This window comes from Kribbella sp. NPDC058245 (assembly GCF_042882005.1).
Taxonomy (GTDB): Bacteria; Actinomycetota; Actinomycetes; order Propionibacteriales; family Kribbellaceae; genus Kribbella.
On record NZ_JBHVWY010000013.1, the window covers coordinates 55,021 to 109,966 of the forward strand.

Here is a 54,946-nt window from a genome sequence, read left to right on the forward strand (position 1 = left end):
CTACAACGCGTGGTTCCGCCAGATGCACCCGATCGAATGGATCGCCGCCAACACCTACAGCAAGGCGCGCGCCGCGGACGTCTTCGGCACGCTGCGCCGCAACAACACCCACGTCACCCCGACGCTGTCGATGCACCGCGTACTCGACCAGATCGACTACACCAGTCTCGATCCGAACCTGGCCAAGTACCTCAGCGCCGACACCATCGGCACCTACGACTACGTCATCCAGAACCTGTACGGCGCCAACCGGACCGCCGAGGAGATCTCGCACCAGCGCAAGATGTGGGCCTGGCGCAAGCACTTCGTCTCCGAGCTGATCGCCCACGACGTCCCGATCCTCGCCGGCACCGACACCGGTACGCCGTACAGCGTGCCCGGGTTCGCACTGCACGACGAGCTCGAACAGCTCGTCACCGCCGGCGCCACCCCACGCCAGGCCCTGTACGCCGCCACTGCCGAGCCGGCGCGGTTCCTCGGACTCGGCCGCGATCTCGGTGCCGTCGAGGCCGGCAAGATCGCGGATCTCGTCGTACTGGACGCCGACCCGTTGACCGACATCCGCAACACCCGCAACATTCACTCTGTCGTCACTCGCGGACGGGTGATCGGACCGGCGGCCCGGGCGAAAATGCTCGCGGACGTCGAGGCGGCGGTGCAGGCACCGGCGACCGTATCCCTCGCCGCGGGCGGCTGCTGCGGGGTGACAGGTTCCGGTCACTGATCCGCCTGGATCCTGCGTAGCGTGATGGCATCATCACGCTACGCGCCGGTTCATTGCAGATCGTTACCACCACGGAACCGACCGGCGATGCGACGGCCCCCCGGCCTCCAGTAGGTTCTGGCCATGAGCGATTCCGGCACCTTGACGCAAACGGGTCTGGTGGCCCTCACCGGCGTCAACAAGCATTTCGGCGAACTGCACGTCCTGAAGGACATCAACCTGTCCATCGCCAAGGGCGAGGTCGTCGTGGTGATCGGCCCGTCCGGTTCCGGCAAGTCGACGCTCTGCCGCGCGATCAACCGGCTCGAGACGATCGATTCGGGCACCATCGAGCTGGACGGTCAGCCGCTGCCAAGCGAGGGCAAGGCCCTGGCGACGCTGCGCGCCGACGTCGGCATGGTGTTCCAGTCCTTCAATCTGTTCGCACACAAGACGATCCTGCAGAACGTCACTCTCGGCCCGCTGAAGGTTCGCAAGACGGACCCGAAACAGGCCGAGAAGCGGGCCTTGGAACTGCTGGAACGGGTAGGGGTGGCCAGCCAGGCGTCGAAGTACCCGGCGCAGTTGTCCGGCGGCCAGCAGCAGCGCGTCGCGATCGCCCGCGCGCTGGCGATGGACCCCAAGGTGATCCTCTTCGACGAGCCCACCTCGGCGCTCGACCCGGAGATGATCCAGGAGGTCCTGGAGGTGATGATCGACCTCGCCAAGCAGCAGATGACGATGGTCGTGGTCACCCACGAGATGGGGTTCGCGCGGAGTGCGGCGAACCGGGTGGTGTTCATGGCCGACGGCGAGATCGTCGAGCAGGCCGACCCGGAGACCTTCTTCACCAGCCCCACCTCCCGGCGCGCGCAGGACTTCCTCGGCAAGATCCTGAAGCACTGACTTCCGCCCGCGGCCGTACCAGCAAACACATCACAAAGGGGAACCCGAATGAGAATGCGTCACCTCGTCGCCGGTCTCGGCGTCGCGGCGCTCGCGCTGACCGCGACCGCCTGCGGTAAGGACGAGCCCGGAGCAGCAGGGGGCGGCGGCGGCACCGCATCCGACTCCTGTGGCACCCCGCACAAGTTCGACACCGCTTCCGGTGTGGACGTGGCCGGCAGCCCGGCCTTCACCAAGATCAAGTCCCGCGGCAACCTGATCGTCGGCGTCAAGGCCGACCAGCCGAATCTCGGCTACAAGGACGCCAACGGCAAGCGCTGTGGCTTCGACATCGAGGTCGCCCGGATGGTCTCGGCCGGTCTGGGCTTCGACCCGGACAAGATCGAGTACAAGGAGATCCCGTCGGCCAACCGCGAGACGGCGATCGGCGGCGGTGAGATCGACTACTACGTCGGCACCTACTCGATCACCGACAAGCGCAAGGCGCTCGTCTCCTTCGCCGGCCCGTACTTCGTCGCCGGCCAGGACCTGCTGGTCCGCAAGGACGACACCTCGATGGACGCCGGGAAGACCGCCCTCAAGGGCAAGAAGGTCTGCTCCGCGACCGGCTCGACCCCGATCCAGCGGGTCAAGGACGAGCAGCTCACCGAGGCCAGCAACATCTCCGAGTACAAGACCTACTCCGAGTGCGTCTCGCAGCTGCTGGACAACAAGACCGATGCCGTCACCACCGACGACGCGATCCTCAAGGGCTACGCGGCCACCGCACCGGACCAGCTCCGCGTGGTCGGCAAGCCGTTCAGTACCGAGAAGTACGGCATCGGCCTGCCCAAGGACGACAAGGCGCTGCGCGACCAGGTGAACACCATCCTGGAGAAGTCCGCGACCGACGGCACCTGGAAGTCGATCTACGACGAGACGCTGGGCAAGTCCGGCTCCCCGGGCACCCCGCCGGCTCTCGAGAAGTACTGATCAACTCCCCGGCCGCGGCGTCCTCACCGGCGCCGCGGCCGGGTTCTGTAGAGCCTTAGCACGAGGAAGGTCGCGATGCTCTCGGTCCTCACCGACAACTGGGATCTGTTCCGGGACGGATTCTGGCTGACGATCAGGTTGTTCCTGGTCTCGGCCGTGCTCAGTCTGGTGCTCGGCACCATCTTGGGTGCGTTCCGGGTGTCTCCGGTCCCGGCACTGCGCGCCGTCGGCACTGGCTACGTGAACACCTTGCGGAACACTCCGCTGACGCTGGTCTTCGCGTTTCTGTTCTTCGGCGCGGCCAAGATGCAACTGGCCCTGCCCACGCCGTTCTGGACGGGCGTCGGAGCGCTGACGATCTACACCTCGGCCTTCGTCTGCGAGGTCGTCCGCTCCGGGATCAACACGATCTCGCCCGGCCAGTCCGAGGCCGCGCGGGCGGTTGGCATGACGTTCTTCCAGGTCCTGACGCTGATCGTGCTGCCACAGGCGTTCCGGGCGATCGTCCCGCCGCTGTCCAGCGTGTTCATCGCGTTGCTGAAGAACACCACGATCGCGGCCGGCTTCTCGCTCGCCGAGGCCGGTTCGATCTCCTTCGCGATGTCCGAGCGGGGCGAGAACCAGATGCTCACGCTGCTCTGGATCGCGATCGGCTTCCTGATTCTCATTGTCCCGCTGATGTTCCTGCAGCGGTGGGCCGAACGACGGACGGCGGTGGCCTGATGAGCTCGGTGCTGTACGAGGTCCCCGGTCCCCGGGGCAAGCTCCGCAACCGGATCTCCAACGTGGTCGTCCTGATCGTGGTGGCCGGCGTCGCCGCCTGGCTGATCAACCGGCTCTACGTCAACGGCCAGTTCGAAGGCCGGCTGTGGCGCCAGTTCCAGTACACCGCGATCCAGAAGCAGCTGCTCAACGGTCTGCTCAACACACTGCGCGCGGCCGGACTGGCGGCCGTACTCGCAGTCTTGTTCGGAGCTGTCTTCGCCGCGGCGCGGATCAGTGACCACAAGTGGGTCCGGGTCCCGGCGACGTACGCCGTCGAGCTGTTCCGCGCGATCCCGCTACTGATCATGATGATCTTCTTCTACTTCGCGAACATTCAGTACCAGTGGGGTCTGGGTCCGTTCTGGGCAGTCGTGTTCGGTCTGACGCTCTACAACGGCTCGGTGCTCGCCGAGATCTTCCGGGCCGGTATCGCCGCGGTACCGAAGGGTCAGCGCGAAGCGGCCTACGCCATCGGTCTGCGCAAGAACCAGGTCGTCCGCCTGGTGCTGCTCCCGCAGGCGGTCAGCGCGATGCTGCCCGCGATCGTCTCCCAGCTCGTCGTTCTGCTGAAGGACACCGCACTCGGCTTCGTCATCACCTACGGCGAACTGCTGTACGTCGGAAAGCAGATGGGCGGCCGGATCCAGTACGGCTTCCCCTACATCCCGACGTACATCGTGATCGCAGTCATCTACATCGGCCTGTGCTCACTGCTGTCGCTCCTGGCCCGCTACCTCGAAGGCCGCTCACGCCGCCGCCGAAAGATCACCGGTGCCCCACCGCCCCTCCCGCTGGCCAACGATCCCGGCGCCGGGATCGGCCCAGTCTGAACACCCGAAGGCCCCCTCTCGATCGCTGAGAGGGGGCCTTCGACGTACGCAGCTGTTCAGCGGAGGGTGTTGAAGGAGTCTCGGAGGATTTCCAGGGCTTCGGTGGTTTCTTCTTCGGTCAGCGTCATGGGTGGGGCCATCCGGAGGACGTTGCCGTAGAGGCCGCCCTTGCCGATCAGGAGGCCGCGGTTCTTGGTCTCCTGCTGGAGTTTGGCGGTGGTGGCGGCGTCGGGGGTGTTGTCGGCGGGGTTGACGATCTCGGTGGCGAGCATCAGGCCCTTGCCGCGGACGTCGCCGAGCTCGGGGAACTCCTCGGCGATGCCGCGGAGGCCGTCGGCGAGCTGGGCGCCGCGTTTGGCGGCGTTGGCCTGGAGGTCGTGGTCGAGCAGGTAGTCGATGGTGGCCTTGGCTGCGCTGGTGGAGATCGGGTTGCCGCCGAAGGTGGACAGGGAGTTGGCTTTGATGCTGTCCATCAGGTCGGGTTTGGCGACCACGCCGCCGATCGCGAAGCCGTTGCCGAGGCCCTTGGCGAACGTCATGGCGTCCGGTACGACGTCGTGCGCCTGGATGCCCCAGAAGTGGTCACCGGTGCGGCCCCAGCCGGTCTGGACCTCGTCGGAGATGAACAGGATCCCGTACTCGTCCAGCACCTCCTTGAAGGCGCCGTACAGGCCGTCGGGCGGGGAGGCGAAACCGCCGACGCCCTGGATCGGCTCGGCGATCAGGCAGGCGACGTCACCGGCGGTGGTGGTCTCGATGACGTTGCGCAGGTCGTCGACGCAGACCTTGATGTAGTCGGCGTCCGACAGGTTCTTGAACGGGCTGCGGTAGGGGTACGCGCCCTGCAGGTACTGCACGTTGACCGGGGACAGGCTGCTCGCGGACCAGCCGCGGTTGCCGGTGATCGCGACGGTGCCGAAGGCGCGGCCGTGGTACGAGTTCCGCATCGCCAGGACCTGGTTGGACCGGCGGTTCTGGGTGGCGAGCAGCAGGGCGGCCTCGTTCGCCTCGGTGCCGGAGTTGGCGAAGAAGACCTTCGCGTTCTCGATCCCGGACAGCTTGGCGATCTGCTCGGCCAGCTCGATCTGCTTGCGGATCAGGTACACCGTGGAGGTGTGCGCGATCCCGCTGCTCAGCTGCTCGCGCACCGCGTCGGAGATCTCCGCGATGTCGTAGCCGATCGCGTTGGTCAGGATGCCGGCGAAGAAGTCGAGATAGCTGTTGCCCTCACCGTCGGTGACCCGGCGGCCGGACCCCTGGACGATCTCGATCGGCTCCTCGTAGTACAACGACAGCCAGTCCGGCATGACGGCCTTGTGACGCTCCCAGAGCTCCGCATGTGTCATGTCCTAAGCATTACCTCATCTGGCCGCCGACCGACAGTAGTGTGCTCTCCGTGACACAGCCGAGCATCCCTCACGTCGACATCGAGTCGCTGGAGCACTTCGACCAGATGGTGGCCGCCGGTGCGACCGCCATGGCCGGCTGGCGGGTCCAGTCGGTCGACCTGAGCGGCCGGACCGCCGAGCTGCTCGGCCTGAGCCCGCTGGGCGCGCTCTTCCTCGGCTGTGTGCTGGAGGACAAGGCCGATCACTGGATCCGGGACGGTGGCGGGCTGGTCTTCCCAGCGATCCCGGAACTCCCGTTCGACTCTTACCGCGGCCGGCTCTACACCGCCGACGACCTGTACGCCGGTCTGGACGGCGGGTACGAGGCCACACCGGATGCCCGCATCTACGCATGGTCCCGGCAGCACGACGAGCGTGGTGACACCAGCCGCACACTGGCGGCCGCACTGCACGACCACGCGATCGCTGATGCACTGCACGAGCTCCCGGACACCGGTCCGTGGGTCGGCGTGATGGGCGGACACGGCATCGCCCGCGGCAGTACGACGTACCGGTCGGCTGTCCTGCTGGGACAGGGGCTGGCGCGGGCCGGGCTGACCGTGGTGACCGGTGGCGGACCCGGTGCGATGGAGGCGGCGAACCTGGGCGCGTCATTAGCCTCGTACGACGATGCGGCCGTGGAACGGGCGCTCACCGCGCTGGCCGTCGTACCGTCGTTCCGGCCGTCTATTGCGGAGTGGGCGTCAGTGGGACTCGACGTACGGCGTGAGTTCCCGGGCAACGGTGGAGTGTCGATCCCGACGTGGTTCTACGGGCACGAGCCGCCGAACGTGTTTGCGTCGTCGATCGCCAAGTACTTCTCGAATGCGCAGCGTGAGGACGTGCTGCTCTCCCAGGCGCGCGGCGGGATCATCTACCTGCCCGGTGCGGCCGGGACAGTGCAGGAGGTCTTCCAGGCGGTCACCCCGAACTACTACGGCGACCACGCCACGCAGATTCCGCTCGTGCTGGTCGGCGTCGAGCACTGGACGGTAGACCTCCCCGTCTGGCCGCTCCTGCAGTCCCTGGCCGCGGACCGGCCGATGGTGTCGTCCATCCAGTTGGTCGACACCATCGACGAGGCCGCGTCGCTCGTCAGCTGACTTGCTGCGGCTTGAACTGCATCTGCGGGTTGGCGTAGGCCTCCTGCGACTCCACGAGCTGCAGTTCGCGCTCACCCGACTCGTGGGTGCGCGTGAGCAGGTCGAACACGCTTGAGGTAGTGCGGGCCAGTGCGTCGGCCAGATCGCCGGTACGGCGGTAGTGCGCAGTGAAGAGGGCTGCGGTGACGTCACCGGAGCCGTTCGCCTTCATCGGGATGTACGGCGTCTGGACGAGCCACGCGCCGCTGTCGTCCACAGCCAGCATCTCGATCGTGCCGTCCTCGCGGTCCGGGCGCTCGACGCTCGTGACGAGCACTGTGCGTGGTCCGGTCGCTCGGACCAGCTCCACCGAGGCCAGGGTCGACTCGAGAGTGTCCGGCTCAGTGTCGGTCAGGAAGCCCAGCTCGAACTGGTTCGGCGTGATGATGTCGGCCGCCGGTACCACACGCTCCTTGAGGAGCACCGGGATCGCCGGAGCGACGAAGCAGCCAGACTTCGCGTTGCCCATCACCGGGTCACACGAGTAGACCGCCGCCGGGTTCGCCGCCTTCACCCGCTGCACCGTCTCCAGGATCACGTCCGCGATCCCCTCGCCGCCCTGGTAGCCCGAGAGGACCGCATCGATCTGTGGGAACGCGCCCCGCTCCTCAATACCCAGCACGACCTCTCGCACGTCGTCCGGGCTGATCAGCGGTCCCCGCCAAGCGCCGTACCCGGTGTGGTTCGAGAAGTTGACCGTATAGACGGGCAACACCTCCACCCCGATGCGCTGAAGCGGGAAAACGGCAGCCGAGTTGCCCACGTGCCCATAAGCCACCGCGGACTGAATCGAGAGGATCTTCACCCCTCGATCATCCCACCGAGCACTTTGGTGAGCTTCACGTCCTCCTCCACGAAGCCGAGTGTGCGGTAGAACGCACGTGCCGCCGAGTTGGCGGCGCCGGTATCCAGGGTGATGGTGGAGACGCCGACTTCGGCTGCGTGCTGGGCGACGATATCCATGAGTGCGCTGCCGACACCTTCGCGTTCGCGGGAAACGACGAGCTCGCCCACGTACACATCGCGCTGACCGGTCCAATGCGTCCGCTGCTGGCCCGACACAAAACCGACCACCTCACCGTCGACTTCGGCCACATATACGAAGCGGTCCGGCTCGTCGGCCCGTTCCACCGCCTCGGTCACCCAGCCGATGACGGCTGCGCGCACTGCGCCCGCTGAATGCCAGGGCGCCACGCCTTCGGTCAGTCTCGGCGCCAGGTCGAGCACTGCCTGCCGGTCCCGCTCCGCATACCGCCGCACCATGCCACGCATGGTGCCCAGTCTGCCGATGCCGGTGCGGCGACACGGCCGGGGTGTACCGGCGGACGGGTAGTGGTTCGTCCAGCGGTGCGTCGCGCCGCGTGCCGGCGTGGCCGTTGGCGGATTTTGGCGACCACTACCCGTTGTTCGGTACGCCGTCGCAACCGCATTGACTACGCAGTCGGGTCGGCGCCGAGGGCTAGGTCGAGAAGCTCGCCCAGCTGGTTGAGCTGCGTGGGGGTGAGGTCGTCGAAGGAGGACTCTACGACGGCGTCTACGACTTCTTGGCCGGCGGCGCGGAGGCGGGCGCCTTCGGGGGTGAGTTGGTGGCGGACGGCCCGGCCGGGGCCGGGGACGCGTTCGATCAGGCCGCGGTCGGCCATGCGGGTGGCCAGGGAGCCGAAGGACTGGTCGGTCTGGAAGGTGAGGAGGGCCAGGTCGTGCAGGGAGGCGTCCGGCTTGCGGTGGAGGTGGCGCAGCGTGTCCCACTGCACGAGTGAGAGCCCGAGTGGCGCCAGCGCCTGACTCAGCGCTCGATGGTGGCGGTACTGCAGCCGCTTCACGGCCAGTCCGACCTCGCCCGGTTGATAAGCCATACGGCGATCTTAGACCAGGTTGCTTATATCAAGAAGCTGATCTAAGGTTCCTTATATAGACCTTCTCGACCCAGTGAGGACGACAAACATGACGACGCTCCCCCGGGCTGGCTCGCTCCGGCCGGTTCGCACCGAGACCCGCACACTGACCGGTGCCGAGGTGACCCTCCAGGACCGTGACCGCACCCGGCCGTTCCTGCTGCTGCACGGCGGCGGTGGCGTGGCGACGATGGCCGGCTTCGCTGACCTGCTCGCTGAGCGCACCCACTCCCGCGTCCTGCTCCCCACGCACCCCGGTTTCGGAGGTACGCCGAAGCCAGCAGAGCTCAACAGCGTCACCGAACTGGCCCGCCTGTACGTCGCTCTGCTGGACGAACTCGATCTCACCGACGTGACCGTGGTCGGCAACTCCTTCGGCGGCTGGCTGGCCGCGGAGATCGCGCTGCAGCACAGCCCACGGGTCAGCGGCGCAGTGATCATCGACGCGATCGGCATCGAGGTCGAGGGTCACCCGATCACCGACGTCAAGGGACTGTCGACTGCCGAACTGCGCGCACTCTCCTTCCACGACCCGAGCAAGATGCCGGTGCCGCCGACCGGGACGCCCGGCCCGAGCCCCGACGTACTGGCTCTGATCGGTTACACCGGCCCAGCCATGCTGGATGAAACGCTGGCCAAGCGGCTCGGTGAGATCGACATCCCCGTCCACGTCGTGTGGGGCGAGAGCGACGGGATCGCCGGACCGGCGTACGGGAAGGCTTTTGCCGACGCGATCCCATTGGCGACGTACACGCTGCTCCCCCGCACCGGCCACATGCCGCAGCTGGAGACGCCCGAGGAACTGCTCGGCGCGCTCCTCGACCTCGGCAAGGCGTGAACACCCCATTGACCGTGACCCGGATCAGGCACGCCTGCCAACTGATCAACGCCGCCGCGCTGACCCACGCACCCCGGCCGCCAGCGCACGCTGGTTAAGAGGGGCTGGTCCACCTCAGGCCTAGTTCGCGGCAGCGAGCTGACCGCAGGCGCCGTCGATCTCCTGGCCGCGGGTGTCGCGAACCGTGGTGGAGATGCCGCCGGCCTGCAGGCGACGGACGAACTCGCGCTCGTCGGCCGGGTCGGAGGCCGTCCACTTGGAACCCGGGGTCGGGTTCAGCGGGATCAGGTTGACGTGCACCCAGCCCCAGTCGCCGCGGGCGCGGAGCTTCTCGGCGAGCAGGTCGGCACGCCAGGCGTGGTCGTTCATGTCGCGGATCATCGCGTACTCGATGGAGACCCGGCGCTTGGTCTTCTCGGCGTAACCCCAGGCGGCGTCGAGGACCTCGTCGATCTTCCAGCGATTGTTGATCGGGACCAGCTCGTCACGCAGCTCGTCGTCCGGCGCGTGCAGCGACACGGCCAGCGTGACCGGAATGCCCTCGTCGGCGAGCTGGTGGATCCGCGGCACCAGGCCGACGGTCGACACGGTCACACCACGGGCGGAGATCCCGAGGCCCTCAGGCGACGGGTCGGTGAAGCGGCGGACGGCACCGATGACGGCCTTGTAGTTGGCCATCGGCTCGCCCATGCCCATGAAGACGATGTTGTTGACCCGCCCCGGACCGCCAGGGATCTCGTCACGGGCCAGCGCGCGGGCGCCGTCGACGACCTGCTCGACGATCTCCGCGGTGGTCATGTTGCGCGTCAGACCGGCCTGGCCGGTCGCGCAGAACGGGCACGCCATCCCACAACCGGCCTGCGACGAGACGCACATCGTGGTGCGGTCGGAGTAGCGCATCAGCACGGACTCGACCAGCGAACCGTCCAGCAGCTTCCACAGCGTCTTCCGCGTGGTCCCGTTGTCGCACTCCAGGTCGCGGACCTTGGTCAGCAACGGCGGCATCAGCTCGGCGACCAGCTTGTCGCGGCTCGCGGCCGGCAGATCGGTCATCTCGGCCGGATCCGACGTCAGCCGGGAGAAGTAGTGGTTCGACAGCTGCTTGGCCCGGAACGCGGGCTCCCCCAGCGCGGTGACCGCCTCGCGGCGCTCCTCCCCGGACAGGTCGGCCAAGTGCCGCGGCGGCTTCTTGGCACGGCGCGGCTCATCGAAAACAAGGGGAAGGGAGGTAGTCATAACCGTTCCATTGTCACTTGCCGCCCCAAGCATTCACAAATTCACATCCCCGACGTGCCCAGGATCACTCGGGGGTTTTGCGGTCCGAGTGGCCGAGTTGCCGGTCGGGGGCGATTCGGTCTCGGACCATCTGCTTCAGCAGGGGCAGTTCGGCGAAGCCGCCTTCGGCCTTGCGGGACCAGAGCATCTCGTCGTCCAGGGAGATGTCGAAGATCCCGCCGGTGGACGGCACCAGCGCTACTTCGCCTAGCTCCTTGGGGAAGGTGGTGAGCAGCTCCTGCGCGGTCCAGGCTGCTCGCATCAACCAGCGGCACTGCGTGCAGTACTCGATCTCCAACCGCGGCTGTTTACTCACGTCCTTAAACTACATTTCCACCTCATGAAGCATTTCTGGGTCCACGGTGTGGCCGGACTCGACGACGACGCCACCGAGCGCATCACGAGACGCCACCCTGGCTGGCGGTTCACCGACGGCGCACCGCCTCCAGATGCCGCGTACGACGTACTGGTCGCCCGCTCGCCGACGCGCGAACTCGTTGCCGCCAGCCCGCAGTTGCGGACGCTCGTCGTACCGTTCGCCGGTGTGCGGGCGGCCGACGCGGCGACTGGTGTCACCGCATCGGCGTACCCGTTCCACGAGCTGGCTCAGGCGGAGTAGCCCTTCGGCGGGATGAGGGTGGCGAGCTGGTTGAAGGTCAGCCAGTACGTCGCAGTGGGGGCGAAGCCGGCCGGGTCGGCGATCAGGACTGTCGAGTCGCTCGAGTCGTACCCGATCACCGTGAAGTAGTGGTAGATCGTGTAGTTCGGGTAGCCCGGCGGGTGGTTGCTGGCCGGGGCGACGATGTTGGCGACCAGCGCCCAGCCGCGGTCGACGTCGTACGTGATGTCCTGCCAGAGCAGGTTGCGCTGCGCCTGCGTCGGCGGATCGTTCGGCATCTCCTTGGTCTCGTAGTAGGTGGTGCCGAGGCGGTTGTTCAGGACCCGCGTGACCTGACCGATCCAGTCGGTGCCGTTGGTCGTGGTGGGCAGCTCGTTGGCCAGCTGCTGCTGGCTGGGCAGCGACGACGTCTTGGCCGACAGCGCGATCCGGGTCGCGGCCGGGCCACACCAGTAGCCGGTCTGCTGGTACTGGAACTGGATGTTCAGGGTCTTCAGCGTCTGGGTGGAATGGCCCAGCGTGGGGACGGTCTTGGCCGCCGCGACCGCTTCGGCCGACAGAGTGGGCGCAGCCGGCACCGGTCCGGCGACGGCGGGGGCAGCGCCCATCGGCAGTGCTGCTGCGGCGATCAGGGCCAGACCGCAGAGTGCGGCCTTCAATTTCGGCGGGGTGTGCCTCATGTCAACTCCCTCAGCCTCACGGAGTGACCCGGGGTGGTCGCTCCAGCACTGAGTGCAGTCCTATCTCGGCGGAATGTAAACCCCTGCCCAAGATCGTCACGAGATTCGTCAGATACTGACGAAAGGACGTTTCCGCAGGTCAGAGCCCGGTACGACGGCTCCAAGGAGGCTCCGGAACGGATTTCGAGCCTTTCGATCTTGCTCGAAAAGTCATCCGAGGGTCGGCTCGATGATCTCCCGGACCAGCCATTGGACCGCTCGGTCCGGGTACGGCCGGGGCAGCGACAGCACGATGTGATCGAAGCCCAGGCCGACCGCACTGCGCACGATCGCGCGCGTCGACGCCGGATCGTCGTACGAGACGATCTGCTGCAGCGAGCGGCTGATCGCGGCCGGATCACGACCGATCGCCGCCAACTCGGCATCGAGTCGCCGGACTCGGTCGGCCAGGAAGTCGAGGTCGTTGTGCGGCGGCCCGCTGATGTTCCAGATGTCGGCGTACTCCGCGATCAGTCGCATCATCCGGTTGCCCCAGCCACCGATCAGCAGCGGCGGCCCCGGACGCTGGATCGGCTTCGGCGCATTCCTGGTCTGCTCGAGCGCGTAGTACCGGCCCTGGAAGTCGAAGACCTCCTCGGCGAACATGGACTGCAGGATCTCGATCGTCTCCCGCAACCGATCCACGCCCTCCCCCGGCGACACCAGGCTCAGCCCGTACGCCGCATACTCCGCGACCGCGGGATTCGGACCGGGAATGCCTCCGGCGCCGTCGGGCTGGTGAGTGCCGCCCACCCCGAGACCCATCACGAGGCGACCGCCGGAGATGACGTCGAGCGTGCTGGCGATCTTGCCCAGTACCGCCGGCGGCCGGATCCGGTTGCTGGTGACGAGCAGGCCGAGTCGCAGTCGGCTCGTCTGGGCAGCCAGAGCCGCGAGCAGCGTCCAGCCCTCCAGCACGTCACCGCCCTTCGGCCCGGCCATCGGCAGGAAGTGGTCCCACAACCACGCGTCACGGATCTGCGGGGTCTCGTCGGCCTCCCTCCAGACGCGCTGGATCTCGGCGTACGGGACGTGCATCGGGGTGGTCTTCAGACCGAAGGTCGGTTCCATAATCGTCAGAGTAACTGATGATCAGCTCTCCTGACGATCAGTTCCCCGGTAGATTCGGGTCCATGGCGTCCGATCGGCTGGGATATCTGCTCAAACACGTGCTGGCGCGCCTGACCGAGGCGCAGACCGAGGCACTGGCGCCGCACGGGCTGAACGGCCGGGATCTGGCCGTCCTGGCCTCGATCGCTTCCGGCGAGCCGCTGTCACAGCTGGAGGTCGCCGCGCGACTCCGGGTGGATCGGACGTCGATCGGCGACCTGATCGACGGTCTCGAGGAACGCGGGCTGGTCGAGCGGCGGCGCAGCGCCGAGGATCGCCGCCGCAACGTCGTGGTGCTGACCGCCGAGGGCGAGCGCACCCTCGAGGCGGCCGAGCAGGTCCGGCAGGAGGTTGAACGCGAGTTCCTGGCGCCACTGGGCGACAGTGCTCGCTTCCGGGCAGACCTGCAGCTCCTACTTGGGGAATGAGCCGTCCGAGGCCGCCGTTGCCTTGAGTATGGGCTTGTTGTCAGGGGTGCCGTTGTCGGTCTTGGACCGATCGCGGCGACGTGTCGGCGAGTCTGAGGCCGAGACGCTGCGTGCGACCGTCGACTTGGCGCAGGAGGTCGAGAAGCTCGGCTACAAGCGTTTCTGGGTGTCTGAACACCACAGCGTGCCTGGAGTGATCGGATCTGCGCCCACAGTGCTCGCAGCGGCCGTGGCAGCGCGTACGGACACCGTCCGGGTCGGTACCGGCGGCGTGATGCTGCCGAACCACCAGCCGCTCGTCGTGGCTGAGCAGTTCGGCGTGCTGGAGTCGCTGTACCCGGGCCGCATCGACATGGGCCTCGGCCGCTCTGTCGGCTTCACCAACGGGATCCGCCGTGCCCTAGGCGTCGAGAAGGACGCGGCCGAGGACTTCGCCGACCAGCTCAAGGAACTCTTGGGGTATTTCGACGGCACTCAGCAGGCACATCCGCAGGTCCACGCCCGCCCGGGCGAGGGACTGCACATCCCAGCCTTCATCCTCGCCATCGGCGAGGGCGCTGCGCTCGCCGCGTCCTTCGGACTCCCCTTGGTGATCGCCGGCGTGAAAGGCGAGACAGACCTGCTGAAGCTCGTCGAGCGGTACCGGGCCGAGTTCCGCCCATCCCCTCAGGCAACAAGCCCGTACGTCGTCCTGGCGGCCACCGCCGCGGTCGCACCGACGACCGAGCAAGCGCGTGAGCTGTTGCTGCCGGAGGCATGGGCGAGCGCCTACACGCGGACGCGTGGCGTGTTCCCGCCGCTCGAGTCCGCTCCCCCGGCCGAGATGACGCCGAAGGAGCGGGAGTTCTTCGAGAACGCGTTGACCGGCCAGATCTACGGGACCCCGGCAGAGGTCGACGCCGCGCTCGGCAGGCTGGTACGTCGTACTGGCGCCGACGAGCTCCTGGTCACCACGAACACCTATGACCGGGGCGACCTGGTCGCGTCGCTCACCGCGCTCGCGGAGCTGGCGAGCTAGCGGTTGATGCGCTCCTCGAGACGCTTGCGCACCTCGGGCCACTCGTCAGCGAGGATCGAGAACACCACAGTGTCGCGGAACGAACCGTCGCCCTGGCGCATGTGGCGGCGCAGGACGCCCTCACGGGTCGCGCCAAGCTTGGCGATGGCCGCCTGCGAGTGGGTGTTCTTCAAGCCGGTCTGGATCTTGACCCGGCCGAAACCGCAGTCCTCAAAGGCGTGCTGGAGCAGCAAGAGCTTCGCCGACGGGTTCACCGCCGAGCCCCAGACCGCGGGCGCGTAGCCGGTGTAGCCGAGGTGGATCCGCTCGTTGGGGACGTCGACATCGGCGAGACTCGATGTCCCGACCAGGGTGCCGGCCGCGCCAAGGGGGCTGTCGGCAACCAATCGGACGCCGTACGCGAACCGCTTTGCCGTGGCCGGGATCCAGCTCTCCCGCATGGCGGCTGCGCTGGTCGGAGCCACGCCGCCACCGAAGCCACCGGCGTACACCTGCTCGTTGCCGATGGCGGCGTACAGCTCGTCGTAGTCGCTGTCCTGCAGGCGATCCAGGCGGATCACCGCACCCACCAGCGACCGTCCGTCCGGTGCGATCGTCATGCACTCATCCCTTCACCAGCAGATGGAGCAGCAGCCACACCGCCGGCGCCGTAGCCAGCAGCGAGTCCAGCCGGTCCATCACTCCGCCGTGACCAGGCAGCAGGTTCGACATGTCCTTGATGCCCAGGTCGCGCTTGATCATCGACTCGCCGAGGTCGCCGACCGTCGCCGTCAGCACCGCGACCACGCCGACGATCGCACCGACCCACCAGTGACCGTCGAGCAGGAAGACGACCGAGAGGATGCCGGCGCCGACACAGAACAGCGCCGAACCGGCGAAGCCCTCCCAGGACTTCTTCGGGCTGATCGTCGGAGCCATCGGGTGCTTGCCGAACAGAATTCCGGCCACGTAGCCGCCGACATCGCTGGCGACGACCACCAGGAAGAACGTGAGGACCCGGTACGGCCCGTCGGCGTCCGGCTGGACCAGCAGGATCGCGAAACCGGCCAGCAGCGGGACATACCCGATCAGGAAGACCCCGGCGCTGGTGTCCCGGACGAATCCGACCGAACCGCCCGGCATCCGCCAGAAGATCGTGGCCAGCACCGTGAGCGCCATCGCGGTCAGCAGCGCCATCGGTCCGCCGAAGTACGCGGCGACCAGCATGGCCGCCGTACCGACGACGACCGGAACGCGCGGGATCACCGCACCACCGGTCCGCAGCGACTTGATCATCTCGTCCACGGCCAGCAGCACGGCGGCCAGCACGACGAAGATGAACAGGAACTTCATCCAGAACAGCGATCCGATGATCACCACACCGAGGCCGACACCGACCCCGATCGCCGCAGGCAGATTCCGCCCCGCGCGGCCAGGATCCGAAGCCGGCTTCGGAACGGGTGGGGGCGTGCTCTCGACGCCCATCACACCTCGAGCAGTTCGGCTTCCTTGTGCTTGAGCAGCTGGTCGATCGAGTCGACGTACTTCTTCGTCATCCCGTCGAGCCGCTTCTCAGCACTCTTGCCCTCGTCCTCGCCGGCCTCGCCGTCCTTGACCGACTTGCCGATCGAGTCCATGGCGTGCCGGCGGATGCTGCGCACCGAGACCTTGGCGTCCTCGCCCTTGGTCTTGGCGACCTTGATGTACTCCTTGCGGCGGTCCTCGGTGAGCTGCGGCATCGTGACCCGGATGACCGAGCCGTCGTTGCCCGGGTTCACCCCGAGGTCGGATTCGCGGATCGCCTTCTCGATCGCGGTCATCGCGCCCTTGTCGTACGGCGAGATGAGCACGGTCCGCGGGTCCGGGACCTGGAAACCGGCCAGCTGCTGCAGCGGCGTCGGGGAACCGTAGTAGTCCGCCACGATGTTCGAGAACATCGACGGGTGCGCGCGGCCGGTACGGATCGCGGCGAAATCGTCCTTGGCGACCTCCACGGCCTTCGCCATCTTCTGCTCGGCTTCGCGGAGTGCTTCGTCGATCACGACATTCCTCGCTTCCTCAGGGCCGCGTCAGCGCGGCCACCTCAACCCTACGCACGGGAGGTCCGCCGATCGCGGACATCCACCCGTGTGAGGCGATCCTAGTGGTACGGCGGCGCTCGCCGTACCACTGGCCTGCGCCCGGCCAAGACGACTCAGCCAGGACGATTCGGCCCGGGGCGGCTCAGCCCGGGGCGACGACCGTGCCGATCTTGTCCCCGTGCACGACGCGGGCGATGTTGCCCTCCTCGAGACCGAAGATCACGATCGGCAGCGCGTTGTCGCGGGCCAGGCTGATCGCGGTAGCGTCCGCGACCCGCAGGCCGCGGGACAGGAAGTCGTCGTACGAGAGCTGGTCGAACTTGACCGCGTCCGGGTTCTTCTTCGGGTCGGAGTCGTAGACCCCGTCGACGCCCTGCTTGCCCATCAGCAGCGCCTCGGCGCCGACCTCGAGCGCGCGCTGGGCGGCCACCGTGTCGGTGGAGAAGTACGGCATCCCGGAACCGGCGCCGAAGATCACCACGCGGCCCTTCTCCAGGTGCCGCTCGGCCTTGCGCGGGATGTAGGGCTCGGCGACCTGACCCATCGTGATGGCGGTCTGGACCCGGGTCTCGACGCCGAGCTTCTCCAGGAAGTCCTGCAGCGCCAGGCAGTTCATCACCGTGCCGAGCATGCCCATGTAGTCGGCGCGGTTGCGCTCCATCCCGCGCTGCTGCAGCTCCGCGCCGCGGAAGAAGTTGCCGCCGCCGACGACGATGGCGACCTGGACGCCGGCCCGGACCACCTCGGCGATCTGGGCGGCGATCGAGTTCACCACGTCGGGGTCGACGCCGAGCTTGCCGCCGCCGAACACCTCACCCGACAGTTTCAGCAGCACCCGCCGGTAGGCGGGCGAATACGGCGAAGAGGCCGGATTCGTCTCGGCACCCAGGGTTTCCGTCACGATTCCGGCCTCTCCTCAAGATCCTGCAGTGTTGCTGTGCTGTGTGCTCAGTCCCTCAGGCCTCAGGCGCCGACCTCGAAGCGGGCGAACCGCTTCACGGTCACGCCGGCCTCGTCGAGGACCGCCTTCACGGTCTTCTTGTTCTCCGTGACCGACGGCTGCTCGAGCAGCACGACCTCCTTGAAGAAGCCGTTCACCCGGCCTTCGACGATCTTCGGCAGGGCGCCCTCGGGCTTGCCCTCCTCGCGCGCGGTCGCCTCGGCGATCCGCTGCTCGTTCGCGACCGTCTCGGCCGGAACCTCGTCGCGGGTGGTGTAGAGCGGACGCATCGCGGCGGCCTGCATGGCAGCGCCACGGGCGGCCTCGATGTTGTCACCCTCGAACTCGACCAGGACGCCGACCTGAGCCGGCAGGTCCGCGGCACGCTTGTGCATGTACGCGGTGACCTGGCCGTCGAACACGGCGACCTTGCCCAGCTCGAGCTTCTCGCCGATCACCGCGGCCAGGGCCTCGATGTTCTCGGCGACCGACTTGCCGTCGGACAGCTTCTCGCTGAGCAGGCCCTCGACGTCGCCGACCTTGCTGGCCGACGCGTGCGCGACGATGTCGGCCGCGAGCTGCTGGAACTGCTCGTTCTTGGCGACGAAGTCGGTCTCGCAGTTCAGCTGGACCAGGGCGTTCTCCGCCGCGGCCACCAGGCCGTTGCTGGCGGAGCGCTCGGCGCCCCGCTTCTGCGCCTTGGCCGCGCCGTGGATGCGCAGCTCCTCGATCGCCTTCTCGAAGTCACCGTCGGTGGCCTCGAGCGCCTTCTTCGCGTCCATCATGCCCGCGCCGGTGGTGTCGCGGAGCTTCTTGACGTCAGCGGCGGTGTAGTTCGCCATTCCTCGTTCTCTCGTCTTCAGTCGATGCGGCTGGATGGGCGGACCTGTCCGGTGGCCCTGCCGCCCGCGGGGCGGGCGGCAGGATCAGCGGGTCTCAGGCCTCGTCGGCCTTCGGGGCCTCGGCGGCCGGGGTCTCCTCGGCAGCAGCCGGGGCCTCCTCGACGACCGGAGCAGCCTCGACGGCCGGGGCGGCCTCGGCAACCTCGGCGGCCGGAGCAGCGGCTTCCGCGGCCGGGGCCTCGGTCGCGACAGCCTCGGCGGCAGGCGCCTCGTCGGCCTTCGCCGCGTCGGCGGCCGGGGCCTCCACAGCGGCAGCGCCGTTCTGGCTCTCCAGCAGCTCGCGCTCCCAGGCAGCCATCGGCTCCTCGGCACCCAGCTCCTCGCCGGCCGCCGCAGCGCCCTGGCCACCACGCGACATCAGACCGTCGGCGACGGCGTCCGCGACCACGCGGGTCAGCAGGCCGACCGAGCGGATGGCGTCGTCGTTACCCGGGATCGGGAAGTCGACCTCGTCCGGGTCGCAGTTGGTGTCCAGGATGCCGATGATCGGCAGCTTGAGCTTGCGCGCCTCGTCGACCGCGAGGTGCTCCTTCTTGGTGTCCACGATCCACACGGCGGCCGGGACCCGGGCCATGTCGCGGATACCGCCGAGGGTCTTGAGCAGCTTGTCGTGCTCGCGACGCTTCTGCAGCAGCTCCTTCTTGGTGACACCGGAGGCGGCGACATCGTCGAAGTCGAGCAGCTCCAGCTCCTTCAGGCGCTGCAGCCGCTTGTTCACGGTCTGGAAGTTGGTGAGCATGCCGCCCAGCCAGCGCTGGTTCACGTAGGGCATGCCGACCCGGGTCGCCTGCTCGGCGATCGCTTCCTGGGCCTGCTTCTTGGTACCGACGAACAGGATCGCGCCACCGGCGGCGACCGTGCTGCGCACGAACTCGTAGGCGCGGTCGATGTACGACAGCGACTGCTGCAGGTCGATGATGTAGATGCCGTTGCGCTCGGTGAGGATGAATCGCTTCATCTTCGGGTTCCAGCGCCGGGTCTGGTGCCCGAAGTGGACACCGCTCTCGAGCATCTGCTTCATGGTCACGACGGCCATGAGGTGTTCCTCCTGTCGCGCCTCCGGGTATCGCCCCGGGCAACGCAGTCTCGGTTGACTCGCGACGGACCGGGCGGCCCATCGCGCCTGATGCCCGTCGTGCGGCCCCATCCGGGCGATGAAGCCAGGACCGAGGGGGTCGCACAGGGGTTCGGGCATGCGTAGTCGCCCCACGCGAGGTGAGACGCTGCGAGAAGTCTACGGGACCGACCCCGCCGGAAGCGAACCGGGCATTGGTTGTCCACAGGCAGCAACTCAGCGGCGGAAATCGGCGCCCTCGACGGCATGTTCTCAGCATGAACATCTGCTGCCTGTTGCTCGCCCCCGCACCCCCGCCCGCCGCCTGGCCGCTCGAGCCTCGACCGGCCGTCGTCCACGGCTTCGAAAACCCTGCCAAACCTTGGCTCCCCGGCCACCGCGGCGTCGATCTGGCCGGCTCCCCCGGCCAACCCGTCCTCGCTGCCACGGACGGCACGATCACGTACGCCGGTTCGGTCGCCGGGGTCGGCGTGGTCACGGTCGCCGACGGCCCCCGCCGTACGACGTATCAGCCGGTCGTGCCGTCGGTCCGGGCCGGGACCGTGGTGACCGTCGGCACGATCATCGGTCACCTGTCGGCGGCCGGTTCACACTGTGCACCCGAAACCTGTCTGCACTGGGGTCTGCTCGAGGGCGAGCGCTATCTCGACCCGCTGACCCTGTTGCCGGAGCGTCCAGTCCGGTTGCTGCCGCTGTCAGCTGCCGGGGACGCGGGCCTGCCAGGCGTCGTCGTCCTTGGACCGCCGCTCGACGCCGGCGGGGAGCTTGTTCTTGGCCAGGTCGGTCAGCGTGGTGTTCTCGAGAACGTCGCGCAGGCTGGCCCGCGCGGCGATCCAGACGCGCTGCAGGACCACTGCACGCTCGTTGTAGGCGACGCTCTCGGGCCGGACGCCGGAGATGCTCACGATCGGCCCGTCGACGGCCCGCATCACATCGGCGACCGAGATCTCGTTGGGGTCCACCGCGAGCTTCCACCCGCCGGACTGCCCGCGCTGGCTGGCCAGGATGCCGGCCCGCCGCAGGTCGGCCAGGATGCCCTGCAGGAAGCCGTGCGGGATGGCCTGTGCGCGACTGAGCTCCTCGGCCGACACGACCGAGGGATCGTTGGCCACCCATCGCTGGGTGATCTCGATCAGCGCCCGCAACGCATAGTCAGACTTCGCCGAAACCCGCATAGTCCGCAGTCTGCCGTATTCGGGTGGGCAGCCGCCGCACCCGGTGCACAGACACACCTTCCCTCAGGCGCGGGGATGCGCCTGTTCGTAGGCCTTGCGGAGCCGATCGGTCGAGACGTGCGTGTAGATCTGCGTGGTCGCGAGCGAAGCGTGACCGAGCAACTCCTGCACGCTGCGCAGATCCGCACCACCCTCCAGCAAGTGCGTCGCCGCCGTGTGTCGCAGGCCGTGCGGCGACAGGTCCGGCGCCTCGACGACCGCGATCCGCTCGTGCACCAACCGCCGTACGGCGCGCTGATCGATCCGGCCGCCGCGGGCACCGAGGAAGACCGCGGGTCCGCTGCCGGAGCGAGCCAACTGCGGGCGGGCTTCATCCAGCCAGCGATCGAGCGTCTGGCCCGCCGGCACGCCGTACGGGACGGACCGTTCCTTGCGTCCCTTGCCGAAGACGCGCACGACCCGGCGGGCGGTGTCGATGTCGTCGATGTCCAGCGCGCAGAGCTCGCCGACCCGGACACCCGTTGCATAGAGCAACTCCATGATCGCGAGATCGCGCAGCCCGACCGGGCTTCCGTCGTCGGCGGAGACCGCGGCGGCGTCGAGTACGGCGCGGGTGTCGGTCAGGTTGAGCACGCCCGGAAGGCTCTTATGTGGGCGCGGGCTGGCCAGCAACGCGCCGGGATCGGTCGTGATCCGCCCGGTCCGGTTGGCCCAGGCGGTGAAGACACGCGCGACGGTAGCCCGGCGGGACATCGTGCTGCGGGACTTCCCGAGGCTCTGCTGCTTGGCCAGCCAGGACCGCAGACCACGGATGTCGAGCGCCTCGAGATCGTTGTGACCAAGCCGAATCAAATGATCGAGTAGATCTGCGATGTCCCCGAGGTAGGCTCTGACGGAATGTTTGCTGAGGTCTCTTTCCGCCGTCAGATGCCGTTCGTAGTCGGTCAGTAACACCGTGAAACTCTCCGGCCTGGTGAGGTCGGTGCTGACTTCCTCCGGCGTCATGCCTCGACCATGCGGGAGCGGGACCGGCATCGCAAGCCACCGCGCGGACGTCGGGAAAGGGAGGTCTGGTCGATAACCCGAGGGTCGGCTACTGTTCGGCCCGATTGCCCTAGTAGCAACGGAGGCACCCCTGACCATGGCCCCCTCAGCGAACGGACAGACCGTAGGCCGGCGCCTGCCGGTCGAGTCGGCGTTCACTCGAGTCGAGGATGCACGGCACCGTCTGCCGCGCCTGTTCGGTCGTCGCGACCTGGTTGTTTTAGGCCTGGGCGTGATGATCGGGTCCGGCATATTCAGTATCAGCGGCAACCAGGCGGCACTCACCGCCGGTCCGGCCGTGATCCTGTCGTTCGTCATCGCAGCGATCGTGTGCCTGCTGGCCGCGGCCTGTTATGCCGAGTTGTCGTCGACGATCCCGGTCTCGGGTAGCGCCTACACCTTCAGTTACGTGACCTTTGGCGAGATGTGGGCCTGGCTGGTCGGCTGGGCCCTCGTGCTCGAGCTCGTCACCGCCGCCGCCATCGTCGCCCGGGTCTGGTCGGCGTACTTCCTGGCCACCCTGGACGGATTCGGTCTGACGCTGCCCGACAACGTCGCGAAGTACTTCGGCCCGGACGCCAAGCTGAACCTGGTCGCGCCGCTCCTGCTGCTCCTGCTCACCGCGATGATCGTCACCGGGACGAAGCTGTCCGCCCGGGTGTTGACCGTGGTCGTGGTCGCCAAGGTGGCCGTGATCCTGCTGGTGATCGTGGTCGGCGCGACGCACATCAACTGGGACAACTACTCGCCGTTCGTACCGATGTCGCGGGCGGCTCCGGCGACGGCCAGTCCGACCTTGTTCAGCTGGATCCTGGATTCGTCGTTCGGCACCTTCGGGACGATGGGCATCTTCACCGCGGCCAGCACGATCGTGTTCGCCTACATCGGTTTCGACCTGATCGCGACCGCGTCCGAGGACGCGAAGAACCCGCGCAAGACGGTCCCGCAGGGGATGCTGCTCGGCGTCGGCGCCGTGACGATCCTCTACATCGCGATGGCCGTCGTCCTGGTCGGCATGCGCCCGTACGGTCAGCTCGGCGGTAGCGCGCCGGTCTCCAGTGCAATGGCGGCGGTCGGTGTCGGCTGGGCCGCCAAGGTGGTCAACCTGGGCGCGCTACTGGCGCTGATGACCGTCATCATGGTTGTCCTGATCGCGCAGAGCCGAGTCCTGTTCAACATGGGCCGTGACGGCCTGCTGCCGAAGAGCCTGGGCCGGGTCAGCCGGGTCTACTCCTCGCCCGCCCGCGCCGCGGGTGCCGCCGGCCTGGCCGCGGTCGCGCTGACGCTGTACCCGAAGGTCCTCGACCTGGAGGAACTACTCGTCATCGGAGCCCTGTTCTGCTTCGCGTTCTGTGCGGTCGGAGTGCTGCGGCTGCGCCGGACCGAGCCGGATCTGGAGCGCGGCTTCCGGGTGCCGATGGTGCCACTCATCCCGCTGCTCTCACTGGGCGCGACCCTGTGGCTGATGCTCAACCTGAAGACCAGCACCTGGGCGAAGTTCGGCCTCTGGATGGTGGTCGGCCTGGCGATCTACGGCCTCTACGGACGCTGGCACAGCCGGCTGGCCAACGAGGACAGCTGGGACTTCGACATCGGCGACACCGATCCCGGCACGGGCGGTCTGCAAGCCATCCGCAACGACCCCGATCGCACCGGTGAGCTGAAGGCCATCCGCACCCCCAAACAGAACCCGAACCAGACAAAGCCCACCCGCGGCAAACACATGCGCAACTAACGCATTCGCTTCACGCACCCCCCTTCTCCGTCTGTGGTTCTCCACAGACGGCGAAGTCGTTCCACCCCCAAGCCCGCACTGAACGTCCGAAGGATCCGAGTGCATGGTCGGCGTGTTTTCGGACGTTAGCAGCGCTGGGCGGTGGCTTCGGTCGCGCGTGGCAGGGCGAGGGATGATCACCGACTGGGAGAAGCGTGCTGTCGGCAACCGATTGCCGACAGCATGGTGGTCACAGTCGGCAGCGCGCTGCTCGCACTGTCTTGGCTGGGCGTGGTTTTCCACAGGGGCGAAGTCGTGGTGAAAATCGGGGGCTGATCCCGGCATGTTCTCTGCCGGAGGTGGTCAACGATGCGAACCAAGAACGCCGTCGGCAGATTCGGCGAGGATCTCGCCAGCAGGTATCTCACGACCGAAGGTCTGGTCATTCTCGAGCGCAACTGGCGCTGCGGGATCGGTGAGATCGACATCGTCGCGCGGGAGGGCGGCACCCTTGTCATCTGTGAGGTGAAGACGCGGCGCGGGCTCGGGTACGGGTCGCCGTTCGAGTCGATCACGTACCGCAAGCTGACCACGCTGCGGAAGTTGGCCGGTGCCTGGCTGCGGAGCCACGAGGTCCATCCGAGCGACGTGCGGATCGACTTCGTCTCCGTCCTGCTCGACCACGGAGCACAACCCCAGGTGGAGCACCTGCGAGGGGCGGCCTGATGACGCTCGCGCAGATGTGGTCGGTCGCGCTGGTCGGGCTCGAGGGTCATCTGGTCGAGGTCGAGGCCGACATCGCGCAGGGCCTGCCGAAGACCACGCTGATCGGCCTGCCGGACGCCTCGCTCTCGGAGGCCCGGGACCGGGTCCGGGCGGCGGTGGTCAACAGCGGCGAGAAGTTCCCCGACCGCAAGGTCACCATCGGCCTGTCCCCCGCGACCCTGCCGAAGACCGGTTCGCACTACGACGTCGCGATCGCGTGCGCCCTGCTCGCGGCGGCCGGGGTCGTCGAGGCAGTCTCGACGCGGCGGACCGCGATCATCGGTGAGCTCGGGCTGGACGGCCGGATCCGAGAGGTTCGGGGTGCGCTCGCGATGACACTTGCTGTGGCCCGGTCCGGGTTCGACCGCATCGTCGTCCCTGAATTGAATGCGGGCGAAGCACGGCTCGTGCCGGGCATCGAGGTCTACGGGGTGCGGTCACTGCGGCAGGTGCTGGCGTTGTTGCGCGGCGTGGAGATTCCCGATGAGGCGCCACCACAGGCCGAGCCGCGGCTGTTGTCGGAGTCGCTGACCAGGGTTCCGGAGGTCGATCTGCACGACGTGATCGGCCAGCACGAAGGCCGCCGGGCGATCGAAGCGGCGGCCGCGGGTGGTCACCACCTGTTCCTGCACGGTCCGCCGGGTTCGGGCAAGACGATGCTGGCGGAGCGGCTGGCCGGGTTGATGCCGGATCTCAGCACCGACGAGTCGCTGGAGGTCAGCGCGGTGCACTCGCTGGCCGGGATGTTGAGCGGCGAAGCCGAGCTGGTGTCCCGGCCGCCGTTCATCGCGCCACATCACACGGCGTCGTTGGCGAGTCTGGTCGGTGGTGGTTCGGGTGTGCCGCGGCCAGGGGCGATCAGCTGTGCGCATCGCGGGATCCTCTTCATCGACGAGGCGCCTGAGATGCATCCGCTGACGCTCGATACGTTGCGGCAGCCGCTGGAGTCGGGGTTCGTCGAGGTGCATCGATCAGCAGCCGTGGCGAAGTTCCCGGCGCGGTTCATGCTCGTGCTGGCCGCGAATCCCTGTCCTTGTGGGATGTCCGGAGTCCGGCATGCCGTCTGCAACTGCACGCCTCAGGCGCTCGCTCGCTACCAGCAGCGGATCAGCGGACCGATCAAGGATCGCCTCGACATCCAGCGCCAGATCCTCCCCGCCAGCCGCAGCGGCATCGAGGCCGATGCCTCAGAACCGACCGCAGCAGTCGCGGCCCGCGTGCGAGCCGCCCGAGACCGGCAGTCCGCCCGGTACCGCGACAGCCCCTGGACGCTCAACAGCCAAGTCCCCGGTGCGGTCCTGCGCCGAGAGTTCCCCCTCGACTCGAAAGCCCAGCAGCTGCTGGAGGACCACTACGCCACCGGCCGCCTGACCGGCCGCGGCTTCGACCGAGTTGTCCGCCTGGCATGGACCCTCGCCGACCTCCGTGGTCTCCCTCAACCGACGCTCGAGCTCACCCACGAGGCCTTCCAACTCCGCGCCGGCGAACCCCTCACCCCGCTGTCCGACACCCGCCCCCTCAAAGGATCGATCTCATGAGCCACACCCTCGTATCGCCTCCCTCCAACGCGACCCCGGCCACGGCGGATGGCACAGTGAGCGCGCCAGCTGCCACGACCCATCACCGGGAGCTACCGCCAGCCGGTGGTGAAGGCGGCGTCGGAGACGGCGGGGCGGGGACCGGTGTCCCTCAAGCTGGGGTTGGTGGCGCTGGGGATGCGGAGCGGTTGGCTCGGGTGGGGTTGGGGCGGGTGATCGAGCCGGGAGATCTGGCTGCCTTGAAGGTTTTCGAAGGGGTGGGCGTGCTGGAGATGTGGGAGCGGCTGCGGCGCAAGGATCTGGGGACCGAGCGGTGGGAGACGCGGATGGCGGCGGTGGAGCCTGAGCGGGACCTGGAGCGGGCTGCGGCGGTTGGGGCGCGGTTCGTGATTCCGGGGGACGACGAGTGGCCGGAGCAGGTGGACGTGCTGGCGGATGCTGGGCAGCTGAGTCGGCGGGCGGGGGTTCCGTTCGGGCTGTGGGTACGCGGGCCGGCACGATTGCGGCAGGTGCTGGAGAAGTCGGTGGCAATCGTCGGGGCGCGGGCGTGCTCGTCGTACGGGGCGCATGTGGCCGGGGAGCTGGCGGCGGGGTTGGCGGCCAATGGGTACGCCGTGGTGTCGGGCGGGGCGTATGGAATCGATGCGGCGGCGCACCGCGGGGCGCTCGCGGCTTCCGGGGTGACTGTTGCGGTGCTGGCCTGTGGGGTGGACAAGAGCTATCCCCGGAGCAATTCGGCGTTGTTCAGCCGGATCGTCGAGCAGGGGCTGGTGGTCAGTGAGTTGTCACCGGGGTGTTCGCCGAGCAAGCTGCGGTTCCTGGCTCGGAATCGCGTGATCGCGTCCGCCAGCCAGGGCACGCTGGTCGTCGAGGCGGCCGTCCGCAGCGGCGCCTTGAACAGCGCCGGCTGGGCCGAACAATGCGGCCGCCCGGTGATGGCCGTGCCGGGGCCCATCACCTCCCATATGTCCGAAGGCAGCCATGTGCTCATCCGCGAGCGAGACGCCGTACTGGTCACCGATGTCGCCGAGATCATCGAGGCTGTCTCTGAGCTGGGCAGCGGACTGACCTCCTACCGCCACGCCCCCAAGACGCCGGTCGATGAGCTCCCCCACGACGTCCGCCGCACGCTGGACGCCGTACCGGTCCAAACCCCAGTCCCAACCCACCGCATCGCCACCACGGCAGGCCTGGACGTTCCGACGACTCAAGCCGCCCTCGAAGCGCTCCTGGAGCTTGCGCTGGTCCTCTCCACCCCCACCGGCTGGCACCTGGCGGTTCCACCAACTGACACGGCCTAGCCTGGGCTGTTCAGGGAAGCAGCCGCTCTGCCGGGATCCGGCGTGTGCCGCCAGGCATTGCCTACGCAGGCTGGTGCAATTGGGCGGGTCGGGCGAGGACAGGAGCGGGCAACCGGTGCGTGAACGAGTGGAGATCTCGACAGCCAAACAAGCAGCGGACGACGATCTGATCACGGCCTTCGGCCGGCTGCTCGGAGCGGCCAACCGGCTCGAGTACGTCCTCGGGCGGGCACTCGAAGACGAGTGTGGCATCACCCACCTGATGTACGAGGTGCTGCTGATCCTCGGGCGGGCCGGCGGCGATGGGTTGTCGATGCGGACCATCGCCCAGCAACAGGTCCTGTCCACGGGTGGGGCGACACGGCTGATCGACCGGATGATCGCCGCCGGACTGGTCGAGCGCGCCGAGGATCCGGCCGACCGCCGCAGCACGCTCGTGCGCATCACGCCCCAGGGTGAACAGACCGTCGTGGAGGCCTCGCGAGTCCATCGACGCAACATCGAGCAGTACTTCGTGGCTCCCCTTCCGGCGGATCATCTGGAGCAGTTCACCGCCGACCTGCGCATCCTCAGCCACGCTGCCACCGACGCGCTGCCCCGGCTCAAGTAGCTCCGGCCCCACCCCGCTTCACTCCGTGACGCAGATCACTCACTTGCCGAAATATCTGCGTAGTCAGATTCTGTTTAGTCAGATGAACCGCTCGCAGTGGGCGGCGAACCTAGGAGTGATTCATGAGCACGCTGGACTTCACGATCGTCGACCTGGACTTCCCGGTCGGCAGCCGGAACAAGACGGCCGTCCTGGTGGCGGGCGAGCAGGAGCTGCTGCTGGTGGACGCCGGATTCACCCGCGCCGACGGGCACCGGCTGGTGGCCGCGATCCTGGACTCGGGCAAGACACTGACCACGGTCTTCGTCAGTCACGGCGACCCGGACTTCTACTTCGGCGCCGAGGTGATCGCGGACGCGTTCCCGGCGGCCAGGTTCGTGGCGACCGCACCGGTGATCGACCACATCGGGCACAGCTACGATCACAAGCTCGGCGCCTGGGCCACACTCGGCGCGAACCTGCCGACCAGGCTGGTCGAGCTCGAGCCGCTGACCGGCGACCTGGTGCTGGAGGGTCATCACTTCGAGCTCCGCGGTGGTCCCGCCGAGCTGCACGACCGCCACTATCTCTGGCAGCCCGAACAGCGCGCAATCCTCGGGGGCGTCCTGCTGTTCCAGCAGGAGCACGTCTGGGTCGCAGACACTCCGACGCCGGCGCAGCGGGCAGCCTGGATCGACCTCCTGGACGAGATGGCGGCTCTCGCCCCACAGCTCGTCGTACCCGGCCATCGGCTTCCTGGCACAGCGGCCGACGTCAGTGCCATCACGGCGACCCGGGAGTACCTGAGCACCTTCGAGAAGGAACTGAACGACGCCAAGGACGGCGCCGCGCTGGCGGCAACGCTCGTCGAGCGTTACCCCGACCACGGCATGCTGATCGCCGCTCAGATCGGCGCCAAGGTCGCCACCGGCGAAATGGCCTGGGGGAACTGATCATGACCGACAACGAATTCCAGCTCTCGACCGCACCGGCCGACGTGGTCCGGCGTCAGTACCTGGCCTCGGCCGCGGGTGACCTTGAAGCGCTGCGGGCGACCCTGGCCCCGGATGTGGAGTGGACCGAGATGGCCGGCTTCCCGCTCGCGGGCACCTATCGGACGCCGGGGGGCGTCACCACCAACGTGATGGAGAAGCTCGCCGGCGCATGGGACGACTGGGCCGCTCACGACGACACCTACGTCGTGGACGGGGAGAACGTCGTCGTACTGGCGCGCTACACCGCCGCGAACAAGGTGACCGGCCGGTCGATCAACGTCCGGGTCGCCCACCATTTCGTCGTCCGGGGTGGGCTGATCGTCCGCTTCGAACAGTTCGTGGACACTGCCAAGGTCCGCGAGGCGATGACTGCGTGAGGTGGCCGACACCGCGCTCCGGCGGAGGCCGGGGCGCGGGTCAGCGGCCGAAGTCGGAGTCTTTGGGGACCTCGAGGTCGGACTTGGCGAGTTCTTCGATGTTGACGTCGCGGAAGGTGACGACCTTGGCGTTCTTGACGAAGCGGGCGGAACGGTAGACGTCCCAGACCCAGGCGTCGGCCATGGTCACCTCGAAGTAGACGTCGCCGCCTTCGGTGCGGACCTTGAGGTCCACGGCATTGCACAGGTAGAAGCGCCGTTCGGTCTCAACGACGTACTTGAAGATCCCGACGACGTCCTTGTACTCCCGATAGAGCTGCAGCTCCATATCGGTTTCGTACTTCTCGAGATCATCTGCACTCATCTACCGCTCTCCACTCCGGTGGGACTGGTGACATTCTGTCCCATATCGGGCCGCAGACTGCGGCGGACATTCTCGAACCGCCGTCGATGTTGTGGGCACGGGCCGTATTCGTCCAGTGCCGCCTGGTGTTCGGGGGTGCAGTAGCCCTTATGGACGGCGAAGCCGTACTGCGGGTACTCCTGGTCCCAGTGCTCCATCACGCGATCACGGGTCACCTTGGCGATCACGGATGCGGCGGCGATACAAGCTGCCACGCGGTCACCCTTCCAGATCGCCAGACCCGGTACGCCGAGGCCGTCGACACCGAAGCCGTCGGTCAGCACGTACGACGGGCGCACGTCGAGGCGGAACAGGGCCCGGCGGAGCGCCTGGAGGTTCGCCACGTGCATGCCGAGGCGGTCACACTCCGGCGCCTCGATCGAGACCACCGACCAGGCCAGGGCGCGGTTGCGGATCTCCTCGTAGCAGCGCTCGCGGGCCTTGGCGGTGAGCAGCTTGGAATCGGCCAGCTCGGGGATCTGGCCGCGCTTGCCCTCCGGCAGGATCACCGCGGCGGCGACCAGCGGGCCGGCACACGGTCCACGGCCGGCCTCGTCGACACCGGCGATCGGATCCAGGCCGACCCGGCGCAAGGCCCGCTCGTACCCGTACAGCCCGGCGTCACGGCGCACCGTGCTCCCGCGGGGCAACGCGCTCATCCAACCCTCCGCATCACAGAGACCACCCTAGGCGGGTACTACTTGGGCGGTGGCGTTAGCGAGATCGACGGCTTGGCCGGCGGCGGGCCGGCCGCGGGCGGCACCTGCTTGAAGGTGTCCGGTACGCCGAGCTTCGCCCAGCGACCCGCCGGCCAGACGACCAGGATCGCGCGGCCGGTGACCTTGTCCAGGGGGACGAAGGCCGCGTCACCGGGGTTGCCGCCGTCGGCGTCGACGTCCTGCAGGTGCACCCGGGAGTCGCCGGAGGCGGATCGGTGGTCACCCATCACGAAGATCCGGCCGGCCGGAACGGTGACCTGGAACTCCAGCTGCGAGGCGGCGTCACCGGGGTACAGGTACGGCGTCTCCTCCAGCGGCCGGCCGTTCACCAGCAGGCGGCCCTTGGTGTCGCAGCACTCGACCTTGTCGCCCGGCATCCCGATCAGGCGCTTGATCAGGTGACCGTGGCTGGAGTCCGGCAGCAGGCCGACGACCTCGAAGAACCGGCCGACCGAACCGCGCTTCTGGCCGCTCTCCTCGGCGCCGAGCCAGCCGCCCGGATCCTCGAAGACGACCACGTCGCCGCGCTTGACGTCGGTGAGCTTCTCGACGACGACCCGGTCACCGACCAGCAGCGTGTTCTCCATCGACTCGCTCGGGATGATGAACATCTGCCCGACGAAGGCCCGCAGGATCGAGGAGACGATCAGCGCCCCCACGACGATCAGCACGAACTCGCGAGCGGCGGCCGCGAAGCCGGAACGATGGGCGGGTTTGGCGGGTGTGGCGTCGTCCGTCTTCGTCGGTGTATCGGTCACTTCTTCAGCCCCGGCTTCTTGAAGGTTTCCGGAGGACGCAGCATCGTCATCCGGTCAGACGGCCAGATTACGCAACAGGCCCGGCCAACCACGTTCTCGATCGGGACGAACCCGCCACCCGGGCCGCCCATATGGGCACGGGAGTCCGCCGACTGGGCCCGGTTGTCACCCATCACCCACAGATGACCGGCCGGTACGACGACGCTGAACGGCATGTCCGAGGGGTGCGCGTCCTTGAGCAGGTACTCCCGCTCGTCCAGCGCGATCCCGTTCACCGTGACCCGGCCGTTGCGGTCGCAGCAGACCACCTTGTCGCCGGGCAGCCCGATCACCCGCTTGACCAGGTGACCCTCACCGCTGCGCGGCAGGATGCCGACGAACTCACCGACCTGGCGCAGCGCACCAGGCTTCGTCGGCTCCTCGTTCAGCCAGTTGGCGGGGTCCTTGAAGACGATGATGTCGCCACGCTCGACGTCACGATGCAGGTAGCTGACCTTCTCCGCGAGGATCCGGTCGTCCTTCGTGAGCGTGTCGTACATCGACTCCGAGGGCACGTAGAACGCTTCCGCGACGAAAAGCCGCAGCACCACCGTGATGACGAGTGCGAGCACCGTCACGGTGGTCATCTCGACCAGCAGACTGAGCAGCGGATTCCGCTGCTTCAGCCTGCGGTGACGTCCCTTGCTGCGACGTGCCCCCCGAGGTGCCGAGCGAGGGCGAGCACGAGTCGCAGTGCTCGGCGCCATGGGTGGTTGTTGTTACGAGGCTCAGGAGGCCGGGATGTTGTCCCGCTTCTCCTTGATCTTGGCTGCCTTGCCGCGCAGCTCGCGCAGGTAGTACAGCTTGGCGCGACGGACGTCACCGCGGGTGACGACCTCGACCTTCTCGACGATCGGGGTGTGCAGCGGGAAGGTCCGCTCGACACCGACACCGAAGCTGACCTTGCGGACCGTGAAGGTCTCCTGCAGGCCACCACCGTGGCGGCGGATCACGACGCCCTTGAACACCTGGACACGGGACCGGTTGCCTTCGACGACCTTCACGTGCACGTTCACGGTGTCACCGGCGCGGAAGGCCGGGATGTCGTCGCGCTTGCTCGCGTTGTCGAGCTCGGTCAGGATCTTGCTCATCAGGTGTCTCTTCTCTCGCGCGTGCCACAGGTCACCCACGAAGTGGTTGGTGATGAAGTCATCGAAAAGCTGCCGATCGGTGGTCACCCCCTGTGGCAGGAGCACCGAAAGAGCAGCAGCAGACAATCTTGCCACATGCCCCACACAGTGACGAAATCCGCCCAGGTGATCAGCACAGGGTGAGCACGGTCATTTCTTCCGGCGGCGCTTGGCGAGGTGCACCAGGTCGACCTTCGGGGTCTGGGCCTCCCGCCGGACCTCGCGATAGCCGGCCTTCTGGTACAGGGCCAGGTTCCGGTCGCTCCGCCCGCCCGTGTTCAGCTCGTACCCGGTCACCTCGGCCGGCGCGAGCTTCTCGACGGTCCGCAGCAACCGGGTCCCGAGGCCGCGGCCCTGCCAGTCCGGAGCGACGACGATCCGCCCGATGTACCCGACCGAGCCGTTGACGGTCAGCTGCACCGATCCGACGATCCGCGTACCCGCCACGGCCTTCAGTACCAGCCCCTCGCGCAGCCGCTCAGCCGCCGCCTCAGGCGTCTCCAGCAGCGGCGGGATCGCGTACTCGTCGTACAGGCGTCCCTCGGAGAGGAATGCGGCCAGTTGCAGCGTGTGGATCTCCCCTGCATCACCAGAAGCAGCCGGCAGGATCCGGATGCCGTCGGCATCCTCCTTGGCGGCCAGTACGTCGCCCCAGGCGGCCAGCAGGTCCGGACGGCGTTCCGCGGTGCGGCTGATGGACTGCTCGTGCCGCCACTCGGCGATCTTGCCGTGGTTCCCCGACAGCAGGATCTCCGGTACGTCGTGCCCTCGCCAGCTCACCGGCTTCGTGTAGACCGGGTACTCCAGCAGGCCGTCACCAGAGTGCGACTCCTCGGCCAGTGACTCCGGATTGCCGATCACACCAGGCAGCAGCCGGGCCACCGCCTCGACCATCACCAGTACGGCGACCTCTCCGCCGTTCAGCACGTAGTCGCCGATCGACACCTCGTCGACGCGCATCCGCTCCCCCGCGTACGCCGCGACCCGCGCGTCGATGCCCTCGTACCGGCCACACGCGAACGCCAGCCAAGGCTCCTCGGCCAGCTCGTAAGCGAGTGCCTGGGTGAACGGCCGCCCAGCAGGCGTCGGCACGATCAGTCGCGGCTGCTCCGCAGCACCGGGAGGCGCGACCGCGTCCAGTGCCTCACCCCACGGCTCCGGCTTCATCACCATGCCCGCGCCACCGCCGTACGGGGTGTCGTCGACGGTCCGGTGCCGGTCGTAGGTCCACTCGCGCAGGTCATGCAGCCGGACGTCCAGCAGACCGCTCTGGGCCGCCTTGCCGACCAGTGAGACGTCCAGCGCGGCCAGGTACTCCGGGAAGATCGTGAGGACGTCCAGCCTCATTGGCCCGCGTCTCCCGGCTGCGACGGCACCACCTCGGCGCCCTCGGGGTCGAGCAGACCAGGCCGATCGGCCACGGTCACATAGCCGGCGTCCAGATCGATCTCCGGAACCAGCTCCTCGACCAACGGCACCAGTACGGCGTTGCCCGCGGGCCGGCGGATCTCCAGCAGGTCCTGGGACGGCAGGTGGATCACGTCGATCACCTCACCCGCCTCCTCACCTGTGGCGGTGCGGACCTTCAGACCGATCAGCTCGCGGTCGTAGTACTCGTCGGGGTCCTCGGGCCGCTCGTCCTCGCCGATCTCGGCCTGGACCTCCAGATTGCGCAGCAGCTCCGCAGCGGTCCGGTCCGCCGAATCGACGAACTTCACCAGTAGCCGCCCGCTGTGCCAGCGGCTGGATTCCACGGTGAGCGTCCGGGGCGGGTTGGAGGTGGTGACGAGCTTCGCGCCGTCGGCGAAGCGCAGGTCCGGGTCGTCCGTGCGGACGATCATCCCGATCTCGCCCTTGATCCCGTGCGCCCGGCCGATCCGACCGACAATTACCAGCACCGCTAGTTCCTCTCCAAAGACAACGACACAGTGTCTCAGGCGCTGCCGCTCCAAGGCGCAGGGGTAAGCACCCAGACCAGCTCAGCCGGCTCCGTCGGACTGGAGTTGACCCATGTGTGCGGCTCGCCACCAGGGAAGGTGAGCGCGTCACCAGCCGCCAACTGCACCCGGCGATCGGTGAACAGCATCTCGATACTCCCGGCGATCACGTACACCACTTCGTACTCACAGTTGATCGTGTAGAAGTCCGAACCACCGGTGCCACCCGGTTCGGCATCGGTGTGCACCACCTGGACCCGGGACTGCCCGCGCGGCGTCATCAGCCGCTCGTCGACACCGGCTCCGCCCAGATTGATCGCCGGGGCCCCATCACGCCGTACCAGCGCGACGTCCGGCACGCTGAACAGCGACCCGACGTCCAGGCTCATCACCTCGCACAGGGTGATCAGCGAGGCGACGCTCAGCGACGTCTCGTCCCGCTCGACCCGACTGAGGAAGCCCTTGGTCAGCCCGGCGGCCGAGGCGAGCTGGTCCAGCGTGTAACCGTGCGCCTGCCGGGCGGCCCGCAACCGGGTGCCGATCCGGATCTCGTTGTTCGACGGCGACACCGGCAACGGACGCATCGAGGGTCCTTCCATCAGGTGAAAACAGGCGGCAAGTCCTTGACACCCAATCATGCCGCCCCCGATGCTCGTACGACAACCTTTGTTGCCTGTCATGAAACATTCTCGAAACATCGCCCCGACCGTCCGGGAGAACCCACCATGCGGATTCCAACCGTCGCCCTCGTCGCACTAGCCCTCGTCGCGACCTCGTGCGCAGCGCCCGATGCGGTCGACGCCCCCACCGGCGCATCGAGCAGTACGGCGCCCGCCCTGACCAAGGACGACGCCGCGGCCGCGCTGCTGCCCGACGCGATCAAGTCCGCCGGAACCGTCCGGGTCGCCTCCGGGGTGAGCTTCCCGCCGATGGAGTTCTTTGCCGAGGACAACAAAACCGTGCTCGGCTTCGACGCCGACCTGGGCGCGGCGCTCGGTCAGGTGCTCGGCGTGAAGTTCGAGTTCCAGAACACCAACTTCGACGGGATCATCGGCGGCCTGAACGCCGGCCGCTACGACCTCTCGCTGACCAGCATGATCGATAAGAAGACGCGGCAGGAGACCGTGGACTTCGTCGACTACCTGAACTCCGGCGTCACCTTCATGGTTGTCAAGGGCAACAAAGACGGGCTGAAGGACAAGCAGGATCTCTGCGGCCGCAAGGTGGCGGTCGAGAAGAGCGCGACCGGCGACCTGACCGCCGACGACATCGCCAAGGAATGCAAGCTCACCAAGCTCCCGTTCCCCGACCAGGCCAGCGCGGTCCAGGCGCTGCAGTCCGGCCGCGCCGACGCCGTACTGGCGCTTGACCTCACCCTTGCCTACAACGTCAAGCAGGCGCCCGACGCCTTCGAGATCGTGAGCAAGCCGTTCGGCACGCTGCCCGTCGGCATCCCGGTCCCGAAGAACAACCCGAAGCTGCGCGACGCCGTCCAGGCCGCGTTGAAGAAGGTCATCGAGAGCGGCACGTACGACGCTTTGCTGGCCAAATGGAATCTCACCGACCAGGCGCTGAAAGACGCGCCGATCAACCAGGGCAAGTGAGCATGAGCACCGCGGACGAGCCGATCGTCAAGCTCCGCCATCCGGGCCGCTGGGTGGCGGCGGCCGTGATCGCCTTCCTGCTGGTCGTGTTCGTGCACTTCGTCGCCACCGCACCGAAGCTGCGGCTCGATCTGGTGGTCGGCTACCTGTTCGAGAAGTCGATCATGCTCGGTCTGGTCAAGACCCTGCAGCTGACCGTGATCGCGATGCTGGTCGGTGTCGTGCTCGGCACCGTCCTCGCGGTGATGCGCCTGTCGGAGAACCCAGTCCTGCGATCAGTCGCCGGCGGCTACGTCTGGCTGTTCCGCGGTACGCCGATCCTGGTGCAACTGCTCTTCTGGTTCTTCCTCGGCACCGTGCTGCCGCAGATCAGCATCGGTCTGCCGTTCGGCGGAACCGACCTGGTCAGCTGGCCGACCAACACAGTGATCACCCAGTTCACCGCCGCGATCCTGGGGCTCGGACTGAACGAAGCGGCGTACATGGCCGAGATCGTCCGGGCCGGGATCGGTTCGGTCGACAGCGGGCAACGCGAGGCGGCCGAGGCGCTCAGCATGAGCCCGTGGATCACCTACCGGCGCGTGATTCTGCCGCAGGCGGCGCGGCTGATCGTGCCGCCGACGGCCAACCAGACGATCTCGATGCTCAAGCTCACCTCGCTCGTGCTGGTGATCGGCCTGCCGGAGCTCACCACGACCGCCCAGCTGATCTACGGCCGCAACTTCCAGCAGATCCCGCTGCTGATCGTGGCCAGCCTCTGGTACCTCGTGCTGACCACGATCCTCACCATCGTGCAGAACCGGTTGGAGAACCGCATGAGCCGTGGAGTCCGCCGATGATGGTCGAGGCGGTCAACGTCCGCAAGTCGTTCGGCGATGTCGAGGTGCTGAAAGGCATCGACCTCAGCGTCGACGCCGGTGAGGTTGTCTCGCTGCTGGGGCCGTCCGGCTCGGGCAAGAGCACGTTCCTGCGCTGCATCAATCACCTGGAGCGCATCGACGGCGGCGAGATCAGTGTGAACGGCGAGCTGGTCGGCTACCGGCGCCATGGCGGTCGCAAGTACGAACTGCGACCCAGGGAGACCGCTGCGGCCCGACGGCACGTCGGGATGGTGTTCCAGCGGTTCAACCTGTTCCCACACCGCACTGCCATCGAGAACGTGATGGAGGCACCGCTCTTCGTCAAGCACGAGACGCGTGCGGCAGCTCGCAGCCAGGCGCTTGCGCTGCTCGACCGCGTTGGCCTTGCGGACAAGGAAGCGGCGTACCCGGCCCAGCTGTCCGGCGGCCAGCAGCAGCGGGTGGCGATCGCCCGCGCGCTCGCGATGCGGCCCACGCTGATGTTGTTCGACGAACCGACCTCCGCTCTCGACCCCGAACTGGTCGGCGAGGTGCTCGAGGTGATGAAGGGCCTGGCCGCCGAGGGCATGACGATGATCGTGGTCACGCACGAGATCGGCTTCGCCCGGGAGGTCTGCCATCGGGTGGTCTTCATGGACGGCGGCGTCGTCGTCGAGGCCGGCCCGCCCTCGCAGGTGCTCACGAACCCCAGTCACGCCCGGACCCGGACCTTCCTGCAGAAAGTGCTCTGAGATGACCAATGCCATCGGCCCTGTCGACGCGACCAAGATCCCCCGGTACGGCGGCCCGCCCACGTTCGCGCGGTTGCCGCGGATCGATGAGGTGGCGCGCGCGGATATCGCCGTGATCGGCGTCCCGTTCGACTCCGGTGTCAGCTACCGGCCGGGCGCGCGCTTCGGCCCCAGCCACATCCGGGCGTCGTCGAAGCTGCTGCGTCCTTACAACCCGGTGCAGGACGTAGAGCCGTTCGCACTCCAGCAAGTGGCCGATGCTGGTGACATCGCCTGCAACCCGTTCGACATCGCCGAAGCGGTGCAGCAGATCGACGCGGGTGTGCGCGAAGTGGTCGGCTTCGGCGCCAAGCCGCTGACGATCGGCGGCGACCACACCATCGCGCTCCCGTTGCTGCGGGTGATGCACGAGGCGCACGGACCGATCGCGGTCGTCCACTTCGACGCACACCTGGACACCTGGGACACGTACTTCGGTGCACCGATCACGCACGGTACGCCGTTCCGCCGCGCCTCCGAGGAAGGGTTGATCGACCAGACCGGCTCGCTGCACGTGGGCATCCGCGGCTCGCTGTATTCACGCGAGGACCTGACCGACGACCAGGTGCTCGGCTTCCAGGTGATCGGCGCGCATCAGTTCGATGACCACGGATGGCGTGGGGCGGTGGACCGGATCAAGGCGCGGGTCGGTGATCGGCCGACGTACGTGTCGCTGGACATCGACGTACTGGATCCTGCGTTTGCGCCAGGGACCGGGACGCCTGAGGCGGGCGGGATCACCAGTCGGGAGTTGTTGCAGATGCTGCGGGCGTTCGCCGAGCTGGACCTGGTCGGTGCGGACATCGTCGAGGTGGCGCCGGCGTACGACCATGCGGAAGTGACCGGGATCGCGGCTGCGCATGCGGCGTACGAGTTGATCAGCGCGATGGCACCTCGGACCGATGGCTGACGCGGTCACGGGCGGCGCGGCCGTCGTGGACAGCTTGGTGGCCAACGGTGTGCGGCATGTGTTCGGCATTCCGGGCACGCACAATCTGGAGATCTACCGCTACCTGCCGGCCTCGGGGATCCGGCACGTCGTGACGCGACACGAGCAGGGCGCCGGGTACGCCGCGGACGGGTATGCGCGGGTGACGGGTGGCGCGGGCGTGCTGATCACCACTTCGGGACCAGGGATCACAAACGCGATCACTGCTCTCGCAACGTCGTACGCCGATTCCGTGCCGACGCTCGCGATCTCGCCCGGCCCGCCCCGGGGCATGGTCGGGAAGGACATCGGCTGGCTGCATGAGCTGAAGAACCAGCAGGGTGCGCTCGACGCGGTCTGCGACCGAAGCATCCGGGTGGAGACCGCTGACGAACTGCCGGAGGTGATCGCGGACATCTTCGCCGGGTTCACCTCGAGGCGGCCGCGGCCGGTGCATTTGGAGGTGCCGGTCGATGTCCTGGAAGGCGAGTGGGTACGGCGCTCTGCCGTCGCCGCGCCGCCCTTTGAGCCGACCGCAGTCGATGCCGACGGGATCGCCGAAGCGTTTGCCCAAGCGCAAAGACCGCTCATCATCGCCGGTGGTGGCGCACGAGGCGCGGCCGCCGAGATCCGCGCGCTGGCGGCGAACGGCGTACCGGTGCTGACGACGGTCAACGGCAAGGGCATCGTCGACGAACGGGATCCGGTCGCGCTCGGGGCGTCGATCCGGCTTCCGGCGGCGCACCGGGTGATCTCGGAGGCAGACCTGGTGGTTGCCGTCGGCACCGAACTCGGGGACTCGGACCTCTGGGGTGGTGTGGCGCAGGCCGCCAAGGTGATCCGCATCGACGTCGACCCAGGACAGCTGCACAAGAACCTGAAAGCCGACCTCGCCATCACCGGCGACGCCCAGCAGGCGCTGCAGATCACGACCAAGCGCTTCGACACCGCGCATGTCGCCGAGTGGCAGAAGGCGATCCGCGCCGACGCCGATCAGGACGCCGGGCCGTGGGCCGCGATCCAGGAGTCCCTGGCCACTGCGCTGCCCGCCGACACCGTGGTCGCGGGTGACAGCTCGCAGGTCACCTACTACGGCACCGTGCACCACTGGCCGTTCACGACCACCAATCGGCTGCTGTACCCGACCGGCTACGCGACTCTCGGCTACGGACTGCCGGCCGCGATCGGCGCGAAGATCGCGCAGCCGGACCGACCGGTGATCGGACTGTTCGGTGACGGCGCGGCGATGTTCACGATCCAGGAGCTGGTCACCGCGACCGAGCTCCGGCTCCCGCTGCCGATCGTCGTGGTGAACAACGGCGGGTACGCCGAGATCCGCGAGCAGATGGTCGATCGCGGCATCACCCCGCTGGCCGTCGACCTCTACCAACCCGACCTCCCGGCCATGGCGCGCGCGATCGGTGCTCACGGCGTCGAGGCCGCGTCGGCCGCCGTACTGGGTGAACTCGCCGCCGAGGCGCTGACCGCGGACCGGCCGACCCTGATCCAGCTCACCATCGACGGGACCCCCACGTGACGACCCTGACCAACGTGATCGGCGGCAAGGCCGTCACAGCAACCCACGCGATGGAGTTCGTCGACCCGGCCACCGCACAAGCCCTCGGTACGGCGCCTCGGTCGCGCGAAGCCGAGGTGGACGCGGCAGTTGGAGCGGCGGCTGATGCCTTCCCCGGATGGCGCCGTACGACGCCCGCGCAGCGCCAGCAGGCGATCCTCGCCCTCGCCGATCTGGTCGAACAGCACGCGGATGAGCTCATCGAGTGCGAGGTCCGCAACACCGGCAAGCCGCGCGCAGCGACGCGGGAGCTCGAGCTACTCCCCTGCATCGACCAGTTGCGCTTCTTCGCCGGTGCGGCCCGAGTGCTGAACGGCATCGCTCAGGCGGAATACGAGGCCGGCTTCACCTCCTCGGTACGGCGGGAGCCGGTCGGCGTGGTCGCCCAGATCACGCCGTGGAACTACCCACTGATGATGGCCATCTGGAAGATCGCACCAGCACTCGCGGCCGGGAACACCGTCGTACTGAAGCCGGCCGACACCACACCGTGGAGCACTGTCCGCCTGGCCGAGCTAGCGCAGGAGGTGCTGCCGCCGGGCGTGCTCAACGTGGTCTGCGGGGACCGCGACACCGGCCGGTTGCTCGTCACGCACCGGCGGCCGGACATGGTCGCCATCACCGGCAGCACTCGTGCCGGTGCCGAGGTGATGGCCGCGGCGGCTCCGACCCTGAAGAACGTCCACCTGGAGCTCGGTGGGAAGGCCCCGGCGCTGGTGTTCGCCGACACCGACCTGCGTCGGACAGCCGAGCAGATCGCGTTCACCGGGTTCTTCAACGCCGGCCAGGACTGCACCGCCGCGGCCAGGGTGCTGGTGGAGCAATCGGCGTACGACGAGTTCGTCACCGAGCTGAGCGCCGCAGCGCGAGCCAACCGGGCGGGTGCGCCGGATGAGGCAGACGTCGCGTTCGGGCCACTGAACAGTGCGGACCAGAAGGGCCGGGTCGAGGAGTTCCTGACCGGGCTGCCGGATCACACCGAGATCGTCGCCGGCGGTACCGGACGCGGGCCGGGCTACTTCCTCGACGCAACGGTGATCGCCGGGGCGCGGCAGGACGACGACGTGGTCCAGCGGGAGATCTTCGGCCCAGTGCTGACCGTGCAGCCGTTCACCGACGAGGCCGAAGCGATCCGCCTCGCAAACGGGGTCGACCTCGCACTGGCTTCCAGTGTCTGGACCACCGACCACGCCCGCGCCACCCGCCTGGCCGCCGAACTCGACTTCGGCACCGTCTGGATCAACTGCCACCAACTCCTGCCCGCCGAACTACCGCACGGCGGCTTCAAACAGTCCGGTACCGGCAAGGACCTCTCGATCTTCGGCCTCGAGGACTACACCCGCCTGAAACATGTCATGAGCGCCTGGAGCTAAAGATGCGTGAAGGCCGCGCCCCCAGCGGGGACGCGGCCTTCCTGCGGAGCTCTTTAGCGGCGGGGCCGCTTGTTGAACTCGTCGACGAAGTCGATGCGCAGCGACTGCTCGGCGCTGAGCGCTCCGACGACCGTACGGATCGCGGTGGCGGTCCGGCCGTTACGGCCGATCACCTTGCCGATGTCGTCGGGGTGCACGTGCACCTCGAGCGTCCGGCCGCGACGCAGGTTGCGGGACCGGACGCTCACGTCGTCCGGGTTGTCCACGATGCCTCGGACCAGGTGCTCCAGCGCCTCGGTCTCCATCACCGTCAGGCCTTGGCGTCGTCGGCGGCCGGAGCCTCGACAGCGGCCTCGTCAGCCTTGGGAGCCTCTTCGGTCTTCGCCTCAGCGGCGTCGGCCTTCGGGGTCTCGTCCTTGGCAGCGGCCTTCTTCGCCGTCTTCTTGGCGGTGACGGCCTCGGTCTTCAGCGTGCCGTGGGCCTCGGCCAGCGCCTCGTTGAAGATCTCCTGCTTGTCCCGCTTCGGCTCCTTGACCCGCAGCGGGGCCGGAGCCTCCAGGCCCTTGAACTTCTGCCAGTCACCGGAGGCCTTGAAGATGGCCTCGACGGCCTCGGTCGGCTGCGCGCCGACGCCCAGCCAGTACTGCGCCCGGTCCGACTCGACGTGGATGAACGACGGCTCGGCCTTCGGGTTGTACTTACCGATCTCCTCGATGGCGCGGCCGTCACGCTTGTTGCGGGCGTCCATCACGACGATGCGGTAGTGCGGCGCACGCTTCTTGCCGATGCGCTTCAAACGGATCTTGACTGCCACGTTTGCGGGAACTCCCTTGGGATTACAGGTCTTGGGTGAGTAGCACAGCGTCGTGGGGACAACGCGTCGCCGCTCGAATGGGCCGAGCCAGGCCGTGGAGTTAGAGGGCTGCACAAACCTGGACGGACTCAGCCAACCATTCTGCCAGATCTGCCCCCTGACGCCCAATCCGCCCCACTCCCACCCCACACCCCACCCGCACACCCACCCCACCCGCACACCCACCCCACCCGCACACGGCACCCCGCCGTACCGGCCCCTCGCCCCGCCCCCGCCCACCGATCCCCGCCCCACGGTCGCCCGCCACCACCGCGCCGTACCGGCCCCTCGCCCCGCCCCGCCCACGGTCGCCCGGCACCACCCCGCCGTACCGGACCCTCGCCCCGCCCACGGTCGCCCGGCACCACCCCGCCGTACCGGACCCTCGCCCCGCCCACGGTCGCCCGGCACCACCCCGCCGTGCCGAATGACCAGCTCCCTGCCCCGCCTTCCCCCCGAGGCCATTTGAGGGGATATCCGCTCAACCTGCCCCTTCTCCCCTCAAATTTTGACCAGAGAAGGGGCAACTTCAGGGGAGATCCGTTCAAATTTCGGGGAGGGGTACGGCGGCCACCGGCGGAGGTGGGCGAGGTCGAGACGGGGTCCGGGGCTCGACGACCGTGGAGTACGCCGATTTGAGTGGTTAGCCAGCCAAATCGGGGGTTCGGCACCGTGGTTGCGGGTGCTCAACCCCTGATCTGAGTGGCCAGCCAGCCAAATCAGGGGTTCGGCACCGTGGTTGCGGGTGCTCAACCCCTGATCTGAGTGGCTAGGCAGGCAAATGGGGGTGGGTCAGGGGCGGAGGTAGGCGAGGTCGGGGAGGTGGTCGGTGTAGGAGTCGAGGAGCTGGCCGGCCGCCGTGACCGAGTCGATCAGGGGGTGCCAGGCGAAGGCTCGGAGCGCGGCGGAGCGGGAGGCGGAGGTGGCCGCCTCGATGGTGGAGCGCTCGACGGCCTTGACCGCGGTGACCAGGCCGGCCTGGTGGTCGGTGAGCTGGGAGACCGCGACCGGAAGGGCGCCGTTGGCGTCGACCGTGCACGGGATCTCGACCACGGCGTCGTCGTCCAGGTGGTGCAGGATGCCGCGGTTGCGGACGTTGAGGATGAGCGAGGCGCGCTCGTTGTGCGCGATCGCGCGCATAAGGGACAGCGCGACCTGCTCGTATCCACCGGCGGCCATGTCGCGCTCGTCGCGCTCACCGGCGTCGGCGATCTCACGGCTCTCCACCATGTACGTCGACTCCCGCTCGGCGCGCGTCTTCTGCCACAGCTCGAGCGCCTGGTCGGGGTGTTGCGCCGTCTCGGCGTAGAACGCGGACTGCTGCTCCAGGAGGAACGTCCCCCGCGTCTGCTTCACAGCCTGTACGGCGGCCAGCGTCTCGCGCGCGAAGTAGTAATAGTGCAGGTACTCGTTGGGAATCGAGCCGAGCGACCGCAGCCAGTCCACCCCGAACAGCCGTCCCTCCTCGAAGGACGTGAGCTCCTCAGTGGACGTCAGCAACTCCGGCAGCCGGTCGACCCCGCCGGACCGTAGACCGCGCAGCCAGCCGAGATGGTTCAGTCCGGCGTAGTCGTAGAAGGCGGTCGCCGGGTCCACCCCGAGCGCCAACGCCGCGCGGCGGCCGAGGCCCGAGGGCGAGTCGCAGATCCCGATCACCCGGTCGCCGAGGTACGGGATCATCGCCTCGGTCACCATGCCGGCCGGGTTGGTGAAGTTGATCGTCCACGCCTCCGGTGCCAACGCGGCAATCCGCCGAGCAATAGCCGTCGCGACGGGAATGGTCCGCAACCCATACGCGATCCCCCCGGCACCGACCGTCTCCTGCCCCAGTACGCCGAGGTCGAGCGCGACCCGCTCGTCCACGGTCCGCCCTTCGAGTCCCCCGACCCGAATCGCGGAGAAGATGAAGTCGGCCCCCCGAATGGCTTCATCCAGATCCGTCGTCGCCGTCACCGCCGGCGCTTTCCTCACAACGTCCGAAGAACCGTCGTACGTGGTCGGCGTGTTTTCGGACGCTGGCGAAAGCGCTTGGCGGACGTCCGAAGAACCGGAGACGGGCGCCGGCGTGTCTTCGGACGTTAGCGATTGGGCTTGCTGGTGGAGGACAGCGGCGATGGAGGAGAGGCGGGTGGGGTCGGTGTCGTAGAGGGTCACTTCGGTGATGCGGCCGGGGCCGCGGTCGCCCAGGAGGGCGTGATAGACGAGCGGCACCCGGAATCCGCCCCCGCCGAGAATCGTCAGTCTCACTCGATGCTCTCCCTCTTCACCTTGCCTCCGAAAACACCTTGCACCCCGAAAAACACCTTGCGTCCCGAAAACACCTTGCGTCCCGAAAACACCTTGCGTCCGAAAACACGCCGACCACGTACTGCGCCCCTTCGGACGCTAGTGGCCCGAGTCTGAAGTTGGTTGACAGTAGGCGGTGTTCAGGTGCGTGCATCGTGGTGACGGAGAAGCTGCCTCGATGCTCTTTATCGTGGCTGTTTCTCCGGTGCCGCGAGGTGCGTGCCTGGGCGCCGCCTACGTCAAGGAACTTCGGACTCGGGTCACTAGGGGTCATGCGAGCACTACCTGTACGCCGGCCTCCGTCAGTTGGGTCCTGGTCGCGGGGTCGGCGTTGGGTTCAGTGACGACCATGTGGAGTTCGGCGGGCTCGCAGACCCGGGCTACGCCGTGGCCCGGGAACTTGGTCGCGTCCGCGAGCAGGACCACGCGGTCGGCGGCCTTGATCATCGCGCGCTTGACCGGGACCTCGATCATCGTGCTGTCCATCACCCGGCCGTCGGGGCGGACGCCGCTCGTGCCGAGGAACAGCCAGTCGACGTGGATCTGCCGCAGGCTCTCCTCGGTCAGGTAGCCGACCAGCGATCGATAGCTGCGCCGCACGAACCCGCCGAGGATGATCAGCTCGATCGACTCGTCGTTCTGCAGTTCCTCGAGGACAGCGAGGTTGCTCGTGACAACGGTCAGTGATCGCCCGTGCAGATGCTGCGCGACCCGCAAGGCCGTCGTACCGATGTCGAGCAGCACCGACTCGCCGTCCTGAACCAGCTCAGCGGCCCGCCGCGCGATCCGATCCTTCTCCGCAGCATGTACGGCGTTCACATCCGCGAACGGCTCGTCTCCACCGTCCACCGCGAGAGCGCCGCCGTACACGCGGGTCAGCCGGCCCTCGTCGTGGAGCTGCTCGAGGTCGCGACGGATCGTCGCCTCGCTGACCCCCAGGCGGGTGGCCAGCACCTTCACGCCTCCGGCCCCGTCGACCCGGAGTGCGCGCACGATCTCGTCCTGACGCTGCTTCGGCAACACATCACGACCGTATCACGCAAAGTACGTCATTTCCGATCATGCCTATGATCGGGTATTGCGGAATCTGGCGACACGATCCAAGATTCACGCAAGAGTTTGATCAGACCTGCAGGAGTGTGGGGCAGCTCATGGAAGAGCTTGACGTGGTCGTATCCGGCCTGGTGTTCCAGGACCTGGTGCTCGGCCTGCCCACGCCCCCACGACCGGGGACCGAGGTCTGGGCGACCGGCTCCCACGAGAGCCCCGGCGGCATCGCCAACTTCGCCGTCGCGCTGGCGAGGCTCGGCCTCCGCACCGGCATGGCTGCGACCTTCGGGGCCGACGACCTCGGCGACCGGCTCTGGGACCGGCTGCACAAAGACGAGGGCATCGACCTGAGCCTGTCCCGCAAGCTCAACGGCTGGCCGACCCCGCTCACCGTGGCGCTTGCCTACGACAACGATCGCGCCCTGGTCACCCGCGGTACCACTCCCCCACTCTCGGCCGACGACCTGATCACCACTCCTCCGAAGGCCAAAGCAGTTGCCGCCCACATCGGTCCCTGGCCCAACGAGTGGCTGGCCAAAGCGAAGGCCACCGGCAGCCTGGTGTTCGCAGACGTCGGCTGGGATCCCACCGAGCAGTGGGATCCCGCCGTACTCGACCAACTCGAGCACTGCGACGTCTTCCTGCCGAACGCCGATGAAGCAATGGCCTACACCCGTACGACGTCGCCCGGCGCAGCGCTCGACGTACTGGCGACCAAAGTAGAAGTGGTCGTGGTGTCCAACGGCGCCCACGGGGCGGAGGCGATCGACGGCCGCACCGGCGAGCGCATCGCCGTACCGGCCTTCCCTGTCCCGGCGGCGGACACCACCGGGGCGGGTGATGTGTTCGCCGCCGGCTTCATCGCTGCCACGTTGTGGGACCTGCCGCTCGAGCAGCGGGTCCGCTTCGCCGCCCTCACTGCGGCGCTGTCCGTCACCAAGCTCGGCGGCGCCGACGCGGCGCCCCACTGGGCGGACCTGGCCAAGTGGCAGCAAGAACACCCTGAAGACCAGCACCTCCAAGCGCTGATCAGCGCACACCAAGGAAGGTAAGACCATGGACCTGTCACGTCGGACGCTGCTCGCTGGGGGCCTCGCAGCCGTGCTCGGCGGCACAGTCGTCGCCTGCTCGTCCGGAATGGACACCGGCTCGACCAAGAAGAACGCCACCGGCAACCTCGCGTTGTGGTGCTGGCCGGGCGGTCTCGGCAAGTCGGTACTGGACGACACCATCGCGCACTTCCCGGACCAGCACATCAAGTACTCCGAGGTGGGCGGCGACTTCAAGCAGAAGCTGCTGACCACCTTCAGCGGCGGTACGTCGATCCCCGACATCACCGGGATCAAGGGCGAGGACATCGCCTCGCTGCTGCCGCAGGCCAGCCGGTTCGTGGACCTGAAGACGATCGGCGCCGACGACGCCTTCCTCGGGCAGTACCTGGAGTGGAAGGTCAAGCAGGCCACGACGCTCGACGGCAAGGTGCTCGGCATCCCGATCGACATCGGCCCGACCGCGCTGTTCTACCGCGAGGACATCTTCACCGCCGGCGGACTGCCGAGTGACCCCGCCAAGGTCGGCGAACAGATGAAGAGCTGGGACGACTTCCTGCAGGCCGGTGTCGAGCTGAAGGCGAAGAACCCGAAGGCGTTCATCGTCGCGGACGCCGTCGACATGTACGGCACGATCGTCAACCAGGGCACAGCTCGCTATATCGACAAGGACAACAAGTTCATCGGCGACCAGGACCACATCCGCAAGGCGTGGGACACCGCGGTGAAGGCGATCACGCTGAAGGTCGACGGCAAGACGCTCGGTGGTTCGAACGACTGGAACGCCGGCCTCGACCAAGGCACGGTGCCTACCGTCGTCGGCGCGGCCTGGGTCGCGCTGGACATCAAGGCAGCCGCGAAGACCAGCGTCGGCAAGTGGCGGGTGGCGCCGACCCCGGGCGGTCCGGCGAACTTCGGCGGCTCGTTCCTCGCGATCACCAAGAACGCGGCGGATCCGAAGGCTGCCTTCGAGGTGATCAAGTACATGCTCAGCGCGGACAACGAGGCGAAGGCGTTCGCGGACGCGCAGATCTTCCCGGCGACGCCGGCGGCGTACGACAAACCGCAGTTGAAGGCAGCGGATCCGTTCTTCGGTGGACAGGTACCGATCGACGTGTTCGGTCCGGCGGCCAAGGACATCCCGATCGCCTACGAGGCACCGCTCGACGCGGCGATCGCCGTACCGTTCACTGACGCACTGAAGCTGGTCCAGGTCGGCAAGAAGACCTCCGACGCGGCGTGGGCCGAGGCAGTGACGAAGGCCAAGCAGATCGGCAAACGTCAGGGCGTTCAGTGACTCTCACCGCCACAGCCAAAGCACCCCGTACGGCGAAGGTACGCACCCGGCGCGGTGTCTGGTCGTACTGGCGGTTCTATCTGGCGCTGTCGCCGTTCTACCTGCTCTTCCTGGTCTTCGGGCTCTACCCGATGGCGTCCACGATCCTGCTCGGCTTCCAGAAGTGGGACGGGTTCAGCGCCCGGCAGTTCGTCGGGCTGCAGAACTTCGCCTTCCTGCTCGAGGACAGCACGTTCTGGCTGGCCTTGAAGAACACGGTCGTGCTGTTCTTCATGTCGACGGTGCCGACGCTGGCGATCGCGCTCGTACTGGCGGTGATGCTGAACTCCGCCGTCCGGTTCTCCAGCGTCTACCGGATCGCGTACTTCATCCCGAACATCACGTCGCTGGTGGCGGCCGCGATCTTCTTCGCGGCCGTCTTCAGCACGAACTTCGGGCTGATCAACTCCGGCCTGCGCGCCCTCGGTATCGAGACCCAGGACTGGCTCGGGCAACCGTGGGGGATCAAGATCGCGGTCTCCACGATGATCGTGTGGCAATGGGCCGGCTACAACACGATCATCTATCTGGCCGGGCTGCAGGCGATTCCGAAGGAACAGTACGAGGCGGCCAAGGTCGACGGCGCCGGTGCGGCCCGGACGTTCTTCTCGATCACGTTGCCGCAGCTGCGACCCGTCGTACTGTTCACGGTCGTCACGTCCACCATCGGCGGCCTGCAGACGTTCACCGAACCGCAGGTGATGGTCGGCAACAGCGGCGGTGTCGGCCAGAGCGGCCTGACGATCGTCATGTACTTCTACCAGCAGGCCTTCCTGAACAACGACTACGGGTACGCCGCGGCCATTGCCCTGAGCATCTTCATGCTCGTGCTGCTGTTCACGGCGATCAACTGGAAGCTGATCGGCGGAAGGGGCAAGCAGTGAGGTGGCACTGGCGAGGCGTGACGCTGCACGTCGTCCTGACGATCGCGGGAATCCTGAGTCTGTTCCCGTTCTACTGGACGCTGGTGATGGCGACGAACACCACCGCGGACATCTACCGGTACCCGCCGAAGTTCACCCTCGGCTCGCAGTTCGACGACAACGTCCGCGCCGTCCTGCACAACGTCGCGTTCTTCCAGTCGATGGGCAACACGGTGGTGGTCGCGGTCGCGACCACGCTGCTGGTGCTGTTCTTCGATTCGCTGGCCGCGTTCACGTTCGCGAAGTTCCGGTTCCCGGGGCGGAACGCGTTGTTCGTGATCCTGCTGGCGACGATGCTGCTGCCCGCGCAGCTGGGTGCCATCCCGCAGTTCCAGACGATGGCGGCGTTCGGCTGGGTCGGATCGTTGAAGGCGCTGATCATTCCGGCGGCGGCCAATGCGTTCGGCATCTTCTGGCTGCGGCAGTACTTCTCGAGCTCGATCCACGACGAGCTGGTCGAGGCGGCGACGCTCGACGGGTGTGGATTCCTCGGCGTCTATCGACATGTGGCTTTGCCGTCGGCGCGGCCGGCGTTGGCGTTCCTGGGCATCTTCACCTTCGTCGGTGCGTGGAACGACTACTTCTGGCCGCTGGTCGTGCTGACCAACCCCGATCACCTGACCCTGCAGGTCGCGCTGTCGTCGTTGAACCGGGCCCATGGGGTGGACTACTCGATGGTGATGACCGGGGCACTGATGGCGATGATCCCGCTGATCGTGGTCTTCATCGTCTTCGCCCGCCAGTTCATCAAGGGGGCAACGGAGGGGGCGGTGCGCGGGTAGGCTGCGGAACCAGGAGCAGCAGCGGTACGTCGGAGGGGCGTCATGGTTGGCAAGCGGGGACGCGTGATCGGGCGGATCGCACCAGGAATCGTCGGCGAAGTGATGCTGCCGATCCGTGGTGCCACCGAAGCCTTCTACGCTTACCCCGCGGTCGACGAAGAGATCGAGGTGGGCGCGCAGGTCGTGGTCGTCGACTACGACCCGCCCCGCACGGTCTACGTCGCTCGCGCTATCTAGCTTCTCGTTCCCTGGAGGGGAAATGCTCTGGACGTACGTGATCGGCGCCGCAGTGGCCCTGGTCGTGCTGCTCATCGTGTTCCGGATGGTCTGGCGGGTCGCCGAACCGAACGAGGCACTCATCATCTCCGGCCTCGGCGCACACTCGAGCAACGAGCAGGTCAACGAGACGCTCGGGTTCAAGATCGTCGTCGGCCGCGGCACGGCGGTTCTGCCGGGCTTCCAGACGGTACGACGGTTGCCGCTCGACATCCGCGCTACCCCGCTGACCGTGACGTGCGTGTCGAGCCAGGGCATACCGCTGCACATCAAGGGCGTCACGGCGTACAAGGTCGGTGACGACTACGGCTCGATCGCGAACGCGGCCCGGCGCTTCCTGGAGCAGAGCGACGAGCAGGTCATGAGCACGATCCACGAACTGTTCGCGGGTCACCTGCGCGCGATCGTCGGTTCCACCACGGTCGAGGAGATGCTGCACGACCGCGAGACGCTGACCACGAACATCCGCGGCTCGCTGGCCGGGGACATGGAGAAGCTCGGTCTGGTGGTCGACTCCTTGCAGATCCAGGAGATCGACGACGAGTCCGGCTACATCCGCAACCTCGGTCGCCCGCAGGCTGCCGCCGTCGAGGCCGCGGCCCGGATCGCGCAGGCCGAGCGGGACAAGGAAGCCACCGAGCGCGAGCAGGTCGCCGCGGCGGCCAAGGCGGCCGCCGTACGGCAGAGCTCGATCGCGCAGGCCGGCTACCAGGCCGAGGTCGACCAGGCGAGGTCGAAGGCGCAGCAGTCCGGCCCGCTGGCCGAGGCGCTGGCCCGCCAGGAGGTTGTGGTCGCCGAGACCGAGACCGCCAAGCTGAACGCGTCGCTGGCCGAGAAGCAGTTGGAGTCGTCGGTGCTGAAGCCGGCCGATGCCGAGGCGTACAAGCAGCGCACGCTGGCCAACGCGGCCCGCGACGCGCAGATCGCCTCCGCCGAGGCGAACGCTCGCGAGGTCACCCTGCGGGGTGAGGCACAGGCGAAGGCGACCGAGCTGAACGGTAAGGCCGAGGCGGCCGCCGTTCAGGCGAAGGCAATGGCCGAGGCGGCCGGTATCAAGGCGCGCGCCGAGGCCCTGGCCACCAACACCGACGCGGTCGTTGCCCAGCAGCTGGCCGAGGCCTACCCGGAGATCGTCCGCGCCGCGGCGAGCTCGTTCGAGAAGGTCGGCAACATGGTCGTCCTGAACGGTGCCCAGGGCATCGAGGACACCTTGGTCAAGACCATCACGATGGGTGGCTCCGGCTTCGCACTCGCCAAGCAGCTGATCGAGTCGCTCAGCGGCAAGGACGAGGCCAAGCCGCTGGCTCCGGTCCCCGACCAAACCGCCTGACATCACTTGACCAGAGACCCCGGATCCCCTATTGCGCGGGGGATCCGGGGTCTCTGCCGTGCTAGGCGGTGTGCAGGGTCAGACCGTAGGCCTGGAGGATCTCGTTGACCGGCTGGAACCAGGTCTCGCCGCCGCTGCTGCAGTTGCCCCAGCCGCCGGAGGTGACACCCTGGGCCTGGTCACCGGTGATGAACGAGCCACCGGAGTCGCCGGGCTCAGCGCAGACGTTGGTCTTGGTCGCACCGTAGAACAGCTGACCGTTGCCGTAGTTCACGGTCTCGTTCTTGCCGGTCACGGTGCCACAGTGCCAGTGCGAGGTCGAACCGCTGCGGCAGACCGAGGTGCCGATCGGCGCCTCCCACGATCCGCGGACGAGCGAGTCGCTGGTCTGTCCCCAGCCGATGACGACGGGAACCGTCCACCAGCCGTAGCCGGTCGCGACCCAGGCATAGTCGTTGCCAGGGAACGACCAGCCTCGGAAATCGCCCTGGTCCGAACCATCCCAGCCGCGGACCCTTCCGCCCCGACCACAGTGGCCGGCGGTGACATAACCGCCGTACACGGAGAAGCCGATCGAGCAGCGGATGTTGTCGACGTAGAACGGGTCGCCGCCGACGGTGCCGGCCGCGAACGTCTGCGGCGCCTGGGCCGCGACCTCGCGAACCGTCACGGTGCCGGCCTTGGCGATCTTGGCCACGAACGCGTTGACGGCCTGGGATCGCTTACCTGCTTGGACATTGACGACGACGCTGCCGGTCTTGGCATCGGTGGACCAGCCACTGACCGCAGCCGGCACAGCCTTCCCGGCCAGCTTGTCGACAGCAGCCTTCTGCTTGTCCAGTACGGCGGCAGTCTTCGGTACCGCGATCGTGTCGGCACCAGTCGCCTGTACGGCGGTAGCGCGGCTCGAACCGGTCAGCCCGATGACCAGCTTCTGCTTGGCGGCGTCGTACCAGGCACCGCCGAACTCCGCACCGGCTGCCTTCTGAGCGGTCGGGAGCAGCTTGGCGGCGTCGGTCTCGAATTTCAGCCGATCGTTCATCTGCTGCTCGGTCAGGCCGAAGTCCTTCTGCATCGCGGTCGCCTGACCGGCGACGGTCAACGGCTGATCATTGCCTGCAGCAACAGCTTGGGCCGGTACGCCGAGGGCACCGGCGACGAGCACAGCGGCAACTAGAACCTTCATGGATCTCTCCCTCACCTAGGGGCGGGTCGGTGGGTGTGAGAGCGCTCTCTGGACTGAGAGTGGCCTACCGCGAACGGATCGTCAAGACCGCGCGCGTCAGAGTCCCAAGTAGGCCAGAACCGCCAGCACACGGCGATGTCCGGAATCGGACGGCGGCAGGTCCAGTTTGAGGAAAACGTTTCCAACGTGTTTGTGCACAGCACCTTCGGAGACCACGAGCTTGTCCGCGATCGCAGTGTTGCCCAGTCCTTCGGCCATCAGGGCGAGCACTTCGCGCTCGCGCGGGGTGAGCCGGTCGAGCGGATTGCTCTTCTTGACCATCAGCTGGCTGACCACTTCCGGGTCCAGCACAGTACCTCCCGCGGCGACCCGTCGTACCGCCTCGAGGAACTCGTCGACGCGGGAGACGCGATCCTTCAGCAGATAGCCGACGCCCTCACTACCGGTCGCGAGCAATTCGGCTGCGTAGATCTCCTCGACGTACTGGGAAAAGACCAGCACCGGAAGGCCGGGACGGACGGTGCGTGCCTTGATCGCGGCGCGCAGGCCCTCGTCGGTGAAGGTCGGCGGCAGCCGGACGTCGACGACCGCGATGTCCACCTCGTGCTCAGCCATCGCCTGCTCGAAACCGTCCACGTCGGCGGCGACCGCAGCAACCTCGAAACCCGAATTGCTCAGCAGCAGACTGAGTCCCTCGGCCAGGATCGGGTTGTCCTCAAGGATGATCACTCGCACGGAAGGATGACCTCGATCGCTGTGGGTCCGCCGATCGGGCTGCGCAGTTCCAGGTGGCCGTCGATCGCTTGTACCCGATGGAGCATGCCATGCAGGCCACTCCCCCGGCCCAGCAGGTCGGACTGCTCGTTGATGCGCGCGCCACCGATTCCGTCGTCGGTGATCTCCAGGTAAAGCTCGGTACCGCGCCGTTCCATCAGGAGGTTGACACGGGCGGCGGCCGAGTGCTTGGTGACGTTCGTGAGGGACTCCGCGACGACGAAGTACGCCGCGGCCTCAACAGGGGCTGGGACTTGGCCGAGCTCCCCCATCCGCAGTTCCACGGGCAGTGGGCAGCGAGCGGCAAGTGCGGAGATCGCACCGGCCAGACCGCGGTCCTGCAGGATCGGCGGGTACATGGTGCGCAGTACGCCGCGCAGCTCGTGCATGGCCTGTTCGGCACCGTCACGAGCATCGTCGAGCAGTTTGGCGGCCTTCTCCGGGTCATCGGCCATTACCTGCTTGGCAACACCGATCCGCATCGCCAGCGACACCAACTGCGCCTGAGTACCGTCATGCAGATCCCGCTCGATCCTCCTGAGCTCAGCCCCATGCGAGTCCACCGCCCCAGCCCGGCTGGCGGTCAGCTCCTCCACACGCTGGTTGAGGCGCGCTGCCTCCAGCTGGTCGGCTGTGGGCGACAACACCTTGAGCACTGCCTTGGCATGGACACGTGCGAGCGCAGGGACCACCCAGCCCAGCAGGCCGAGCCCCAGCACGCTCTGCAGCGGTGTGAGCCAGAGGGTGTCCCACCAGCTGTCGATCGGTACCCCCAGCGTGGTGAAGCTGCCCGGGTCGAACGACCACAGCAGTACGTTCAGCAGGGCGCTCGGTACGGCGAAGATCGCGAACATCACGAGAAACAGTTCCGGGATGATCGCCAGCACGCCCAACGACAGCCAGAGACCCCGTTTGAACGACTTCTTCAGGCCAGCCGGCAGCTGCACGTCGTACCGGCCGAGGTACTTGCCTGCGCGGGTCAGCTCACCGCTGGTCGTGAAAGACCGCATCAGCAGGTACTTGCTTGCCGGTCCCCCGCGGGCCAGCCGCTTTGTCCAGGTCATGCCTCGATCATCCGGCACAACGGGCCGGGCGTCGGTACAGCAGGCTCTACTCTTCGTACTCCAGCAGAGGGCCCCGGACGAGTGTCCAGGGCCCTACTGGCGGCTAGCAGACCGGAACGCCGGGGAGCTTCGGGTTCGGGTCGGAGATGTAGATGTTGGTCATGTAGCCGCCCTGGTCGCGGAGCTTGGCCCACCAGTTGTTGGTGGTCCCCTCGGCCGTGACGGTGTCGCCCTGGACCTGGCAGGTGACGAAGACCTGCGTCGGGCCGGGGAGCTCGGTCAGGATGGTGCCGTTCAGGCGGGGCGTCGCGCGGACCCGGACACCACTGCCGTAGGTGGTGAAGTTGTACGTCGGCGGGTTCGGGTCGCCGCCGTTCACCAGCTGCATGTAGTAGGTCCAGTTCCAGTTCGGACCCGGGTCGGTGTGCGTCTGGTTCGGCAGCTCACTGTGACCCATGATGTGGGCCCGATCCTTCGGGATACCGCGCCGGTCGGCGATGTTGCGGGTCAGGGCGGCCGACGAGCGGTACATCGCGTCGGTGAACCACGACGGCTGGTCGACGTAGCCCTCGTGCTCGATGCCGATCGTGTAGCCGTTCTCCGTGCCCACGTGCCAGGCCTTGTCCTTCTCGGCGACCATCTGGGTGACCTGGCCGTCGGAGGAGCGGATCACGTAGTGCGCGCTGACCTGGGCCGCCGAGTTCTTGAACCAGCTGATGGTGCCGGCGTAGGAGCCCTGCGTGACGTGGATGATGATCTTGCTGATCGCCTGCGTCCGGCCGACCGTGTAGTTGCAGGTACAGGCCGGGTTCCAGATCGCTCCCGGGTAGTCGACGGCGTCGACCGACGACTCGGAG

61 protein-coding genes and 1 pseudogene (2 of these 62 running past the window's edge) are annotated in these 54,946 nt (G+C 67.6%); 30 read left to right on the plus strand and 32 right to left on the minus strand.

What is annotated here, in order from left to right:
• The 5 genes from ACFVWG_RS27945 to ACFVWG_RS27965 form a co-directional block, all read left to right on the plus strand.
• Positions 1-724, plus strand: the 3' end of a protein-coding gene (locus ACFVWG_RS27945; protein WP_391546391.1) for an amidohydrolase family protein. 797 nt of this gene lie to the left of the window's left edge; 724 of the gene's 1,521 nt are visible here — the last part of the coding sequence; its start codon lies beyond the left edge, outside the window; the stop codon is at positions 722-724.
• A 156-nt stretch (positions 725-880) separates the two neighbouring features.
• Positions 881-1,609 (plus strand): amino acid ABC transporter ATP-binding protein, encoded by a 729-nt coding sequence (locus ACFVWG_RS27950; protein ID WP_391546587.1) that lies wholly within the window; start codon positions 881-883, stop codon positions 1,607-1,609.
• A 48-nt stretch (positions 1,610-1,657) separates the two neighbouring features.
• Entirely contained in the window at positions 1,658-2,581 is a 924-nt protein-coding gene (locus tag ACFVWG_RS27955; RefSeq protein ID WP_391546392.1) for a glutamate ABC transporter substrate-binding protein, read from the plus strand.
• A 75-nt stretch (positions 2,582-2,656) separates the two neighbouring features.
• On the plus strand, positions 2,657-3,304 hold the full coding sequence (locus tag ACFVWG_RS27960; RefSeq protein WP_391546393.1) for an amino acid ABC transporter permease: 648 nt from the start codon (positions 2,657-2,659) through the stop codon (positions 3,302-3,304).
• A complete protein-coding gene (locus ACFVWG_RS27965; RefSeq protein WP_391546394.1) occupies positions 3,304-4,176 on the plus strand; it encodes an amino acid ABC transporter permease in 873 nt (290 codons plus the stop codon). Before ACFVWG_RS27960 ends, ACFVWG_RS27965 begins: the two co-directional genes overlap by 1 nt.
• A 56-nt stretch (positions 4,177-4,232) precedes the next feature.
• On the opposite strand, the gene ACFVWG_RS27970 is transcribed toward ACFVWG_RS27965, so the two are convergent.
• Positions 4,233-5,522 (minus strand): aspartate aminotransferase family protein, encoded by a 1,290-nt coding sequence (locus tag ACFVWG_RS27970; protein WP_391546395.1) that lies wholly within the window; start codon positions 5,520-5,522, stop codon positions 4,233-4,235.
• Positions 5,523-5,572: 50 nt separating this feature from the next.
• On the opposite strand from ACFVWG_RS27970, the gene ACFVWG_RS27975 reads away from it, so the two are divergent.
• A complete protein-coding gene (locus ACFVWG_RS27975; protein ID WP_391546396.1) occupies positions 5,573-6,667 on the plus strand; it encodes an LOG family protein in 1,095 nt (364 codons plus the stop codon).
• On the opposite strand, the gene pdxY is transcribed toward ACFVWG_RS27975, so the two are convergent.
• The 3 genes from pdxY to ACFVWG_RS27990 form a co-directional block, all read right to left on the minus strand.
• On the minus strand, positions 6,660-7,511 hold the full coding sequence (pdxY, locus tag ACFVWG_RS27980; protein WP_391546397.1) for a pyridoxal kinase PdxY: 852 nt from the start codon (positions 7,509-7,511) through the stop codon (positions 6,660-6,662). The genes ACFVWG_RS27975 and pdxY overlap by 8 nt on opposite strands.
• Positions 7,508-7,978 carry a GNAT family N-acetyltransferase gene (locus ACFVWG_RS27985; RefSeq protein ID WP_391546398.1) on the minus strand — a complete coding sequence of 157 codons (471 nt, stop codon included), beginning with the start codon at positions 7,976-7,978 and terminating at the stop codon, positions 7,508-7,510. The genes pdxY and ACFVWG_RS27985 overlap by 4 nt, the downstream gene beginning before the upstream one ends.
• Positions 7,979-8,139: 161 nt before the next feature.
• On the minus strand, positions 8,140-8,562 hold the full coding sequence (locus ACFVWG_RS27990; RefSeq protein ID WP_391546399.1) for a MarR family winged helix-turn-helix transcriptional regulator: 423 nt from the start codon (positions 8,560-8,562) through the stop codon (positions 8,140-8,142).
• Positions 8,563-8,650: 88 nt separating this feature from the next.
• Here ACFVWG_RS27990 and ACFVWG_RS27995 point away from each other — a divergent pair, with 88 nt between their 5' ends.
• Positions 8,651-9,439: an alpha/beta fold hydrolase gene (locus tag ACFVWG_RS27995; protein ID WP_391546400.1), complete on the plus strand. Its 789-nt coding sequence runs from the start codon at positions 8,651-8,653 to the stop codon at positions 9,437-9,439.
• A gap of 120 nt (positions 9,440-9,559) precedes the next feature.
• Here the strand turns inward: ACFVWG_RS27995 and rlmN are convergent, their stop codons facing one another.
• Both rlmN and ACFVWG_RS28005 read right to left on the minus strand, forming a co-directional pair.
• Positions 9,560-10,675 carry a 23S rRNA (adenine(2503)-C(2))-methyltransferase RlmN gene (rlmN, locus tag ACFVWG_RS28000; RefSeq protein WP_391546401.1) on the minus strand — a complete coding sequence of 372 codons (1,116 nt, stop codon included), beginning with the start codon at positions 10,673-10,675 and terminating at the stop codon, positions 9,560-9,562.
• 64 nt (positions 10,676-10,739) lie between these two features.
• Positions 10,740-11,030 (minus strand): SelT/SelW/SelH family protein, encoded by a 291-nt coding sequence (locus ACFVWG_RS28005; protein ID WP_391546402.1) that lies wholly within the window; start codon positions 11,028-11,030, stop codon positions 10,740-10,742.
• A gap of 24 nt (positions 11,031-11,054) precedes the next feature.
• On the opposite strand from ACFVWG_RS28005, the gene ACFVWG_RS28010 reads away from it, so the two are divergent.
• Complete coding sequence (locus tag ACFVWG_RS28010) at positions 11,055-11,333, plus strand: hypothetical protein (protein WP_391546403.1); 279 nt, start codon at positions 11,055-11,057, stop codon at positions 11,331-11,333.
• Here the strand turns inward: ACFVWG_RS28010 and ACFVWG_RS28015 are convergent.
• The gene (locus tag ACFVWG_RS28015; RefSeq protein WP_391546404.1) at positions 11,321-12,013 is read right to left on the minus strand and encodes a C39 family peptidase; all 693 of its coding nucleotides are present in this window, start codon (positions 12,011-12,013) and stop codon (positions 11,321-11,323) included. The genes ACFVWG_RS28010 and ACFVWG_RS28015 overlap by 13 nt on opposite strands.
• A gap of 210 nt (positions 12,014-12,223) precedes the next feature.
• Positions 12,224-13,123 carry an LLM class flavin-dependent oxidoreductase gene (locus ACFVWG_RS28020; protein ID WP_391546405.1) on the minus strand — a complete coding sequence of 300 codons (900 nt, stop codon included), beginning with the start codon at positions 13,121-13,123 and terminating at the stop codon, positions 12,224-12,226.
• 62 nt (positions 13,124-13,185) lie between these two features.
• On the opposite strand from ACFVWG_RS28020, the gene ACFVWG_RS28025 reads away from it, so the two are divergent.
• A complete protein-coding gene (locus ACFVWG_RS28025; RefSeq protein WP_391546406.1) occupies positions 13,186-13,590 on the plus strand; it encodes a MarR family winged helix-turn-helix transcriptional regulator in 405 nt (134 codons plus the stop codon).
• Between the two features lie 46 nt (positions 13,591-13,636).
• Positions 13,637-14,608, plus strand: a complete 972-nt coding sequence (locus tag ACFVWG_RS28030; RefSeq protein ID WP_391546588.1) for an MsnO8 family LLM class oxidoreductase — start codon at positions 13,637-13,639, stop codon at positions 14,606-14,608.
• On the opposite strand, the gene ACFVWG_RS28035 is transcribed toward ACFVWG_RS28030, so the two are convergent.
• The 6 genes from ACFVWG_RS28035 to rpsB all read right to left on the minus strand — a co-directional run bounded on the left by ACFVWG_RS28035 (position 14,605) and on the right by rpsB (position 19,546).
• Positions 14,605-15,207 (minus strand): GNAT family N-acetyltransferase, encoded by a 603-nt coding sequence (locus ACFVWG_RS28035; RefSeq protein ID WP_391546407.1) that lies wholly within the window; start codon positions 15,205-15,207, stop codon positions 14,605-14,607. The genes ACFVWG_RS28030 and ACFVWG_RS28035 overlap by 4 nt on opposite strands.
• A gap of 4 nt (positions 15,208-15,211) precedes the next feature.
• Positions 15,212-16,072: a phosphatidate cytidylyltransferase gene (locus ACFVWG_RS28040; RefSeq protein WP_391546408.1), complete on the minus strand. Its 861-nt coding sequence runs from the start codon at positions 16,070-16,072 to the stop codon at positions 15,212-15,214.
• Positions 16,072-16,629: a ribosome recycling factor gene (gene frr, locus ACFVWG_RS28045; protein ID WP_391546409.1), complete on the minus strand. Its 558-nt coding sequence runs from the start codon at positions 16,627-16,629 to the stop codon at positions 16,072-16,074. Before frr ends, ACFVWG_RS28040 begins: the two co-directional genes overlap by 1 nt.
• Positions 16,630-16,810: 181 nt before the next feature.
• Positions 16,811-17,569: a UMP kinase gene (pyrH, locus tag ACFVWG_RS28050; protein WP_391546410.1), complete on the minus strand. Its 759-nt coding sequence runs from the start codon at positions 17,567-17,569 to the stop codon at positions 16,811-16,813.
• Positions 17,570-17,631: 62 nt separating this feature from the next.
• Positions 17,632-18,450 carry a translation elongation factor Ts gene (tsf, locus tag ACFVWG_RS28055; RefSeq protein ID WP_391546411.1) on the minus strand — a complete coding sequence of 273 codons (819 nt, stop codon included), beginning with the start codon at positions 18,448-18,450 and terminating at the stop codon, positions 17,632-17,634.
• 94 nt (positions 18,451-18,544) lie between these two features.
• Positions 18,545-19,546: a 30S ribosomal protein S2 gene (gene rpsB / locus ACFVWG_RS28060; RefSeq protein ID WP_391546412.1), complete on the minus strand. Its 1,002-nt coding sequence runs from the start codon at positions 19,544-19,546 to the stop codon at positions 18,545-18,547.
• 296 nt (positions 19,547-19,842) lie between these two features.
• Between rpsB and ACFVWG_RS28065 the strand changes: the two are divergent.
• Positions 19,843-20,226: pseudogene (locus ACFVWG_RS28065) on the plus strand (M23 family metallopeptidase); the annotation flags it as partial.
• A 54-nt stretch (positions 20,227-20,280) separates the two neighbouring features.
• On the opposite strand, the gene ACFVWG_RS28070 reads toward ACFVWG_RS28065, so the two are convergent.
• Together ACFVWG_RS28070 and ACFVWG_RS28075 are read right to left on the minus strand one after the other, a co-directional pair.
• Positions 20,281-20,760: an RrF2 family transcriptional regulator gene (locus ACFVWG_RS28070; protein ID WP_391546413.1), complete on the minus strand. Its 480-nt coding sequence runs from the start codon at positions 20,758-20,760 to the stop codon at positions 20,281-20,283.
• A 63-nt stretch (positions 20,761-20,823) separates the two neighbouring features.
• Positions 20,824-21,765, minus strand: coding sequence for a tyrosine recombinase XerC (locus ACFVWG_RS28075; RefSeq protein ID WP_391546414.1), 942 nt, complete (start codon positions 21,763-21,765; stop codon positions 20,824-20,826).
• Between the two features lie 136 nt (positions 21,766-21,901).
• On the opposite strand from ACFVWG_RS28075, the gene ACFVWG_RS28080 reads away from it, so the two are divergent.
• The 7 genes from ACFVWG_RS28080 (at position 21,902) to ACFVWG_RS28110 (ending at position 29,083) form a co-directional block, all read left to right on the plus strand.
• Positions 21,902-23,539, plus strand: coding sequence for an APC family permease (locus ACFVWG_RS28080; protein ID WP_391546415.1), 1,638 nt, complete (start codon positions 21,902-21,904; stop codon positions 23,537-23,539).
• Between the two features lie 348 nt (positions 23,540-23,887).
• Entirely contained in the window at positions 23,888-24,244 is a 357-nt protein-coding gene (locus tag ACFVWG_RS28085) for a YraN family protein (protein ID WP_391546416.1), read from the plus strand.
• On the plus strand, positions 24,244-25,821 hold the full coding sequence (locus ACFVWG_RS28090) for a YifB family Mg chelatase-like AAA ATPase (protein WP_391546417.1): 1,578 nt from the start codon (positions 24,244-24,246) through the stop codon (positions 25,819-25,821). The genes ACFVWG_RS28085 and ACFVWG_RS28090 overlap by 1 nt, the downstream gene beginning before the upstream one ends.
• A 212-nt stretch (positions 25,822-26,033) precedes the next feature.
• A complete protein-coding gene (dprA, locus tag ACFVWG_RS28095; RefSeq protein ID WP_391546418.1) occupies positions 26,034-27,122 on the plus strand; it encodes a DNA-processing protein DprA in 1,089 nt (362 codons plus the stop codon).
• Between the two features lie 115 nt (positions 27,123-27,237).
• On the plus strand, positions 27,238-27,732 hold the full coding sequence (locus tag ACFVWG_RS28100) for a MarR family winged helix-turn-helix transcriptional regulator (RefSeq protein ID WP_391546419.1): 495 nt from the start codon (positions 27,238-27,240) through the stop codon (positions 27,730-27,732).
• 122 nt (positions 27,733-27,854) lie between these two features.
• On the plus strand, positions 27,855-28,664 hold the full coding sequence (locus tag ACFVWG_RS28105; protein WP_391546420.1) for an MBL fold metallo-hydrolase: 810 nt from the start codon (positions 27,855-27,857) through the stop codon (positions 28,662-28,664).
• A gap of 2 nt (positions 28,665-28,666) precedes the next feature.
• Complete coding sequence (locus ACFVWG_RS28110; RefSeq protein WP_391546421.1) at positions 28,667-29,083, plus strand: nuclear transport factor 2 family protein; 417 nt, start codon at positions 28,667-28,669, stop codon at positions 29,081-29,083.
• Positions 29,084-29,123: 40 nt separating this feature from the next.
• Here ACFVWG_RS28110 and ACFVWG_RS28115 read toward each other — a convergent pair whose 3' ends face one another.
• The 8 genes from ACFVWG_RS28115 to ACFVWG_RS28150 form a co-directional block, all read right to left on the minus strand.
• Positions 29,124-29,447, minus strand: a complete 324-nt coding sequence (locus ACFVWG_RS28115; protein WP_012922325.1) for a DUF2469 domain-containing protein — start codon at positions 29,445-29,447, stop codon at positions 29,124-29,126.
• The gene (locus ACFVWG_RS28120; RefSeq protein ID WP_391546422.1) at positions 29,444-30,145 is read right to left on the minus strand and encodes a ribonuclease HII; all 702 of its coding nucleotides are present in this window, start codon (positions 30,143-30,145) and stop codon (positions 29,444-29,446) included. The genes ACFVWG_RS28115 and ACFVWG_RS28120 overlap by 4 nt, the downstream gene beginning before the upstream one ends.
• A gap of 38 nt (positions 30,146-30,183) precedes the next feature.
• Complete coding sequence (gene lepB, locus ACFVWG_RS28125; RefSeq protein ID WP_391546423.1) at positions 30,184-30,963, minus strand: signal peptidase I; 780 nt, start codon at positions 30,961-30,963, stop codon at positions 30,184-30,186.
• Positions 30,960-31,589 carry a signal peptidase I gene (lepB, locus tag ACFVWG_RS28130; RefSeq protein ID WP_391546424.1) on the minus strand — a complete coding sequence of 210 codons (630 nt, stop codon included), beginning with the start codon at positions 31,587-31,589 and terminating at the stop codon, positions 30,960-30,962. The genes lepB (ACFVWG_RS28125) and lepB (ACFVWG_RS28130) overlap by 4 nt, the downstream gene beginning before the upstream one ends.
• 141 nt (positions 31,590-31,730) lie before the next feature.
• Positions 31,731-32,093, minus strand: coding sequence for a 50S ribosomal protein L19 (rplS, locus tag ACFVWG_RS28135; RefSeq protein ID WP_391546425.1), 363 nt, complete (start codon positions 32,091-32,093; stop codon positions 31,731-31,733).
• A gap of 189 nt (positions 32,094-32,282) precedes the next feature.
• Positions 32,283-33,479, minus strand: coding sequence for a tRNA (guanosine(37)-N1)-methyltransferase TrmD (gene trmD / locus ACFVWG_RS28140; RefSeq protein WP_391546427.1), 1,197 nt, complete (start codon positions 33,477-33,479; stop codon positions 32,283-32,285).
• Positions 33,476-34,030: a ribosome maturation factor RimM gene (gene rimM / locus ACFVWG_RS28145; protein WP_391546428.1), complete on the minus strand. Its 555-nt coding sequence runs from the start codon at positions 34,028-34,030 to the stop codon at positions 33,476-33,478. Before rimM ends, trmD begins: the two co-directional genes overlap by 4 nt.
• Positions 34,031-34,065: 35 nt before the next feature.
• Positions 34,066-34,653, minus strand: coding sequence for a helix-turn-helix domain-containing protein (locus ACFVWG_RS28150; protein ID WP_391546429.1), 588 nt, complete (start codon positions 34,651-34,653; stop codon positions 34,066-34,068).
• Between the two features lie 141 nt (positions 34,654-34,794).
• On the opposite strand from ACFVWG_RS28150, the gene ACFVWG_RS28155 reads away from it, so the two are divergent.
• From ACFVWG_RS28155 to ACFVWG_RS28180, 6 genes are read left to right on the plus strand one after another with little or no spacing between them, the layout of a single operon-like run.
• A complete protein-coding gene (locus ACFVWG_RS28155; RefSeq protein WP_391546430.1) occupies positions 34,795-35,673 on the plus strand; it encodes an ABC transporter substrate-binding protein in 879 nt (292 codons plus the stop codon).
• A gap of 2 nt (positions 35,674-35,675) precedes the next feature.
• Positions 35,676-36,512: an amino acid ABC transporter permease gene (locus ACFVWG_RS28160; RefSeq protein ID WP_391546431.1), complete on the plus strand. Its 837-nt coding sequence runs from the start codon at positions 35,676-35,678 to the stop codon at positions 36,510-36,512.
• A complete protein-coding gene (locus ACFVWG_RS28165; protein WP_391546589.1) occupies positions 36,512-37,264 on the plus strand; it encodes an amino acid ABC transporter ATP-binding protein in 753 nt (250 codons plus the stop codon). Before ACFVWG_RS28160 ends, ACFVWG_RS28165 begins: the two co-directional genes overlap by 1 nt.
• A gap of 1 nt (position 37,265) precedes the next feature.
• The gene (speB, locus tag ACFVWG_RS28170; protein ID WP_391546432.1) at positions 37,266-38,213 is read left to right on the plus strand and encodes an agmatinase; all 948 of its coding nucleotides are present in this window, start codon (positions 37,266-37,268) and stop codon (positions 38,211-38,213) included.
• Positions 38,206-39,768, plus strand: a complete 1,563-nt coding sequence (locus ACFVWG_RS28175) for a thiamine pyrophosphate-binding protein (RefSeq protein ID WP_391546433.1) — start codon at positions 38,206-38,208, stop codon at positions 39,766-39,768. Before speB ends, ACFVWG_RS28175 begins: the two co-directional genes overlap by 8 nt.
• A complete protein-coding gene (locus ACFVWG_RS28180; protein ID WP_391546434.1) occupies positions 39,765-41,180 on the plus strand; it encodes an aminobutyraldehyde dehydrogenase in 1,416 nt (471 codons plus the stop codon). The genes ACFVWG_RS28175 and ACFVWG_RS28180 overlap by 4 nt, the downstream gene beginning before the upstream one ends.
• Positions 41,181-41,233: 53 nt before the next feature.
• On the opposite strand, the gene ACFVWG_RS28185 is transcribed toward ACFVWG_RS28180, so the two are convergent.
• From ACFVWG_RS28185 to ACFVWG_RS28200, 4 genes are all read right to left on the minus strand, one after another.
• Positions 41,234-41,485: an RNA-binding protein gene (locus ACFVWG_RS28185; RefSeq protein ID WP_391546590.1), complete on the minus strand. Its 252-nt coding sequence runs from the start codon at positions 41,483-41,485 to the stop codon at positions 41,234-41,236.
• 5 nt (positions 41,486-41,490) lie between these two features.
• Entirely contained in the window at positions 41,491-41,994 is a 504-nt protein-coding gene (gene rpsP / locus ACFVWG_RS28190) for a 30S ribosomal protein S16 (protein ID WP_391546435.1), read from the minus strand.
• Positions 41,995-42,825: 831 nt separating this feature from the next.
• Complete coding sequence (locus ACFVWG_RS28195; protein WP_391546436.1) at positions 42,826-44,280, minus strand: 6-phospho-beta-glucosidase; 1,455 nt, start codon at positions 44,278-44,280, stop codon at positions 42,826-42,828.
• Between the two features lie 309 nt (positions 44,281-44,589).
• Positions 44,590-45,342, minus strand: a complete 753-nt coding sequence (locus ACFVWG_RS28200; protein WP_391546437.1) for a DeoR/GlpR family DNA-binding transcription regulator — start codon at positions 45,340-45,342, stop codon at positions 44,590-44,592.
• A 128-nt stretch (positions 45,343-45,470) separates the two neighbouring features.
• Here ACFVWG_RS28200 and ACFVWG_RS28205 point away from each other — a divergent pair, with 128 nt between their 5' ends.
• The 6 genes from ACFVWG_RS28205 to ACFVWG_RS28230 all read left to right on the plus strand — a co-directional run bounded on the left by ACFVWG_RS28205 (position 45,471) and on the right by ACFVWG_RS28230 (position 51,065).
• Positions 45,471-46,421 carry a carbohydrate kinase family protein gene (locus ACFVWG_RS28205; protein ID WP_391546438.1) on the plus strand — a complete coding sequence of 317 codons (951 nt, stop codon included), beginning with the start codon at positions 45,471-45,473 and terminating at the stop codon, positions 46,419-46,421.
• A 4-nt stretch (positions 46,422-46,425) separates the two neighbouring features.
• Complete coding sequence (locus ACFVWG_RS28210) at positions 46,426-47,715, plus strand: ABC transporter substrate-binding protein (protein ID WP_391546439.1); 1,290 nt, start codon at positions 46,426-46,428, stop codon at positions 47,713-47,715.
• 80 nt (positions 47,716-47,795) lie between these two features.
• Positions 47,796-48,638 (plus strand): carbohydrate ABC transporter permease, encoded by an 843-nt coding sequence (locus ACFVWG_RS28215; RefSeq protein WP_391546591.1) that lies wholly within the window; start codon positions 47,796-47,798, stop codon positions 48,636-48,638.
• The gene (locus ACFVWG_RS28220; protein WP_391546440.1) at positions 48,635-49,459 is read left to right on the plus strand and encodes a carbohydrate ABC transporter permease; all 825 of its coding nucleotides are present in this window, start codon (positions 48,635-48,637) and stop codon (positions 49,457-49,459) included. Before ACFVWG_RS28215 ends, ACFVWG_RS28220 begins: the two co-directional genes overlap by 4 nt.
• Before the next feature lie 42 nt (positions 49,460-49,501).
• Positions 49,502-49,696 (plus strand): hypothetical protein, encoded by a 195-nt coding sequence (locus ACFVWG_RS28225; protein ID WP_391546441.1) that lies wholly within the window; start codon positions 49,502-49,504, stop codon positions 49,694-49,696.
• Between the two features lie 22 nt (positions 49,697-49,718).
• Positions 49,719-51,065 carry a flotillin family protein gene (locus ACFVWG_RS28230; protein WP_391546442.1) on the plus strand — a complete coding sequence of 449 codons (1,347 nt, stop codon included), beginning with the start codon at positions 49,719-49,721 and terminating at the stop codon, positions 51,063-51,065.
• 61 nt (positions 51,066-51,126) lie between these two features.
• Here the strand turns inward: ACFVWG_RS28230 and ACFVWG_RS28235 are convergent, their stop codons facing one another.
• The 4 genes from ACFVWG_RS28235 to ACFVWG_RS28250 all read right to left on the minus strand — a co-directional run.
• Positions 51,127-52,251, minus strand: coding sequence for a S1 family peptidase (locus ACFVWG_RS28235; protein ID WP_391546443.1), 1,125 nt, complete (start codon positions 52,249-52,251; stop codon positions 51,127-51,129).
• A gap of 96 nt (positions 52,252-52,347) precedes the next feature.
• On the minus strand, positions 52,348-52,986 hold the full coding sequence (locus ACFVWG_RS28240; RefSeq protein ID WP_391546444.1) for a LuxR C-terminal-related transcriptional regulator: 639 nt from the start codon (positions 52,984-52,986) through the stop codon (positions 52,348-52,350).
• Positions 52,977-54,089, minus strand: coding sequence for a histidine kinase (locus ACFVWG_RS28245; protein ID WP_391546445.1), 1,113 nt, complete (start codon positions 54,087-54,089; stop codon positions 52,977-52,979). Before ACFVWG_RS28245 ends, ACFVWG_RS28240 begins: the two co-directional genes overlap by 10 nt.
• A 103-nt stretch (positions 54,090-54,192) precedes the next feature.
• Positions 54,193-54,946: the 3' portion of an N-acetylmuramoyl-L-alanine amidase gene (locus ACFVWG_RS28250; protein ID WP_391546446.1), read on the minus strand. 599 nt of this gene lie beyond the right edge of the window; 754 of the gene's 1,353 nt are visible here — the last part of the coding sequence; its start codon lies off the right edge, out of view; the stop codon is at positions 54,193-54,195.

Excerpts from the sequence above, each read along its gene's own strand:
- ACFVWG_RS27955 (WP_391546392.1), top strand. The coding sequence starts at position 1,658 with ATGAGAATGCGTCACCTCGTCGCCGGTCTCGGCGTCGCGGCGCTCGCG.
- ACFVWG_RS27960 (WP_391546393.1), top strand. The coding sequence starts at position 2,657 with ATGCTCTCGGTCCTCACCGACAACTGGGATCTGTTCCGGGACGGATTC.
- ACFVWG_RS27965 (WP_391546394.1), top strand. The coding sequence starts at position 3,304 with ATGAGCTCGGTGCTGTACGAGGTCCCCGGTCCCCGGGGCAAGCTCCGC.
- ACFVWG_RS27970 (WP_391546395.1), bottom strand. The coding sequence starts at position 5,522 with ATGACACATGCGGAGCTCTGGGAGCGTCACAAGGCCGTCATGCCGGAC.
- ACFVWG_RS27985 (WP_391546398.1), bottom strand. The coding sequence starts at position 7,978 with ATGCGTGGCATGGTGCGGCGGTATGCGGAGCGGGACCGGCAGGCAGTG.
- ACFVWG_RS27990 (WP_391546399.1), bottom strand. The coding sequence starts at position 8,562 with ATGGCTTATCAACCGGGCGAGGTCGGACTGGCCGTGAAGCGGCTGCAG.
- ACFVWG_RS27995 (WP_391546400.1), top strand. The coding sequence starts at position 8,651 with ATGACGACGCTCCCCCGGGCTGGCTCGCTCCGGCCGGTTCGCACCGAG.
- rlmN (WP_391546401.1), bottom strand. The coding sequence starts at position 10,675 with ATGACTACCTCCCTTCCCCTTGTTTTCGATGAGCCGCGCCGTGCCAAG.
- ACFVWG_RS28010 (WP_391546403.1), top strand. The coding sequence starts at position 11,055 with ATGAAGCATTTCTGGGTCCACGGTGTGGCCGGACTCGACGACGACGCC.
- ACFVWG_RS28015 (WP_391546404.1), bottom strand. The coding sequence starts at position 12,013 with ATGAGGCACACCCCGCCGAAATTGAAGGCCGCACTCTGCGGTCTGGCC.
- ACFVWG_RS28020 (WP_391546405.1), bottom strand. The coding sequence starts at position 13,123 with ATGGAACCGACCTTCGGTCTGAAGACCACCCCGATGCACGTCCCGTAC.
- ACFVWG_RS28025 (WP_391546406.1), top strand. The coding sequence starts at position 13,186 with ATGGCGTCCGATCGGCTGGGATATCTGCTCAAACACGTGCTGGCGCGC.
- ACFVWG_RS28035 (WP_391546407.1), bottom strand. The coding sequence starts at position 15,207 with ATGACGATCGCACCGGACGGACGGTCGCTGGTGGGTGCGGTGATCCGC.
- ACFVWG_RS28040 (WP_391546408.1), bottom strand. The coding sequence starts at position 16,072 with ATGGGCGTCGAGAGCACGCCCCCACCCGTTCCGAAGCCGGCTTCGGAT.
- tsf (WP_391546411.1), bottom strand. The coding sequence starts at position 18,450 with ATGGCGAACTACACCGCCGCTGACGTCAAGAAGCTCCGCGACACCACC.
- rpsB (WP_391546412.1), bottom strand. The coding sequence starts at position 19,546 with ATGGCCGTCGTGACCATGAAGCAGATGCTCGAGAGCGGTGTCCACTTC.
- ACFVWG_RS28070 (WP_391546413.1), bottom strand. The coding sequence starts at position 20,760 with ATGCGGGTTTCGGCGAAGTCTGACTATGCGTTGCGGGCGCTGATCGAG.
- ACFVWG_RS28075 (WP_391546414.1), bottom strand. The coding sequence starts at position 21,765 with ATGACGCCGGAGGAAGTCAGCACCGACCTCACCAGGCCGGAGAGTTTC.
- ACFVWG_RS28080 (WP_391546415.1), top strand. The coding sequence starts at position 21,902 with ATGGCCCCCTCAGCGAACGGACAGACCGTAGGCCGGCGCCTGCCGGTC.
- ACFVWG_RS28085 (WP_391546416.1), top strand. The coding sequence starts at position 23,888 with ATGCGAACCAAGAACGCCGTCGGCAGATTCGGCGAGGATCTCGCCAGC.
- ACFVWG_RS28090 (WP_391546417.1), top strand. The coding sequence starts at position 24,244 with ATGACGCTCGCGCAGATGTGGTCGGTCGCGCTGGTCGGGCTCGAGGGT.
- ACFVWG_RS28105 (WP_391546420.1), top strand. The coding sequence starts at position 27,855 with ATGAGCACGCTGGACTTCACGATCGTCGACCTGGACTTCCCGGTCGGC.
- ACFVWG_RS28110 (WP_391546421.1), top strand. The coding sequence starts at position 28,667 with ATGACCGACAACGAATTCCAGCTCTCGACCGCACCGGCCGACGTGGTC.
- ACFVWG_RS28115 (WP_012922325.1), bottom strand. The coding sequence starts at position 29,447 with ATGAGTGCAGATGATCTCGAGAAGTACGAAACCGATATGGAGCTGCAG.
- ACFVWG_RS28120 (WP_391546422.1), bottom strand. The coding sequence starts at position 30,145 with ATGAGCGCGTTGCCCCGCGGGAGCACGGTGCGCCGTGACGCCGGGCTG.
- lepB (WP_391546424.1), bottom strand. The coding sequence starts at position 31,589 with ATGACCACCGTGACGGTGCTCGCACTCGTCATCACGGTGGTGCTGCGG.
- rplS (WP_391546425.1), bottom strand. The coding sequence starts at position 32,093 with ATGAGCAAGATCCTGACCGAGCTCGACAACGCGAGCAAGCGCGACGAC.
- trmD (WP_391546427.1), bottom strand. The coding sequence starts at position 33,479 with ATGAGGCTGGACGTCCTCACGATCTTCCCGGAGTACCTGGCCGCGCTG.
- ACFVWG_RS28150 (WP_391546429.1), bottom strand. The coding sequence starts at position 34,653 with ATGCGTCCGTTGCCGGTGTCGCCGTCGAACAACGAGATCCGGATCGGC.
- ACFVWG_RS28155 (WP_391546430.1), top strand. The coding sequence starts at position 34,795 with ATGCGGATTCCAACCGTCGCCCTCGTCGCACTAGCCCTCGTCGCGACC.
- ACFVWG_RS28160 (WP_391546431.1), top strand. The coding sequence starts at position 35,676 with ATGAGCACCGCGGACGAGCCGATCGTCAAGCTCCGCCATCCGGGCCGC.
- ACFVWG_RS28165 (WP_391546589.1), top strand. The coding sequence starts at position 36,512 with ATGGTCGAGGCGGTCAACGTCCGCAAGTCGTTCGGCGATGTCGAGGTG.
- speB (WP_391546432.1), top strand. The coding sequence starts at position 37,266 with ATGACCAATGCCATCGGCCCTGTCGACGCGACCAAGATCCCCCGGTAC.
- ACFVWG_RS28175 (WP_391546433.1), top strand. The coding sequence starts at position 38,206 with ATGGCTGACGCGGTCACGGGCGGCGCGGCCGTCGTGGACAGCTTGGTG.
- ACFVWG_RS28185 (WP_391546590.1), bottom strand. The coding sequence starts at position 41,485 with ATGGAGACCGAGGCGCTGGAGCACCTGGTCCGAGGCATCGTGGACAAC.
- ACFVWG_RS28205 (WP_391546438.1), top strand. The coding sequence starts at position 45,471 with ATGGAAGAGCTTGACGTGGTCGTATCCGGCCTGGTGTTCCAGGACCTG.
- ACFVWG_RS28210 (WP_391546439.1), top strand. The coding sequence starts at position 46,426 with ATGGACCTGTCACGTCGGACGCTGCTCGCTGGGGGCCTCGCAGCCGTG.
- ACFVWG_RS28225 (WP_391546441.1), top strand. The coding sequence starts at position 49,502 with ATGGTTGGCAAGCGGGGACGCGTGATCGGGCGGATCGCACCAGGAATC.
- ACFVWG_RS28230 (WP_391546442.1), top strand. The coding sequence starts at position 49,719 with ATGCTCTGGACGTACGTGATCGGCGCCGCAGTGGCCCTGGTCGTGCTG.
- ACFVWG_RS28235 (WP_391546443.1), bottom strand. The coding sequence starts at position 52,251 with ATGAAGGTTCTAGTTGCCGCTGTGCTCGTCGCCGGTGCCCTCGGCGTA.
- ACFVWG_RS28245 (WP_391546445.1), bottom strand. The coding sequence starts at position 54,089 with ATGACCTGGACAAAGCGGCTGGCCCGCGGGGGACCGGCAAGCAAGTAC.